The organism is Pelomonas candidula (assembly GCF_043555985.1).
Classification (GTDB): domain Bacteria; phylum Pseudomonadota; class Gammaproteobacteria; order Burkholderiales; family Burkholderiaceae_C; genus Pelomonas; species Pelomonas candidula.
Map to the genome: position 1 here is coordinate 113,339 of NZ_JBIGIC010000004.1, position 56,969 is coordinate 170,307.

General features: G+C 69.5%; 48 protein-coding genes, 1 tRNA gene and 1 pseudogene (2 of these 50 running past the window's edge). 22 read left to right on the top strand and 28 right to left on the bottom strand.

The annotated features are described in order from the left end of the window. From ACG04R_RS09315 to ACG04R_RS09335, 5 genes are all read left to right on the top strand, one after another. Positions 1–823, top strand: the 3' end of a protein-coding gene (locus ACG04R_RS09315) for a glycosyl hydrolase 115 family protein (RefSeq protein ID WP_394408606.1). The gene continues 1,805 nt to the left of window position 1, outside the view; the window shows 823 of its 2,628 coding nt (coding positions 1,806–2,628); its start codon lies off the left edge, out of view; it ends in the stop codon at positions 821–823. Between the two features lie 12 nt (positions 824–835). After that, positions 836–2,290, top strand: a complete 1,455-nt coding sequence (locus tag ACG04R_RS09320) for a DUF1593 domain-containing protein (RefSeq protein WP_394408608.1) — start codon at positions 836–838, stop codon at positions 2,288–2,290. A gap of 18 nt (positions 2,291–2,308) precedes the next feature. After that, positions 2,309–3,562 carry a family 8 glycosyl hydrolase gene (locus ACG04R_RS09325; RefSeq protein ID WP_394408611.1) on the top strand — a complete coding sequence of 418 codons (1,254 nt, stop codon included), beginning with the start codon at positions 2,309–2,311 and terminating at the stop codon, positions 3,560–3,562. Positions 3,563–3,634: 72 nt separating this feature from the next. Next, positions 3,635–3,919 carry a hypothetical protein gene (locus tag ACG04R_RS09330; protein ID WP_394408614.1) on the top strand — a complete coding sequence of 95 codons (285 nt, stop codon included), beginning with the start codon at positions 3,635–3,637 and terminating at the stop codon, positions 3,917–3,919. A gap of 130 nt (positions 3,920–4,049) precedes the next feature. Next, positions 4,050–5,696, top strand: a complete 1,647-nt coding sequence (locus ACG04R_RS09335) for a TonB C-terminal domain-containing protein (protein WP_394409599.1) — start codon at positions 4,050–4,052, stop codon at positions 5,694–5,696. Between the two features lie 325 nt (positions 5,697–6,021). Here the strand turns inward: ACG04R_RS09335 and ACG04R_RS09340 are convergent, their stop codons facing one another. From ACG04R_RS09340 to ACG04R_RS09395, 12 genes are all read right to left on the bottom strand, one after another. Beyond that, on the bottom strand, positions 6,022–6,612 hold the full coding sequence (locus ACG04R_RS09340; RefSeq protein ID WP_394408617.1) for a hypothetical protein: 591 nt from the start codon (positions 6,610–6,612) through the stop codon (positions 6,022–6,024). Positions 6,613–6,664: 52 nt separating this feature from the next. Next, complete coding sequence (locus ACG04R_RS09345) at positions 6,665–7,378, bottom strand: hypothetical protein (protein WP_394408620.1); 714 nt, start codon at positions 7,376–7,378, stop codon at positions 6,665–6,667. A 76-nt stretch (positions 7,379–7,454) separates the two neighbouring features. Beyond that, positions 7,455–8,024, bottom strand: coding sequence for a hypothetical protein (locus ACG04R_RS09350; protein WP_394408623.1), 570 nt, complete (start codon positions 8,022–8,024; stop codon positions 7,455–7,457). A 325-nt stretch (positions 8,025–8,349) separates the two neighbouring features. Then, positions 8,350–9,948, bottom strand: coding sequence for a glycoside hydrolase family 43 protein (locus tag ACG04R_RS09355; protein WP_394408626.1), 1,599 nt, complete (start codon positions 9,946–9,948; stop codon positions 8,350–8,352). After that, on the bottom strand, positions 9,945–11,807 hold the full coding sequence (locus ACG04R_RS09360) for a glycoside hydrolase family 30 beta sandwich domain-containing protein (RefSeq protein ID WP_394408629.1): 1,863 nt from the start codon (positions 11,805–11,807) through the stop codon (positions 9,945–9,947). The genes ACG04R_RS09355 and ACG04R_RS09360 overlap by 4 nt, the downstream gene beginning before the upstream one ends. 3 nt (positions 11,808–11,810) lie before the next feature. After that, positions 11,811–13,802 carry a transketolase gene (tkt, locus tag ACG04R_RS09365; RefSeq protein ID WP_394408632.1) on the bottom strand — a complete coding sequence of 664 codons (1,992 nt, stop codon included), beginning with the start codon at positions 13,800–13,802 and terminating at the stop codon, positions 11,811–11,813. Positions 13,803–13,807: 5 nt separating this feature from the next. Further along, a complete protein-coding gene (gene tal / locus ACG04R_RS09370; protein ID WP_394408635.1) occupies positions 13,808–14,755 on the bottom strand; it encodes a transaldolase in 948 nt (315 codons plus the stop codon). Between the two features lie 60 nt (positions 14,756–14,815). Continuing rightward, positions 14,816–16,282 carry a xylulokinase gene (gene xylB, locus ACG04R_RS09375; RefSeq protein ID WP_394408638.1) on the bottom strand — a complete coding sequence of 489 codons (1,467 nt, stop codon included), beginning with the start codon at positions 16,280–16,282 and terminating at the stop codon, positions 14,816–14,818. Positions 16,283–16,296: 14 nt separating this feature from the next. Beyond that, positions 16,297–17,613, bottom strand: a complete 1,317-nt coding sequence (gene xylA, locus ACG04R_RS09380; RefSeq protein WP_394408641.1) for a xylose isomerase — start codon at positions 17,611–17,613, stop codon at positions 16,297–16,299. A 41-nt stretch (positions 17,614–17,654) separates the two neighbouring features. Continuing rightward, the gene (locus tag ACG04R_RS09385; protein WP_394408644.1) at positions 17,655–19,172 is read right to left on the bottom strand and encodes an MFS transporter; all 1,518 of its coding nucleotides are present in this window, start codon (positions 19,170–19,172) and stop codon (positions 17,655–17,657) included. Positions 19,173–19,225: 53 nt separating this feature from the next. Then, entirely contained in the window at positions 19,226–20,881 is a 1,656-nt protein-coding gene (locus tag ACG04R_RS09390; RefSeq protein ID WP_394408647.1) for a glycoside hydrolase family 43 protein, read from the bottom strand. A 15-nt stretch (positions 20,882–20,896) separates the two neighbouring features. Then, positions 20,897–22,453, bottom strand: coding sequence for an MFS transporter (locus tag ACG04R_RS09395; protein ID WP_394408650.1), 1,557 nt, complete (start codon positions 22,451–22,453; stop codon positions 20,897–20,899). A 235-nt stretch (positions 22,454–22,688) separates the two neighbouring features. Between ACG04R_RS09395 and ACG04R_RS09400 the strand changes: the two genes are divergently transcribed. From ACG04R_RS09400 to ACG04R_RS09420, 5 genes are all read left to right on the top strand, one after another. Beyond that, positions 22,689–24,824 (top strand): alpha-glucuronidase family glycosyl hydrolase, encoded by a 2,136-nt coding sequence (locus ACG04R_RS09400; RefSeq protein ID WP_394408653.1) that lies wholly within the window; start codon positions 22,689–22,691, stop codon positions 24,822–24,824. Positions 24,825–24,921: 97 nt separating this feature from the next. Continuing rightward, positions 24,922–26,010, top strand: a complete 1,089-nt coding sequence (locus tag ACG04R_RS09405) for a LacI family DNA-binding transcriptional regulator (protein ID WP_394408656.1) — start codon at positions 24,922–24,924, stop codon at positions 26,008–26,010. A 47-nt stretch (positions 26,011–26,057) separates the two neighbouring features. Continuing rightward, positions 26,058–26,888 (top strand): NAD-dependent epimerase/dehydratase family protein, encoded by an 831-nt coding sequence (locus ACG04R_RS09410; protein ID WP_394408659.1) that lies wholly within the window; start codon positions 26,058–26,060, stop codon positions 26,886–26,888. Positions 26,889–26,967: 79 nt separating this feature from the next. Further along, positions 26,968–27,948, top strand: coding sequence for an SMP-30/gluconolactonase/LRE family protein (locus tag ACG04R_RS09415; RefSeq protein ID WP_394408662.1), 981 nt, complete (start codon positions 26,968–26,970; stop codon positions 27,946–27,948). After that, positions 27,945–29,000 (top strand): aldose epimerase family protein, encoded by a 1,056-nt coding sequence (locus tag ACG04R_RS09420; protein WP_394408665.1) that lies wholly within the window; start codon positions 27,945–27,947, stop codon positions 28,998–29,000. Before ACG04R_RS09415 ends, ACG04R_RS09420 begins: the two co-directional genes overlap by 4 nt. An 88-nt stretch (positions 29,001–29,088) precedes the next feature. Here the strand turns inward: ACG04R_RS09420 and ACG04R_RS09425 are convergent, their stop codons facing one another. The 3 genes and pseudogenes from ACG04R_RS09425 to ACG04R_RS09435 form a co-directional block, all read right to left on the bottom strand. After that, positions 29,089–30,090 carry an NADP-dependent oxidoreductase gene (locus ACG04R_RS09425; protein WP_394408668.1) on the bottom strand — a complete coding sequence of 334 codons (1,002 nt, stop codon included), beginning with the start codon at positions 30,088–30,090 and terminating at the stop codon, positions 29,089–29,091. Positions 30,091–30,219: 129 nt separating this feature from the next. Then, positions 30,220–30,888: pseudogene (locus ACG04R_RS09430) on the bottom strand (SDR family NAD(P)-dependent oxidoreductase); the annotation flags it as partial. 202 nt (positions 30,889–31,090) lie between these two features. Next, positions 31,091–31,879, bottom strand: a complete 789-nt coding sequence (locus tag ACG04R_RS09435; RefSeq protein ID WP_394408671.1) for an SDR family NAD(P)-dependent oxidoreductase — start codon at positions 31,877–31,879, stop codon at positions 31,091–31,093. A gap of 129 nt (positions 31,880–32,008) precedes the next feature. On the opposite strand from ACG04R_RS09435, the gene ACG04R_RS09440 reads away from it, so the two are divergent. After that, complete coding sequence (locus tag ACG04R_RS09440) at positions 32,009–32,617, top strand: TetR/AcrR family transcriptional regulator (protein WP_394409602.1); 609 nt, start codon at positions 32,009–32,011, stop codon at positions 32,615–32,617. A 12-nt stretch (positions 32,618–32,629) separates the two neighbouring features. Here the strand turns inward: ACG04R_RS09440 and ACG04R_RS09445 are convergent, their stop codons facing one another. Together ACG04R_RS09445 and ACG04R_RS09450 are read right to left on the bottom strand one after the other, a co-directional pair. Further along, complete coding sequence (locus tag ACG04R_RS09445; protein WP_394408674.1) at positions 32,630–33,307, bottom strand: GntR family transcriptional regulator; 678 nt, start codon at positions 33,305–33,307, stop codon at positions 32,630–32,632. A gap of 215 nt (positions 33,308–33,522) precedes the next feature. Next, positions 33,523–34,707, bottom strand: a complete 1,185-nt coding sequence (locus ACG04R_RS09450) for a fumarylacetoacetate hydrolase family protein (RefSeq protein ID WP_394408678.1) — start codon at positions 34,705–34,707, stop codon at positions 33,523–33,525. Between the two features lie 230 nt (positions 34,708–34,937). On the opposite strand from ACG04R_RS09450, the gene ACG04R_RS09455 reads away from it, so the two are divergent. Then, positions 34,938–38,048 (top strand): TonB-dependent receptor, encoded by a 3,111-nt coding sequence (locus ACG04R_RS09455; RefSeq protein ID WP_394408681.1) that lies wholly within the window; start codon positions 34,938–34,940, stop codon positions 38,046–38,048. A 229-nt stretch (positions 38,049–38,277) separates the two neighbouring features. Here ACG04R_RS09455 and ACG04R_RS09460 read toward each other — a convergent pair whose 3' ends face one another. Continuing rightward, positions 38,278–39,540, bottom strand: a complete 1,263-nt coding sequence (locus ACG04R_RS09460) for an SGNH/GDSL hydrolase family protein (protein WP_394408684.1) — start codon at positions 39,538–39,540, stop codon at positions 38,278–38,280. Positions 39,541–39,828: 288 nt separating this feature from the next. Next, positions 39,829–40,335 carry a hypothetical protein gene (locus ACG04R_RS09465; RefSeq protein WP_394408687.1) on the bottom strand — a complete coding sequence of 169 codons (507 nt, stop codon included), beginning with the start codon at positions 40,333–40,335 and terminating at the stop codon, positions 39,829–39,831. Positions 40,336–40,584: 249 nt separating this feature from the next. Here ACG04R_RS09465 and ACG04R_RS09470 point away from each other — a divergent pair, with 249 nt between their 5' ends. The 7 genes from ACG04R_RS09470 to ACG04R_RS09500 all read left to right on the top strand — a co-directional run bounded on the left by ACG04R_RS09470 (position 40,585) and on the right by ACG04R_RS09500 (position 46,502). Beyond that, positions 40,585–40,758: a CsbD family protein gene (locus ACG04R_RS09470; protein WP_394408689.1), complete on the top strand. Its 174-nt coding sequence runs from the start codon at positions 40,585–40,587 to the stop codon at positions 40,756–40,758. 154 nt (positions 40,759–40,912) lie between these two features. Further along, positions 40,913–41,575 (top strand): YiaD family glycine zipper/OmpA-like lipoprotein, encoded by a 663-nt coding sequence (locus ACG04R_RS09475; RefSeq protein ID WP_394408692.1) that lies wholly within the window; start codon positions 40,913–40,915, stop codon positions 41,573–41,575. A 69-nt stretch (positions 41,576–41,644) separates the two neighbouring features. Next, positions 41,645–41,971 (top strand): pilus assembly protein PilP, encoded by a 327-nt coding sequence (locus ACG04R_RS09480; RefSeq protein WP_394408695.1) that lies wholly within the window; start codon positions 41,645–41,647, stop codon positions 41,969–41,971. A 103-nt stretch (positions 41,972–42,074) separates the two neighbouring features. Beyond that, a complete protein-coding gene (rhaS, locus tag ACG04R_RS09485) occupies positions 42,075–43,061 on the top strand; it encodes a rhamnose ABC transporter substrate-binding protein (RefSeq protein WP_394408698.1) in 987 nt (328 codons plus the stop codon). Further along, complete coding sequence (locus tag ACG04R_RS09490) at positions 43,061–44,593, top strand: sugar ABC transporter ATP-binding protein (protein ID WP_394408702.1); 1,533 nt, start codon at positions 43,061–43,063, stop codon at positions 44,591–44,593. Before rhaS ends, ACG04R_RS09490 begins: the two co-directional genes overlap by 1 nt. After that, complete coding sequence (locus ACG04R_RS09495) at positions 44,590–45,549, top strand: ABC transporter permease (RefSeq protein WP_394408705.1); 960 nt, start codon at positions 44,590–44,592, stop codon at positions 45,547–45,549. Before ACG04R_RS09490 ends, ACG04R_RS09495 begins: the two co-directional genes overlap by 4 nt. Then, positions 45,546–46,502: an ABC transporter permease gene (locus ACG04R_RS09500; RefSeq protein WP_394408708.1), complete on the top strand. Its 957-nt coding sequence runs from the start codon at positions 45,546–45,548 to the stop codon at positions 46,500–46,502. Before ACG04R_RS09495 ends, ACG04R_RS09500 begins: the two co-directional genes overlap by 4 nt. Before the next feature lie 7 nt (positions 46,503–46,509). On the opposite strand, the gene ACG04R_RS09505 is transcribed toward ACG04R_RS09500, so the two are convergent. Together ACG04R_RS09505 and ACG04R_RS09510 are read right to left on the bottom strand one after the other, a co-directional pair. Then, positions 46,510–47,727, bottom strand: coding sequence for a DUF1444 domain-containing protein (locus ACG04R_RS09505; protein WP_394408712.1), 1,218 nt, complete (start codon positions 47,725–47,727; stop codon positions 46,510–46,512). 85 nt (positions 47,728–47,812) lie between these two features. Beyond that, positions 47,813–48,541 (bottom strand): siderophore-interacting protein, encoded by a 729-nt coding sequence (locus tag ACG04R_RS09510; RefSeq protein ID WP_394408715.1) that lies wholly within the window; start codon positions 48,539–48,541, stop codon positions 47,813–47,815. Positions 48,542–48,574: 33 nt separating this feature from the next. Between ACG04R_RS09510 and ACG04R_RS09515 the strand changes: the two genes are divergently transcribed. Further along, positions 48,575–49,045, top strand: a complete 471-nt coding sequence (locus ACG04R_RS09515; protein WP_394408718.1) for a MarR family winged helix-turn-helix transcriptional regulator — start codon at positions 48,575–48,577, stop codon at positions 49,043–49,045. 28 nt (positions 49,046–49,073) lie between these two features. Here the strand turns inward: ACG04R_RS09515 and ACG04R_RS09520 are convergent, their stop codons facing one another. From ACG04R_RS09520 to ACG04R_RS09540, 5 genes are all read right to left on the bottom strand, one after another. Next, positions 49,074–49,997, bottom strand: coding sequence for an amidohydrolase family protein (locus ACG04R_RS09520; RefSeq protein WP_394408721.1), 924 nt, complete (start codon positions 49,995–49,997; stop codon positions 49,074–49,076). A gap of 11 nt (positions 49,998–50,008) precedes the next feature. Further along, entirely contained in the window at positions 50,009–50,692 is a 684-nt protein-coding gene (gene ligK, locus ACG04R_RS09525) for a 4-carboxy-4-hydroxy-2-oxoadipate aldolase/oxaloacetate decarboxylase (protein ID WP_394408724.1), read from the bottom strand. A 166-nt stretch (positions 50,693–50,858) separates the two neighbouring features. Continuing rightward, positions 50,859–51,887 (bottom strand): amidohydrolase family protein, encoded by a 1,029-nt coding sequence (locus tag ACG04R_RS09530; RefSeq protein ID WP_394408727.1) that lies wholly within the window; start codon positions 51,885–51,887, stop codon positions 50,859–50,861. Positions 51,888–51,912: 25 nt separating this feature from the next. Further along, the gene (locus tag ACG04R_RS09535; RefSeq protein WP_394408730.1) at positions 51,913–53,298 is read right to left on the bottom strand and encodes an MFS transporter; all 1,386 of its coding nucleotides are present in this window, start codon (positions 53,296–53,298) and stop codon (positions 51,913–51,915) included. Between the two features lie 28 nt (positions 53,299–53,326). After that, the gene (locus ACG04R_RS09540; RefSeq protein ID WP_394408733.1) at positions 53,327–54,037 is read right to left on the bottom strand and encodes a substrate-binding domain-containing protein; all 711 of its coding nucleotides are present in this window, start codon (positions 54,035–54,037) and stop codon (positions 53,327–53,329) included. A gap of 95 nt (positions 54,038–54,132) precedes the next feature. Between ACG04R_RS09540 and ACG04R_RS09545 the strand changes: the two genes are divergently transcribed. Next, complete coding sequence (locus ACG04R_RS09545) at positions 54,133–55,026, top strand: LysR family transcriptional regulator (protein WP_394408736.1); 894 nt, start codon at positions 54,133–54,135, stop codon at positions 55,024–55,026. A gap of 43 nt (positions 55,027–55,069) precedes the next feature. Further along, positions 55,070–56,419 carry a cytochrome P450 gene (locus tag ACG04R_RS09550; RefSeq protein ID WP_394408739.1) on the top strand — a complete coding sequence of 450 codons (1,350 nt, stop codon included), beginning with the start codon at positions 55,070–55,072 and terminating at the stop codon, positions 56,417–56,419. 52 nt (positions 56,420–56,471) lie between these two features. On the opposite strand, the gene ACG04R_RS09555 is transcribed toward ACG04R_RS09550, so the two are convergent. Next, a tRNA-Thr gene (locus tag ACG04R_RS09555) sits at positions 56,472–56,547 on the bottom strand. A 33-nt stretch (positions 56,548–56,580) separates the two neighbouring features. After that, on the bottom strand, positions 56,581–56,969 hold the end of the coding sequence (locus ACG04R_RS09560) for a class 1 fructose-bisphosphatase (protein ID WP_394408742.1). 622 nt of this gene lie beyond the right edge of the window; 389 of the gene's 1,011 nt are visible here — the last part of the coding sequence; its start codon lies off the right edge, out of view; the stop codon is at positions 56,581–56,583.

Genomic DNA, 56,969 nt, shown 5'->3' on the forward strand with positions numbered 1-56,969 from the left:
CCGCCTGTACGAGGCGGTGGCGTGGAACCGCCAGCTGGCCCGCGCCAACGACCCGCGCGCCAACGTCTTCGCCGACCGCGCCGAGGCCGCGTTCGCGCGTGACCAGGCCATTGCCGACCAGTACCACGCCATCGCCAACGGCAAGTGGGCCGGCATGATGCTGCAGACCCACATCGGCTACACGAGCTGGCAGCAACCGGACAGGAACGTCATGCCCAAGGTGCAGCGCGTGCCGGGGGCGACGCCCGAGGCCGCCGCGGTGCTGCAGCAACTCGACCGCAGCACGCCGCCCGCGGGCGACGGTGTCGTGAAGCTCGAGGCGCCGCAGTTCAGCCGCGCGATCCCGGGCGCGGGGCTCACCTGGGCGTCGATTCCGCATCTGGGCCAAGGCCTGGGCGCCGTGACGGCGCTGCCCCAGGGCCGTCCCGCCACCACGCTGGCCGACGGCGTGCGGCTGGAGTACGACGTGGACCTGTCGCGCGGCGGCGAGACCAGCGTCGCGGTCGTCATGACGCCCGCGCTGGACACCCGCAACGGTGGCGGCATCCGCCTGGCCGTCGGCCTGGACGATCTGCCGCCCCAGGAGTTGCGCCTGAACCTGCAGCCCACCGCCGGCGCCGAGAATCGTCGCGAGGAGAAGGACTGGGCGCGTGCCGTCATCGACAACCGCTTCCTGCTGTACGCGCGCTTCCCGGGCATCCAGCCCGGCCGCCACGTCGTGAAGCTCTGGCGCCTCGACGACAACGCCGTGGTGCAGGCGCTCGTGGTGGCGCCGGTGACCACCGCCACCGTGGCGCCGCCGCGTGCCGCGCAGCCGAACTGAGGACGCCGGATCATGAACCTTGGCCGCGCGATGGCCTGGCTGGCTTTGATGTGCATGGCGAGTTGGGCGGCGCCCGCGTGGTCGGCCGAAGCGCCGGCCCGCGAGCGGGTGCGCCTGGTCGTGCTGACCGACATCGAGAACGAGCCGGACGACACCCAGTCCCTGGTGCGGCTGCTGCTGTACGCCAACGACATCGACCTGCGCGGCCTGGTCGCCACCACGTCGGTGCACATGAAGGACAGCATCCACCCGGCGTCCATCGAGCGCGTCATCGACCGCTATGCCCAGGTGCTGCCCCGGCTTCGCCAGCACGACAAGGCCTATCCCGACGCGGCGGCGCTGCGCGCCCTCGTGCGCGGCGGCCAGCCTGCCTACGGCATGGCGGCGGTGGGTGAGGGGCATGACACGCCCGGCTCCGACCTCATCCTGCAGCAGCTCGCCAGCCCCGACCCGCGGCCGCTATGGGTGGCCGTCTGGGGCGGTGCCAACACGCTGGCACAGGCGCTGTGGAGGCTTTCCGAGAAGGGCGATGCGGCGGCCCTCGCGCGCGCCGTCGCCACGCTGCGTGTCCACACCATTTCCGACCAGGACGACAGCGGCGCCTGGCTGCGCCGCCGCTTCCCCGGGCTGTTCTACATCGTCAGCCCGGGCGGCTACGGCAATGCGGTCTGGGGCGCGATCAACCAGGTGGTGCCCGGCATCGACAACCACCGCGTCGGCAACGCCTGGCTGGCTCAGAACATCCAGCAGGGCCACGGCCCGCTCGGCGCCGCCTACCCGGATGTCGCCTACGGCATGGAGGGCGACACGCCCAGCTTCCTCGGCCTCATTCCCAACGGCCTGAACGCACCCGAGCACCCCGACTGGGGCGGTTGGGGCGGGCGCTATGAAAACTACACGCCGCGCCTGGAAGACACCGACCCGCAGGGCTTCAATGGCGGCGTGCCCGTGGAGGCCGAGACCCGGCCGATCTGGACCAACGCGAAAGACCGCTACCGCCCGTTCGTCGCGGCCGATTTCGGCCGTGCCGTGAAGCCGTCCGAGCAGGTCTTCGAGGATGCCAAGGTGACGCTCTGGCGCTGGCGCGATGATTTCCAGAACGACTTCGCGGCGCGCATCGGCTGGACCACGCTGCCGGTGGCGCAGGCCAACCACCCGCCCGAGGTGCGTCTCGCGCAGCCCGACCGGCTTACCGTGCCGGGCGGCAGCTGGGTCACGCTGGACGCCAGCGCCAGCAGCGACCCCGACGGCGACAGCCTGAGCTTCCTGTGGTTCCACTACCCGGAAGCCGGCAGCGGCCGGACCCCTCTCGTGCTCGGCACCGAGAACCTGGCGCGCATCCGCTTCCAGGTGCCGGCGGTCAGCCAGACCGAGACGGCCCACATCATCCTGCGCGTCACCGACAAGGGCAGCCCGGCGCTGTCCCGCTACCGGCGCATCGTCCTCACCCTGACACCCGGCGGCTGAGCCGGGCAGCAACCTGCCATGAACCTTCGTCGCTGGACGGCCCTGCCGTCGATCCTCCTGCTGGCCTGCGGCTGTGCGCTGGCCGCGGACGCCCCTGCCACCCCGCCGCCGCCGGCCGCCGCGGCGTCGATGCCGGTGGCCTACCGCAACCTGTTGCGCGAGATCCGCCCCGACATCTCCGAGGCCGACATCGACGCCAGGCTCGCCGGCTACTGGCGCTCGCTGTTCGAGGGCGATGCCGATCACCGCATCGTCTTCCCCGCCGCCGCGACGCCGGATGGCCCGGCCAGCTACGTGCTGGACGTGGGCAACGCCGACGTGCGCAGCGAAGGCATGTCCTACGGGATGATGGTGGCCGTGCAGATGGGCCGCAAGGCCGAGTTCGACGCGATCTGGAACTGGGCAGCCACGCACATGCGCTACGCCACCGGGCCGCGCGCCGGCTACTTCCGCTGGCAGTGCCAGCCCGCCGGCTGCGCCAAGGACGCCGTGCCCGCGTCCGACGGCGAGGAGTATTTCGCCACGGCCCTGCTGATGGCTGCATCACGCTGGGGCAACGGCCAGGGCCTCTACGACTACAACGCGCAGGCCCAGGCGCTGCTGACGGCCATGCTGCACAAGCCGTCGGTCGACGGCCGGGACGGCGCGCGGCCCATCTTCTCGCCCCAGCATGGCCAGGTCGTTTTCGTACCGGTGGGCAACGCCGCCGACTTCAGCGACCCGTCCTACCACCTGCCGGCCTTCTATGAACTCTGGGCGCGCCGCGCCGCCGCGCCGCAGGACCGCCGCCGCTGGAGCGAGATCGCCGACATCAGCCGCGCCTACTTCAACAAAGCCGCCCACCCGAAGACCGGCCTGACGCCCGACTACGCCGAATTCGACGGCCGGCCCAAGGTGCTCGAGGGCCACGAGGACTTCCGCTACGACGCCTTCCGCACGGCGGTGAATTGGAGCGTCGACCAGGCCTGGTGGGGCAAGAACCCCGCCGCGGCCGGCCTCAGCAACAAGCTGCTGACCTTCTTCGCCGGCCAGAAGACCCAGCCCTACCCGCATCTCTACACGGTGGACGGCAAGCCGCTGAATGCCGAGCCCAGCAAGGGCCTGATGGCCAGCAACGCCGTCGCGGCGTTGCTGGTAGAGAAGCCGCTGGCGGAGCGCTTCGTCAACGATCTCTGGAAGCTGGACCCGCCCGGCGGCCAGTGGCGCTACTACGACGGACTGCTGCAGTTCATGGCGATGCTGCACGTGACGGGGCGCTTCAAGGCCTGGTGAATCCGCACCGGCTTGCGCCGCCGCCCCGAAGGCTACATTGCGCCGCTGCCTTCCTGAAGCCGGAGTCGGATCTTGAAATTCTCGTTCGCGCTGATCGTGTCGGGCCTGGCCGCGGTGCTGGCGCCACTGCTGAGCTACAGCCATTACCTGTACGTCTTCGAGTCGTCGATCAAGGCGATCTCGGCCACGCCGGGTTCCAACATCACGATGCCCGATCTGCCGATGCCGCTCTACGTCGCCTACTTCGTCGTGGGCATGGTGCTGATCCTGCTGGGGTTCGTCGTCGAGCGGGGGTCGATGGCAGGTCGCCCGGCAACGAACGGGCCTGCCGCCAGCACCGAACATCGCTCGACCTGACCGCGTTTCTCGGCGCGACTGCCCCCTTGAAGGCGTGGGCGGTCGCTGCCGTTTGAGGCTTCACCTCCAGGGACAATGGCCCGATGAGGGTTGAGGACGTCGGTGGGAAGCAGGGAGGCGCACGGTGCGCATGAGCGCCGCCGGCGGTGCGGTGCGCGCCAGACCCCGCTCGCGCCTGACCCGCGCGCTGCTGTTCTCGCTGCTCGCCCACACGCTGCTGCTGTGCCTGACATTTGGCTTCGGGGGCTTCGGCGTGCCATGGCCGCTGCGCGGCGCCGAGGCGCCCGACCTGCGCGTCGTGCTGGAGCCGCCGCCGGCCGATGCCACCGAGGCGCCGCCGCCCAGGCCGGTGCCTGCTTCCGCCGATCCGCAGCCCGCCGAAGCCGACCTGAAGACGCTGCCGCCCGCTGAGAAGCTGGACGAGCTGGCGCCGCCCGTCAGCGGCGCGGCCTTGCTGGCCGTCGACAGGCCGGCCGCGTGGGCCGTGCCCGCGGCGTCGTCCGTGCCGACGGCCGTCATTGCGGCGATGTCCGCGGCCTCTGCGCCCGACGTGGAGACGCTGCGCCGCAGCGCCGACAGCCTGCGTCCCACCGGTGACCGCGAGGCCCGCGAGCGGGCCGCCGAGCTGACGCAGATCGACACGAAGGCGGCAGCCGCCGTCGGTGCCTTCGGCGGCGCGTCCGGCCCCGCCGTGGAGCGGCTGAGCCGAGGCGGCGAGGCGCTGCGCGTGGCGACCGGCAAGGGCACCGTCGCCGAGCTGGCGCAGCTGGACAGCACGACGGCCGCGGCCGTCGGTGCCTTCGGCGGTGCGTCGAGCCCAGCCGTTGAGCGGCTGCGCCGCAGCAGCGACGTGGTGCGCGCGGCCACCGACAGGACGCCCGTCGCCGAACTGGCGCCGCTGGACGCCAAGCCGGCCGCCGTCGTCGGCGCGTTTGGCAGCAGGCCCAGCAACGCCGTGCAGCAGCTGCGCCGTGCCAGCGATGCGTTGCGCGTGACGACGGACGGCTCGCGGGCCACCGAGCTGGCCCAGCTCGACGCGGCCCGCCAGGACGCGCAGCAGCGCGCCCGGCAACTCGAAGCGGCGCGCGTGGACGCCGAGCGTCAGGAGGCGGCCCGGCAGGCCGCCGCCAGGCAGGAAGCTGCGCGGCAGGAGTCCGCGCGCCAGGAGGCAGCCCGCCAGGAAGCGGCACGGCAGGAAGCCGGTCGACTGGAAGCGTCTCGCAAGGAGGCCGCGCGGCTGGAGGCCGGCCGCATCGAGGCCGCCAGGCTCGCGGCCATCCAGGCGCAGGCCCGTGCCGAGGAGGAGCAGCGCGAGGCCCGCAAGCGCGCCATCGGCCGCCAGCTCGACGAAGAGGCTGCGCGGCGCGACGCCCAGCGCGATGCCTCCCGTGACGCCGACCGCCAGCGCCCGGACTGGACGCCTGCGCGCCGCGGCCGCCTGTTCGGACGCACGGACGCGAACCCCGAGCTGGCGGCTTACGGCGAAGTCTGGTCGCGCAAGATCGAGATGAACCCGGCCGCGTTCGACCTCGTGCGCGATGCCGTGAAGCCGCCGCACGCCGACGCCATCGTCACCGTGGCCGTGCGCAGCAACGGCTCGGTCGAGACCATCACCTTCGTGCGCTCCAGCGGCGTGCCAGCCGTGGACGACGCCATCCGCCGCGTCGTGCAGAGCCAGGAGAACTACCCGGCCTTCCCGCCGGCACTGCTGCGCGACTACGACGTCGTCGAGATCCGCCGGACCTGGCATTTCGACTCGGCGGTGCGGTTGTATTGACTGCCGTTGGGGTGGAGCGGTTGCGGTGCGAGCCGTGGCTGCAGAAAGCTAGCGGCCAGTCGCCATCGGCCCCTTAAATGGTGACCTCGTGGCAGCCTGCCTGAGACGGCGCAGCTGTCTGAGGATTCCGGGGCGAGTCATCCCGATAGCGACGCTGAAGCGGTTGAGACCCTCCTCCGTAGGTAGACCGTGCACGTGGCCGGCCGAGCGCCATGGTTGGAGGGGGAGGGGCGCATGTGCCAAAGAGCGTGGCCTACCAAGCAATGACGACGTCAGAGAAGGTCTCGCTGCTGCTTTGACGCGGCAGGATGGCCGAGGCTGCGCGTCAGAACACGTTGGTCTTTTCCTTCGCCTTGTCCGACGCTTCGCGGTCGGCTCGCCCCTTCACGTTGGTCTCCACGGTCTTGAGCAGGTCGGCGTTCAGGTAGGTCAGCGTCGTTGAGCCGGAGAAAGGCTTCTTGAAGACGACCTGCATGCCGGCGGGAAAGTTCCAGCTGTAGGTGCCGTCGGAGATGTACTGCTCCGTGAACTCGCCGTGGCCAAACGGGCTCTGGGTGACGACGGGCGTGCCGTACTTTGTCTGCAGCATCTTGCGCAGTTGCTCGTTCTGATAGTCGACGTCATATTGCGCAGCCATGACGCGATCACCGACGTAGGTGGCCGTCATCTCGGTCACGGCCGGAATGCCGAGCGAAGACACGTTGAACGTCTCGACGGTTCCCTTGCGGCCCTTGCTCTTCGCGCCGGCGGCTTTGGCCGCAGCCTGGAACTGGCTGACCGTGGCGTCGGCCATGTCGACACCGAAAAGCGTCAGTCGATCCGGTCGCACGGCTGCGGGCGCGGCGAAGGCCGCGGCGTGCAACGTGGCGGCGGCAATAACGCCACAGGCAATGTGACGGCGGGACAGCATAGTCATGGCAGAGGTGCGAGGTGGTGGGTGGGATGGGAACGGATGAGGGCCTTGGGGCCTACAGGCGGCTCTTCAGCGCGCGCAGTTGTTCAAGCGTCACTTCAGCGTCGCCCGGTTCCGCCTGTACGGTCGGCGCGGATGCAGGCAGTTCCCGTGTCTCGGCGCGGGCCTGGGCAGCGGGCTTGGGCATTCGTGTTGCATGGGTTTGGCGTGTCGGTGGTGCCGGCGGCTGGACGCTTGGCGCGTCGACGGGCGCAGTGGGTTGGGCATCCTGAGCTTCGGCAGCCTCGCGGGGGCCGGGTAGCCGGTTCAGCTCATCGCTGGCAGCGGCCATCAGCCGAGGCCACTGGATCGCCACGAAGAGGAGCAGGCAGGCGCCAGCCACCAGTGCGACGAATCCGCGAGAGCGTCCACTTGCCGGTTCGGCCGCTGCAGCCGTGCGCGTCGTCGCCGACTGGTTGGTGTGCGGCGGCATTTCCAGCAGACGGCGCAGCACAGCCTGCGACGTGCGCGTGTAGCGCTCCGGCGAACGAACCTCGGCCAGCGGGTTGTGCGCGAAGTCGTTGCGTACCGAGCCGAGATAGCGCAGGTCCGACAACAGATCGGCGGGAAGCCGATGCTCCACGCTCGTCACGCGCGAATGGATGCCCGTTCCCTGGGCGTCGAAGCGGTGCATCAGTACCCATTCAACCCAGCGGCTCACTTCCATCACGCCAGCGGTGTCGGCCTTGATGTTGCGGATTCGGTCGAGGATCTCGGCGGAGGTGGTCAAGGGCGGTCCTTCTTCTTGAAACGCAATCGTGCGTGATGGCGCGACAGGGCGTGTGCCTCATGTCGACTTGAACCCCTTACCAGGGATCGGAGCTGAACGAGCCGGAGGAACTGCCCGAGTCGTAGCTTGCCGAGCCGAAGTCCATCGAGCTGCCGAAGCTGTCGCTGCTGAACGAGTCGGTGGCGCTGGAAGTGCCGTAAAGGTTGCCGCCGACGTCGAACCCCACGCCGCTGTCGTCGATCATCGGCAGACCGGTGGCCGGATTGATCGAGGTGAACGACGGGGCGCTTGAGCCCTCGAGGGGATCGCCGAAGCTTGCGTGGGGGGACAGGCCGGTGTCGTCGGAAAAGGCCGAGAAGCTAGCCACGGCCGCGCCGACACCGACGCCGGCCGCCATGCCACCGAAGGCACCAATACCGGTGGCGTGGCCATCGTCCGTGGCGGTGCCATTGCTCCGATGCGCCGTGCCGGTGGCAGACCGCCTCGCAGCGGAGCGCCGGGCCTGCGCCGGCTTGCTGACGCAGCATTTCAGGCACATCAGGAACGCAAAGACAGCCGCCGCGGGCGGCATCCAGACCGAGTCGATGCTGATGATGCTGGCGACGAACAGGCCCACGAAAAGGAAGAGTGCGAAGGTCAGCACCACGACGGTCGCGTTCCAGATCCAGCGAATAACGCTCATGCAGTGCGCAGCCAGTGGCTTAGAGAGAAACGGTGTTGAAGATTCTTGTCTGCACGCAAGGTCCCGGCCGCGAGGAAGAGGCGTTAGGCGTGAACTACTACTGCTTCCGATGCAGCTGTTGACCACGACGTCTTCGGGCTCACAATGACCGATAAAACACGTTGAGCTGACGGTTGTTCGGTGAGAACTTTGAACAGCGACGCTCCTTGCATTCCAGGCGCGTCGCGTGCGGCTGAATCCGCCGGCCGCGGGCTCCGTTGACGGCGTCGTAGCCGTCATCCAGCGCGCGTCAAGGCTCGCGGGCGTACAGCGCGAAGCCCAGGTCGACCGGCTTGCCGGCCTTGTCCAGCAGTGGCCGGCCGTCCACCAGCGCTTCGCCGCCGGCGTAGACGTCGCGGCGGCTGACGCGGGCGTAGATCGCTGCGGCGCCCTTCGCGGCGCGCAGCTCCAGCGCGTAGCGCCGGCCTGCCTTCAGCAGCACCGGCGGGCCGCCGACGAGGTCGATGTGCAGCAGTCCCGGGCCCTGCGGTTCGTACGCGAGGGCCAGGCCGTCATCGCCGCCTAGTAGGCTCGCGCCGGGGCCTGAGCCGTTCGTGCCCAGGTCCAGCAGCGCCAGGCGCAGCGGCTGGCCCGGCTGCGTGCCCTGGCCGTCGCCGGCGTACAGGCTGATGCGGCCCAGCGTGAGGTCGGCCGTTGGCGTGAAGGTCTGTGTGATGCGGCTGATGCCGCCGGTGTGGTTGAAGCCGATGGGATCGGGCGCCTCGTCGAACGGGGACGTGACGGACGCGAGCGCCGGCCGGCCCGGCCAGGCCTGCGGATAGCCCTGCTCGAACTGCACGACGCGCAGGCGTTCGTCGCTGCGGCCGTGGTCGACGGGCGGTGGCGCGGGTGTCAGCGCGGGCGGTGGCTGGCTGATGCCGGCCTCGGTCTGCACGACGGGTTGCATGCTGCCGTCGGGCCGGTAGAGCAGGTGTTCGATGGTCACCGAGCGGCGGCCCAGGGCGCCGGTCTGGCCGTCGGGCAGCGTCAGCGCGGCGTTGTGGGCGATGAGGTAGGAGCCGCCCTTGAAGTCGTCCACGATGCCGGGGTGGATGGTGTAGCTGTTCTTCGCCGGGCCGGTCAGCAGGCCGCGGTAGGTCCACGGGCCGCGCATGCTGGGCGCCGTCGCGTAGGCCAGGTGCTCGTTGAAGCCCTGGTGCGCCAGCGCGGCGTAGGTCATGTAGTAGATCCCGTGGCGCTTGGAGATCCACGGGCCCTCCGTGTAGTTGGGCAGCGCGATCTTCTCGATGGCGCCGTCCAGCTCGATCATGTTGGGCTTGAGCCGCGCGAGGTAGAGCACCGGGTTGCCCCAGGCCAGCCACGCGGTGCCGTCGTCGTCGACGAAGACCGTGGGGTCGATGTCGTTCCAGCCGTAGGGCGCGGGCGTCGTGGCGTCGGTGATGAGCGCCGAGCCGCGGGCGTCCCTGAACGGGCCCAGCGGGTGGTCGCCGACCGCGACGCCGATGGCCTTGCCGGGGTGGCTGTCGTCGTGCTGGACGGTGACATAGAAGTAGTACTTGCCGTTGCGCTTGACGACCTGGGCGGCCCAGGCATCGGCCACGGCCCACTTGAAGTCGGTGGGCCTGAGCATGGGGCCGTGTGCGGTCCAGGTCTTCATGTCGCGCGACGAGTAGGCCAGCCACTCGTTCATGCGGAACATGTCCTTGCCCCTGGCTTCGTCATGGCCCACGTAGAGGTAGACGGTGTCGCCGTCCACCAGCGGCGCCGGGTCGGCGGTGAAGACGTCGCGCAGCAGCGGGTTGCTGCCCGGGGCCGGCCCGGCGGCAAGGGCGCTGCCCAGCAGCAGTGAGGCGGCCAGCGCGGTCAGTGGCGGGAGCAGGCGCGTCATGGGGTGTCCGTGTTGACGACCGTCGTGATGCTCTTCGCGGGCAGCGTCACGCTGAAGCTGCCGGCGCTGGCGGCAAGGTTCGTGAGCTTCGCGAAGCTCTCTGTGGCGGAGGTGCGATAGGGCGTCCAGGCGGCAGGGCTGCGGCCGGCCACGGCGACGGACAGCGTGCGGTCGACGCTGCCGTCGTTGATGAGCACGATGACCGCCTGACCGCCGGTGCCGCCGTAGGCCGACAGGCTGACGCCGTCCAGCGGCTGCGCGGTGGCGTCCACGCGCGTGAAGCCGGGCCGCACGAAGTAGGCGAAGTGCTTGAGCCCGAGGCCGAAATGGTTGGGCTTGTTGGCGTTGTCGACGAGCCCGGTGGGCTTGTTGTCGTCGGAGTTGACCAGCCACCAGTGCACGTAGGCGTTGTACTGGCCCAGCGTCATGCCGTCGTGGATCTCGCGGGCGATGGCGAGCGCGTCGTCGATGCTGGTGGTCCACGCCGTGCCGGTACTGGACTTGTTGACCGAGTCCAGGAAGTGCTCGGTCATCCAGACTGCCTTGCCCTGGCGGGCGGCTTCCGCGCTGAACTGCGGCACGCCGCCGTAGAGGTGGCCGCCGATGATGGCGATGTTCTGCGCCGCCTTGTCGTCGGCCAGCAGCGCCTCGGTCGTCGTCGGCGAGAAGTTCAGCGACTCGGGGGCGATCAGCCGCGTCGACGTGCCGGCCACCGCCGCTGCGCCGTAGGTGCCCAGCCAGGCCTTCAGCTCGTCGGCGTTCCACAGGCAGGACTCGTAGTTGGTGGGGTCCCAGTCCGGCTCGTTCTGCGGTGAGATGGCTGCCAGGTTCACGCCACGCGTCGCCGCGTAGCGGATGTAGGCGTTCAGGTATTGCGCGTAGGCGCCGTACTGGGCCGGGTCCAGCCGGCCGCTCCAGAGCGGGTCGGTGCGGTCGGCGTTGACGATCTTCAGGCTGGCCGGCGGTGACCAGCTGGACGAGAACACCCGCGCGCCGCGCGCCTGGGCCGCGGTGCCGTTGGCGAGTTCGGCTGTCCAGGCGCTGGTGTCGGCCGTCTGCGTGGTGGCGTTCCACGCGGCCGGCGCGATGCGCAGCCGCAGGATGCTGAGCCCCAGGCTGTCGGGCAGCTGCGTGCCGAAGAGCGTGTCGAGCCGGGTCTGGCTCATCGTCGTGTAGTACCAGGCCGCCGAGCCGCCGAAGCCGTCGATGACCTGCCGCGTGGCCGTGAAGTCGATGCTGGCGGGCGTAGCCGCGGGCTTCACGGTCAACAGTGTGCTGACCCAGGCCGGCTGGTAGTGCGCCGAGTCCTGCGGCATGAAGCGGGCCTGCAGCACGACGCTGCCGGCGCTCGCCGTGGCGGCGGCCAGCGTGCGGCCGTCGGCGGTCTGGAACGACGCGGCATCGGCCGTGCCCTGCACACCGTACAGCGCGCGCGGCGCCGTGCCGAGCAGCGCGGGCGTCAGCGTGGCGCCCTGGGCCACGGCGGCCGGCGTGTCCCACCGCACGGCGGGGGCCGCCTTGTCGATGCGCAGCGTGCGCGTGGCCGTCGTGGTGGCGTAGCGGCTGCCGTCCTGCGGCGTGAAGGTGACGGTCAGCGTCTGCGTGCCCACCTCGGGCTTGCTGCCTGCCGCCGGCGAGTAGGCAAAGCTGCCGGCCACGCCGGACTTCGCGTTCAGCTGCGCCGCGCTGAGCGCGGTGCCCCAGCCGATGGCGGCGGGGTCGGGCCAGCTGATGTCGGGTGTGGCGAGTGACGCGGTGGGCGGCGTGGTGGGCGTCGCGGTGGCCGAGCCTCCGCCACCACCACCGCCGCAGCCGGTGGCCAGCAGACCCAGGAGCACGGCGGCAGCGGCGGCGCGCATCGGTCAGCGCCCCAGGCAGCCCAACGCGGCATCGACGACGGCCTGCACCGTCACGCCGAAGTGCGCGTACAGCGCCGCCGCCGGGGCGGATTCGCCGAAGGTGTCGATGCCGACGACCGCACCGTCCAGCCCCACATACTGCCGCCATGGCGGCGTGACGCCAGCCTCCACCGCCACGCGCGGCACGCCGTCGGGCAGCACGGTGCGTCGCCAGTCGGCGTCCTGCTGCTCGAAGGTGAAGCACGACGGCATGGACACGACGCGGGCGTTCACGCCGGCCTCGGCCAGCTTCGCCAGCGCCTTGACGGCCAGGTCCAGCTCCGAGCCGGTGGCGATGAGCACGAGTTGCAGCGGCCGGTCGGCTGCCTCACGCACCAGCACGTAGCCGCCGCGGCGGATGGCATCAAGGGTGTCGGCGTCGCGCGGCTGGTGCTGCAGGTTCTGGCGCGACAGGATCAGCGCGGTGGGCGTGTGTCGGTGGCGCACGGCGTTCTGCCAGGCCACCAGCGTCTCGACCGCGTCGCCCGGGCGCCACAGGTCCAGGTTGGGCACCAGGCGCAGCGTCGCGACCTGCTCGACCGGCTGGTGCGTGGGGCCGTCCTCGCCGAGACCGATGGAGTCGTGCGTGAAGACGTAGATCGGATTCGTGCGCATCAGCGCGGCCATGCGGATGGCGTTGCGCGCGTACTCCGAGAACATCAGGAAGGTGCCGCCGAACGGGCGCCAGCCGCCGTGCAGCGCGATGCCGGTCTGGATGGCCACCATCGCGAACTCGCGCACGCCGTAGTGCAGGTAGTTGCCGCCGGCCGCGCCCGGCTCGACGGAGCGGCAGCCCTTCCACTGCGTCAGGTTGGACGGTGCCAGGTCGGCCGAGCCGCCCAGCAGCTCGGGCATGCCCGGCGCGAGAAGGTTGATGCTGTTCTGCGAGGCCTTGCGCGACGCGATGGTCTCGGCCTTGGCAACCGCCTCGGCGAGCTGCGCAACGCTGCGCGCGTCGAAGTCGGCCGGCAGTTCACCGCGCATGCGGCGCATGAACTCGGCGGCTCGCGGGTGGGCAGCGAGCACTGCCTCCCACTCGCGCTGTGCGGTGGCGCCGCGCTCACGGGCATCCAGTGGCGCGCGCGCTTCAGCCGGCACGACGAAGGGCGCGTACGGCCAGGCCAGCGCCTCGCGAACGGCCGCCACCTCGGCAGCGCCCAGTGGCGCGCCGTGCACGTCGTGGCCGCCGGCCTTGTTGGGCGAGCCCTTGCCGATGGTCGTCTTCGCGCAGATCAGCGTGGGCTTGCCGACGTCGTCGGTGGCAGCGTTCAGCGCGGCGTCTATTGAACCGAAGTCATGGCCGTCGACATCGCGGATGACGCGCCAGCCGTAGGCCTCGAAGCGCGCCGGCGTGTCGTCGCCGAACCAGCCCTTCACGTCGCCGTCGATGGAGATGCCGTTGTCGTCGTAGATGACGACCAGCTTGCCCAGACCCCAGGTGCCGGCCAGCGAGCAGGCCTCGTGCGAGATGCCTTCCATCAGGCAGCCGTCGCCGACGAAGACGAAGGTGCGGTGGTCGACGAGCGTGTGTTCGGTGGTGTTGAACTCGGCTGCGAGCAACTGCTCGGCCAGTGCCATGCCGATGGCGTTGGCCAGGCCCTGGCCCAGCGGGCCGGTGGTCGTCTCGACGCCGGGCGTCAGGCCCACCTCGGGGTGGCCGGGCGTCTTGCTGTGCATCTGGCGGAAGGCCTTCAGCTCCTCGATGGGCAGGTCGTAGCCGCTCAGGTGCAGCAGCCCGTACAGCAGCATGGAGCCGTGGCCGTTGGACAGCACGAATCGGTCGCGGCCGGGCCAGTGCGGGTCGGCCGGGTTGTGGCGCAGGTGGCGGCTCCACAGCACGGCAGCGATGTCGGCCATGCCCATGGGCATGCCGGGGTGGCCGGAGTTGGCCTGCTGCACGGCGTCGACCGCGAGCATGCGCAGCGCGTTGGCGGCGAGGGTGAGGTTCTGTGTCATGGGTCTCAACCTTGGGTGGAGCGGATCAACTGCTCCAGCGTTTCGGTGTCGGCGATGAACTGCTTGATGCCGTCGGTGAGCTTGTCGTGGGCCATCGCGTCGGCGGCGAGTGCCGCGTTGAATTCGGCCTCGGTCAGCGGCGCCGGCTTGGCTTCGACGCTCCCCGTGTGCAACAGCCGGCGCTCGACGGGCGTGTTCGCCGCATCCAACTCGGCCAGCAGCGCGGGGCTGATGGTCATCAGGTCGCAGCCGGCCAGCGCAATGATCTGGCCGCTGTTGCGGAAGCTCGCGGCCATCACCTCGGTGGTGATGCCGTGGCGCTTGTAGTGTGTGTAGATCTCGACGACAGAGCGCACGCCGGGGTCGTTGGGCCCGGCCATCGCGGCCTCGTCCCAGCTCTTGCCGGCGGTCTTCTTGAACCAGTCGTAGATGCGGCCCACGAACGGCGAGATCAGCTTCACGCCGGCGTCGGCGCAGGCCTTGGCCTGGGCCAGGCAGAACAGCAGCGTCAGGTTGGTGTGGATGCCTTGCTGCTCAAGCTCGCGGGCGGCCTGGATGCCTTCCCACGTGGACGCGAGCTTGATGAGCACGCGCGCCTTGGGCACGCCGGCAGCGGCGTACAGCTCGATGAGGCGCCTGGCGGTGGCGACCGACGCGGCCGTGTCGTACGACAGGCGCGGATCGATCTCGGTGGAGACGCGGCCTGGCACCACCTTCAGGATCTCGACGCCGAAGGCCACCAGCAGATGCTCGGTGACCGTGGTTGCCGGCGCGCCCGGGTGGGCGGCCACGGCCTGCTCCAGCAGCGCGCGGTAGCGGGGCTGCTGCACGGCCTTCAGCACGAGGGAGGGGTTGGTCGTCGCGTCCTGCGGGCGGAACTGTGCGAGCTGATCGAAGTCGCCGGTGTCGGCGACGACGGTGGTGTGTTGGCGGAGCTGGTCGAGGCTGTTCATGTCGGGCAAAGCGCGGCCCTGCCGCGGTCAAGCAGCACAGGCCGAGGGGTGAGAAAGGAGTTAGCTGAACTCGCTGCGCAGCGCCGTGTAGAGGCGCTGGAAGCGCTCGTAGCGGGGCTGCAGGGCGGCAGCGAGCGCGGGATCGGGTTCGGCGACGCGGGCGACGTCGGGCGTGCGGCAGACCTCGTCCACCGTGCCGCCGCAGGCCAGCCACGCCAGGCGCGCGGCGCCCAAAGCGCCGCCGGCCTCGGAGCCGACGCCGTTGACGAGGCGCACGTTCAAGAGCGACGCGAGCAGCCTGGCCCACCACTCGCTGCGCGCACCGCCGCCGACCAGCCACAGCTGCTCGGCATGGCCGCCTCCGGCCTGCAGCGCGCGCCAGCCGTCCAGCAGCGCAAAGCCGACGCCTTCGAGGACGGCATAGCCCATCTCGGCGGCGCCGTGTTCGTGCGTGAGGCCGAAGAACACGCCTTGCGCGTTGGCGTTGTTGTGCGGCGTGCGTTCGCCGCTGAGGTAGGGCAGGAAGATGGGCGCCTGCTGGCGCTGCGTGTCGCTCAGCGCGGCGGCCTTGGCGATGAGGTCGGCCTCGCCACCGGGCATGCCCAGCATCAACGTGACCCAGCGCAGCGCACTGGCGGCGCTGAGGATGACGCTCATCTGGTGCCAGGTGTCCGGCAGCGCGTGGCAGAAGGCATGCACCGCGCGGGCGGGGTTGGGGCTGAACGCCTCGTTGCACAGGAAGATGACGCCCGACGTACCCAGCGACAGGAAGCCGTCGCCGGGCTTCACGACGCCCATGCCGACGGCGCTGGCGGCGTTGTCGCCCCCACCACCTGCGATGGGAATGCCCGGCGTGAGGCCCCAGCGCTCGGCCAGATCGCGCTTGAGCGCTGCGCTCGGCTCGCTGCCTTCGACGAGGCGGGGCATGTGGCCCTCGTTCAGGCCGGTCAGTGCCAGCGCTTCGGGCGACCAGCGGCGGCGTGCGACGTCCAGCCACAGCGTGCCGGCGGCGTCGCTCATCTCGCTGACGAAGGAGCCGCTGAGCTGGAAGCGCAGCCAGTCCTTGGGCAGCAGCACCTTCGCCACCTTGGCGAACAGCGCCGGCTCGTGCTGGCGCATCCATGCCAGCTTCGGCGCCGTGAAGCCCGGCATCGCGAGGTTGCCGGTGATGGCCGGCAGCTCGGGGCAGGCGGCCATCATCTCGGCGCACTGCGCGGCGCTGCGGCCGTCGTTCCACAGGATGGCCGGCCGCAGCACGGCGTCGGCCGCGTCCAGCGTGACGGCGCCATGCATCTGGCCCGACAGGCCGATTCCGCGCACCTGCGCGAGCGCGGCGGCGTGGTCTTGCTTGAGTTTGGCCATGCCGGCATCGAGCGCGGCCCACCAGTCAGCGGGGTTCTGCTCACTCCACAGCGGTTGCGGCCGTTGAACAGTGAGCGCCACGCCGGTGGTGGCGACGATGCGGTGCTGCTCGTCGAGCAGCAGCAGCTTGATCTCGGAGGTGCCGAGGTCGATGCCGAGGAACATGGCCGGGAACCCGATCAGACGAAGTTGTTGACGATGTTTTCCAGGCGCTCCTGGCGGCCCGAGCGAGGCTGCGGCGAGATGCCTTGCGCGTGGACCAGCGAAGCCAGATCGTCCAGCGATGCGCCGCCGGTGATCTTCTTGCCCAGCTCGCCGTTCCAGCCGGCGTAGCGGTCGGCCACGGTCTTCTCCAGCTGGCCGCTCTCGAACAGCGCAGCAGCGCTCAGGAAGGCGCGGGCCATCGTGTCCATGCCGCCGATGTGGCCTTCCAGCTGGTCGATCGGGTCGATGGACTGGCGGCGCACCTTGGCGTCGAAGTTGGTGCCGCCGGTGGTGTAGCCGCCGTGGCGGATCATCTCCAGCATGGCCGGCACGAGTTGCACGTGGTTGTTGGGGAACTGGTCGGTGTCCCAGCCCAGCTGCTCGTCGCCGCGGTTGGCGTCCAGCGAGCCGAAGATGCCCAGCGCGCAAGCCGTGGCGACTTCATGCTCGAAGCTGTGGCCGGCCAGCGTGGCGTGGTTGACCTCGATGTTGACCTTGACCTCGTTCTCCAGGCCGTAGGTCTTCAGGAAACCGTAGACCGTGGCGCTGTCGTAGTCGTACTGGTGCTTGGTGGGCTCCTGCGGCTTGGGCTCGATCAGGATGGTGCCCTTGAAGCCGATCTTGTGCTTGTGCTCGACGACCGACGACAGGAAGCGGCCGTACTGGGCCAGCTCGCGCTTGAGGTCGGTGTTCAGCAGGGTCTCGTAGCCTTCGCGGCCGCCCCACAGCACGTAGTTGGCGCCGCCCAGGCGGTTGGTCCACTCCAACACATGCTTCACCTGCGCAGCGGCGTAGGCATAGACCTCGGGGTCGGGGTTGGTCGCGGCGCCGCTCATGAAGCGGCCGTTGGAGAACAGGTTGGCCGTGCCCCACAGCAACTGCACCTTGCCGTCCTGCATCTTCTTGGCGGCGGCTTCGAGCAGGCCGTCGAGGATGCGGTTGGACTCGGCGAGGTTGGCGCCTTCGGGGGCGACGTCGCGGTCATGGAAGCACCAGTACGGCAGGCCCAGCTTGCCGAAGAAGTCGAACGCGGCGTCGAGCTTCATGTAGGCGGCCTTGACCGGGTCGGCTTCGTTGAACCAGGGGCGCTGGAACACGGTGTTGCCCAGGCCGAAGACGTCCTCGCCCTTCCAGCAGAAGTTGTGCCAGTAGCAGACGGCCGGGCGCAGGTGTTCGGCCAGCGTCTTGCCGAGGACGACGCGGTTGGCGTCGTACCAGCGGTAGGCCAGCGGGTTGGTGGAGGAGGGGCCTTCGTACTTGACGGTGGGGAGGTCGGAATAGACGGTGCTCATGGCGAGATCCTTACTGCGGGAAAGGGGTGGGATGGATAAGGTTAGGCGGCGGCTGGCAAGGCGCCAGCCTGAAGACGGCGCTGGGCGAGCTCTTCGGACATCTGCAGCGTGGTCTGCTTGTTCAGCTTGTTGAAGAGCAGGCAGATCGTGCAGGCGGCGAACAGCGCGCCGACGACGAAGCTGGACGCCACGCGGTAGCCCTCGATCGCGTTGGGCGACGAGGGCAGGTGGGTGTCGTAGCCGAAGAAGCCGGCCAGAATCCACAGGAAACCGGCACCGCCGAGGGCGAGCCCCACCTTCAGCGAGAAGCCGATGGTGGCGAACACCATGCCGGTGAAGCGGCGGCCGGTCTGCCACTCCGAGTAGTCAGCCGCGTCGGCGTACATGGACCACATGACGGCGACCGTCGGCGCGTAGACGACAGCGCTCAGCACTTGCAGGCCCAGCATCGCCCAGACGGCGTCGGGGGGGAGCAGGTACAGCGCGCAGGCGGTCAGCGTGCACAGGCCGAAGCAGACGATGCCGATGGCGCGCCTGCCGTAGCGTGCCGACAGGCCCATCGACAGCATGATGACGATCATGGTCGTCGCCGTTCCGGCCATGTTGACGATGCTGTTGAACACGTCGGCAGCGTTGGAGCCGGCCACGTTGTCGCGCGTGCCGTGGACGATGTAGCCCAGCCAGTCGCCCAGGCTGCCGGTGCTTTGCAGCTCCGGCGTGGTCAGCCCGAGGGTGGCGAGGAAGTCGAACATCGCGCCCTTGTCGGCGTAGTGGTGGTAGTAGTTGAATTGCGCCCCACCGCGCAGCGACAGCATGCCGAACTGGAACAGCGTGTAGAGCACCAGCGTGATCCACGGCCCGTTCTTCATCAGGTCGGCGAAGTCCTGCTTCGGCGAGGAGCTCGTTTCCTGGATGGGCTTGACGCGCTCCTTCGTCGTAAAGAACGTGACGAGGAACAGCACCAGGCAGGCGACGGCCCAGATGGACATCGTGACCTGCCAGCCATGCGCGCGGTCATGGCCTTGCGCGAACTTGGCCACCAGCGGCAGCGTGAAGCCGCTGACGATGAACTGCGCGGCATTGACCGACACGAAGCGGAACGAGTTGAGCTTGGTGCGCTCGTTCAGGTCCGCCGTCATGACCCCGCTCATGGCCGAGTAGGGCATGTTGTTCATCGAGTACAGCGTCATCAGCAGCGTGTTGGTGATGCCGGCGTACGCGATGACCATGCCGGTGCTCCATCCCCACGCCGGGTCGGGCGCCGTGTAGGCCAGCACCATGACGACCGCCCAGGGCACCGACGTCCACAGCACCCAGGGGCGGAACTTGCCCCAGCGCGTGTTGGTGCGGTCGGCCAGCACGCCCATGACGGGGTCGAAGACGGCGTCCCACAGCTTGGGCCACAGCAAGATGGCCGCGGCCGTGCTGGCCGACAGGCCGAACACGTCCGTGTAGAAGTTCACCTGGAACAGGATCATCGACATGAAGACCAGATTGGCCGCGGCATCGCCGCAGCTGTATCCGGCCTTCTCGATGAAGGACAAGGGCTGGCTTTTCATTTGTCTCCTCTTGTGCTTTTTGAGGTCGTCGCCCGTCGAGGGTCTGTCTGGAATCAGGCCTTGGCTTCGTACGAGAGGTAGTCGAAGTCGGCGGTCTTGCGCGTGCCGGCCAGGTCCTGACAGGCGATGCCGATGAAGTTGCCGGTGAATCCGAAGCTGTTGGCGAAGCCGTTGAGGAAGCGCGTCGCGAACTCGTCGCTCAGCATCGCGGCGTCCAGCGCCGGGCCGATGGCCTGCCAGGCAGCGCCGCCCTGGCGGAACTGGAACTGGTAGGTGTCATGGCTGAACTCGACGGCCAGATCCACCGGGCCGGCGGCCAGCGGAACGGGCGTGGCGGGGCCGCTGATCTGGCCGTCGCGGTTGACGGTCAGGTAGACGACGCGCTGCTCGCTGTCGAAGTCCCGCGTCACGTGCAGGTAGGCGTGGTTGCGCGTGTTGTAGTACGCGACCAGGCCGGCCATCTGGTGGAAGTTCTCGGGCTCGAACTCCACGCGCGTCTCGACACGGCAGTTGAAGTGCTGCTGGCGGCGCGCGACCAGGCTCTGGTCGAACAGGCTCATCAGCGACTCGCGGCCCGTCAGGCGCAGGTGGCCGGGGCGGGCGGTCAGCGACGCCCAGCTCTCGTCGAAGGGCTTGCGCAGCGAGTTCAGGTGGCCGTTGAACGTGGTCGAGTCGAAGTCGTCGCGGGCGGCTTCTGCCGGGAACGGATGCGGTGGCAGGTCGGGCAGCTCGACGTTCGTGCTGGGCTGCTGACCATTGCCACCGACGACCTCGGGCCAGTCGTCATCGCGCCAGTGGATGCGCTGCAGCGCGGTCTCGCGGCCCAGCGGGCAGTGCAGGCCGGCGTAGCCTTCCTCGGGCTTGTTGTTGGCGGCGTTGGGGCCGCTCCACTCCAGCGGGCGGCCGCACAGGTGGGCCATGAACCATTCGCCGGTGGCCGTTTCGACGAGGCTGGCGTGGCCGCTGCGCTGCAGGCCGTCGGTCTTCTTCTGCCAGGCAGTCAGCAGCGGGTTGCCGGGCAGCGTCTCGTAGGGGCCGTCCAGCTGGCGCGAACGGGCCAGCGTCACGGCGTGCTCGTAGAAGGTGCCGCCCTCGGCCGTCAGCAGGTAGTACCAGCCGTTGCGCACGTACAGGTGCGGGCCTTCGACGACGCCCAGCTCGGTGCCGCGGTAGATGTTCTTGATCGGGCCGACGAGCTTCCTGGCCTCGTGGTCGTACTCCTGCAGCAGGATGCCGTTGAAGTGGTGCTTGCCGGGCCAGTGCGTCCACTGCTGGTTGATGAGCCAGTGGCGACCGTCTTCGTCGTGGAACAGGCTGGGGTCGAAGCCCGAGCTGTTCAGGTAGATGGGCTCGCTCCACGGGCCGTCGATGCTGGGCGCCGTGATGAGGTAGTTGTGCGTGTCCTTGAACGCGCCGATCGTGGAGCGCACGTCGGTGTAGATGAGCCAGAACTGGCCGCCCGCATAGCTCAGGCACGGGGCCCAGACGCCGGCGGAGTCGGGGTGGCCGTTCAGGTCCAGCTGGCTGGTGCGCGTGACGGCGTAGCTGTGGTGGCGCCAGTTGACGAGGTCGCGCGAGTGGTGGATGCGCACGCCCGGCCACCATTCGAAGGTGGACGTGGCGATGTAGTAGTCATCGCCGTCTTTGCCCGGAACGCGGCAGATGGACGGGTCGGCGTGGAAGCCCGGCAGGATGGGATTGGCAATCATCGTCAGGAGGTGCGTTCAGGCGCCCGGTTGCGGGCGCGACTCAGGGGAAGTGGGAAGCAGGGAGGCCGGGCCGGTGTGCGACCGGCCGGCGTACAGGAGCAGCGCGCCGATGACCACGAGGCCGCCGGCGGCGGTGAGCGCCTGGGCGGCACCCGAGAACTTGGCAGCGGCGACACAGGCGTCCCAGTGCGAGGTGATGAGCCACGTCAGCGCCACGCCCAGCAGCGTGACGAGGCCGCCGGCCGTCAGCAGCGGGCGGTGGGCGCGGGCGAGGTCCAGCCCGGCGTCGATGTCCACGCGCTCGAAGCGGCCGCGGAACCACAGCCAGAAGATGGCGAGGCTGGTCAGGTGCATGACGCCGGCGTAGACGAAGGCCCACTGCTGCGTACCGGTCCACTGCACGGTCAGCGCCGTCAGCAGCGCGATGAACATGCCGCCGATGCCGCCGGCCGTGGAACCCAGGCCGATGACGGCGCCGGAGACCTTGGTGGGGAACAGGTCGGTTGCCGACGTCAGCAGGTTGGCCGACCAGGCCTGGTGGCAGGCGGTGGCCAGCGCGATCAGGGCCACACAGGCGGCGAAGCTGTCGACCCCGTAGGCCGCGATGCTGCCCGGCATGCAGGCCGCGAAGATGCCCATCGTTGCCATGCGCGCCTTGCCGACCGGCCAGCCGCGCTTGGCGAGGTGGCCCGACAGCCAGCCGCCGAAGATGGAACCGACGCTGGAGCCGAGGTAGATGACGGCCACGAGGCCGGCACTGGCCAGCGGGTTCTGGCCGCGCTCGCGCTCCAGGTAGGACGGCAGCCAGAACAGGAAGAACCACCAGACCGGGTCGGTCAACATCTTGCCGAGCAGGAAGGGCCAGATCTCGCGGTAGCGCAGCAGTGCCGTCCACGGCAGGGCCACGGTCTGCGTCGGCGCGGGCTGGCCGGCGCGGATGTAGCCCAGCTCGGCGGCCGACACGCCGGCGTGCTGCTCGGGCGGCTGGAAGCCGCGCTGCCAGAACACCAGCCACACGAGGCCGGTGAAGCCGATGGCGACGAAGGCGGACTGCCAACCGAAGGTCAGCGCCAGCCACACGGTGACCGGCGACGCGATGATGCCCAGGGCCGTGCCGGCGTTGAACAGCCCCGTGGCCAGCGCGCGTTCCTGCTGCGGGAACCACATCGCCACGGTCTTGATCGCGGCCGGGAAGTGCGCCGCCTCGGCCATGCCCAGCAGGAAGCGCACGACGACCAGGCCCAGCACCGTCGCGACCAGCCCGTGCGCGGCCGACGCCAGCGACCACAGTACCAGCGCCACACCCAGGCTGCGCTTGACGCCGAAGCGGTCGATGGCGGTGCCGATCAGCGGCGGGAAGGCCGCGTAGGCGGCTGTGAAGGCAAAGGTGATCCAGCCGTAGTCGGCATCGGTCAGCGCGAGGCCGCCGGCCTCGACGGGCTGCTGCAGGCTGGTCTTCAGCACCGACAGCGCGTTGCGGTCGAGGTAGTTGACCGTCGTCGCCGCGAACAGCAGCGCGCAGATCCACCAGCGCTGGCGGCCCACGGCCGTACCCGCTCCACCCGTCGTCACGCGGTCCGCCCGACGGGTTTGGTAGCGCTAGCGATATCGCACCGGGTATACCCCTGTCGCAGAGGCGACATTGGGGTCATTCCGGATGCTGCTGGTTTCAAGGCGTTGTCTCCGACGGGAAAGCGATGGCTGGATGCGATTGTGGCGGCTTGCGGGAACGAAATGTAGCGCTACCATTTGCATTCGCGCAAGCCGGGATTTCGTGAAACAGGCAGCACAAGTGCCAGGAGACAGGATGACGACCGTATTTCGATGGCTGGGACTGCTGCTGGGGCTGGCCCTGGCGCCCACGTGGGCGGCAGCCGAGGACGGCTACGACCTCTGGCTGCGCTACCGGCCGCTGGCCGGCGCGGCGCAGGCGCAAGTGCAGGCCCGGGCGCGCAGCCTCGTGCTGGCAGCGCCCACCTCGCCGACGACACAGGCCGCCGTCACCGAGCTGCGGCGCGGCATCCAAGGGCTCGCCGGGCGTGAGCCGGAGCTCACGTCACGCGTTTCGCCGGGTGCGCTGCTGCTCGTCACGCGCGCCCAGGCGCCGGCCGGCCTGGCCCTGTCTTGGGAGGAGCTGGGCCGCGAGGGCTACGCGCTGCGCCGTGCGACGCTGCAGGGCGCCGACGTGACCGTCATCGCTGCCAACGGCGACGTGGGCCTGCTCTATGGCAGCTTCGCCTGGCTGCGCGCGGCGCAGACGGGGGAGGATCTCTCGAAGCTGGATCAGCGCTCCGCACCCAAGGTGGCGCTGCGCATGTTGAACCACTGGGACAACCTGGACCGCCACGTCGAGCGCGGCTATGCCGGCGCGTCGCTGTGGGACTGGTGGAAGCTGCCGGACATCCTCGACCCACGCTACACGGACTACGCCCGCGCCAACGCCTCGCTGGGCATCAACGGCACGGTGCTGAACAACGTCAACGCCAAGGCTGATTCGCTGACCGCGCCTTACCTGGCGAAGGCGGCAGCGCTGGCCGGCGTGTTCCGGCCTTACGGCATCAAGGTCTATTTGTCGGCGCGGTTCTCGGCGCCGGTGGAACTTGGCGGGCTGAAGACGGCCGATCCGCTGGACCCGGCCGTGCGAGCCTGGTGGAAGGCCAAGGCCGACGAGGTCTACCGCGCGATCCCCGACTTCGGCGGCTTCCTCGTCAAGGCCAACTCCGAGGGCCAGCCCGGCCCGCAGGACTACGGCCGCAACCATGCCGACGGCGCCAACATGCTGGCCGAGGCGTTGGCCCCGCACGGCGGCGTCGTGCTGTGGCGGGCCTTCGTCTACGCGGCCGACGCGAGCGACCGTGCCAAGCAGGCTTACGCCGAGTTCCAGCCGCTGGACGGCAGGTTCGCGCCCAACGTCATCGTGCAGGTGAAGAACGGGCCCATCGACTTCCAGCCGCGCGAGCCCTTCCATCCGCTGTTCGGCGCGATGCCGAAGACGCCGCTGGCGCTGGAGCTGCAGATCACGAAGGAGTACCTGGGCTTCTCGACGCACCTCGTCCACCTCGGACCGCTGTTCGAGGAGGTGCTGCAGGCCGACACGGGCCACGGCGGCACGGTCGCGCGCGTCGTCGACGGCAGCCTGGAGGGGCACAAGCTGTCTGCCATCGCCGGCGTCGCCAACATCGGTACCGACCGCAACTGGAGCGGCTCGCAGTTCGACCAGGCCAACTGGTACGCCTTCGGTCGCCTGGCCTGGGACCCGGACACGAAGGCCGGGCGAATCGCCCGCGACTGGGTGGCCCAGACCTTCACGACCCGCCCCGCCGCGCGTGACGCGATCGTCGACATGATGCTGGCCTCGCGCGAGGCCGTCGTCGACTACATGACGCCGCTGGGTCTGCACCACCTGATGGACACCGGCCACCACTATGGCCCCGGCCCCTGGGTCAACAACCTGGAGCGCGCCGACTGGAACCCGACCTACTTCCACAAGGCGGGGCGTGACGGCATCGGCTTCGACCGCTCGCCAACGGGCAGCAACGCGGTCGCTCAGTACGCGCCGTCGGTGGCGCGGCTGTGGAGCGACCCGCGCACCACGCCGCCCGAGCTGCTGCTGTGGTTCCACCACCTGCCGTGGGACTACGCGATGCCGTCGGGCCGGACGCTGTGGGCCGAGCTGGTGGCGCGCTATGACCGCGGCGTCGCGACGGTGGACGACATGCGCCGGCGCTGGGCCGCGCTGGAGCCGGACATCGACCCGCAGCGGCACGCCGAGGTCGCAGCCTATCTGGCTGTGCAAGCCCGGGAGGCGCGTTGGTGGCGCGATGCTTGCATTGCCTATTTCCAGTCGGTCTCGGGCCTGCCGTTGCCGGCCGGCACGCGGCCGCCCGAGCAGAGCCTGGCGGCGTACCAGGCCTTGCGCTTCGGTTTCGCACCGGGGCGTTGAGGCAGGGGGCCGCTGTCGTGACCATGGTGGACAATCACGCTTCGGGCCGTGCAGCGCTCGCCGGCCGTCGAAGAACAACGAAAAGTCGAGGTGCAGATTGAAGCCAAACGCGCGCCAGGGGCGTAGCACCAAGGTCGCCACCATCGCCGATGTGGCCCAGATGGCCGGCGTGTCGCCGATGACGGTGTCACGCGTCGTCAACGGCGAGTTGAACGTGCGGCCCGGCACGCGCGAGAAGGTGCAGGCGGCCATCACGGCGCTGAACTACGTGCCCAACCAGGCGGCCCGCCGCCTGGCCGGCTCGGAGCCCATCCGCATCGGCATGCTCTACATCGACCCGAGCGCGGGCTACCTCAACGAGTTCCTCATCGGCCTGCTGAACAAGGCCAGCCTGCGCCACGTGCAGCTCGTCGTGCAGCGCTGCGATGCGGCCCGCGATGGCGAGGAGGCGCCGGTGGCCGAGATGATCGCCAACGGCATCGACGGCCTCATCCTGCCGCCGCCGTTCTGCGACTCGCAACCGCTGCTCAAGCTGGTGGCCGATACCGACACGCCGGCCGTCGTCGTCTCCGCTGGCCAGCCGCCCGCCGACGTCTGCGCGGTGGGCATCGACGACTACCAGGCCGCCTACGAGATGACCCGCCACCTGCTGAACCTGGGCCACCACCGCCTGGGCTTCATCATCGGCGACCCCTACCAGAGCAGCAGCGCACGCCGCCTGGCGGGCTTCCACGGCGCGATGCGCGACGCGGGCCTCAACATCGAGGAAGAAGAGGTCGTCGCCCAGGGCATGTTCACCTACCGCTCGGGCCTGGATGCGGCCGAGGGCCTGCTGACGCAGGAGCGCCGCCCGACGGCCATCTTCGCCAGCAACGACGACATGGCCGCGGCCACTGTCGCCATTGCCCACCGCCTGGGGCTGGACGTGCCCAGTGACCTGACCGTCGTCGGCTTCGACGACGCACCGCTGGCCACGACAATCTGGCCTGAACTCACGACCGTGCGCCAGCCCATCATGGAGATGGCCGGCGCCGCGGTGGACCTGCTGGTGCGCCACATCCGTGCGCGCCGCAGTGGCGAGCCTCTGCCCTGCGAGCACGAGCTCAAGGATTTCGAACTGGTCCGACGCCAGTCCGACGCCGCACCCCGTTTGCGTCCGCCTCTGCGCAAGGGCGCAGCCAGCTGACGCGCGGCGACCTCTCTTTTTCGAGGCCCGACGCGGGCCGCCTCCCCATGCAAGAACTGACTGGACTGCGCTTCAAGCGCCTTTTGTTGACCGGCGCTGCCGGTGCCCTGGGGCGCATGCTGCGCCCGCGCATGAAGCGCTACTGCGAGACGCTGCGCGTCTCCGACCTCTCGGCGATGGACCCGGCCGGCGAGGGCGAGGAAGTCGTCGTCGCGCCCCTTGAGGATGAGGCCGCGATGTACGACCTGCTGGACGGCGTCGACGCCGTGCTTCACTTCGGCGGCGTGTCCGTCGAGAAGCCGTTCAGCACCGTGCTGCCGGCCAACATCGTCGGCGCCTACAACCTCTACGAGGCCGCACGCCGCCGGGGCACAAAGCGCATCGTCTTCGCCAGCTCCAACCATGTGACGGGCTTCTACGGCCAGGGCGAGACCATCCCCGCCCACGTCGTGCCGCGCCCGGACAGCTACTACGGCCTGTCCAAGGCGTTCGGCGAGAACCTCGCGCAGTTCTACTTCGAGCGCCACGGCCTGGAGACCGTCAGCATCCGCATCGGCTCCTGCGTGCCCGAGCCGCAGGACCGCCGCCACCTGTCGAGCTGGATCAGCCACGACGACATGGAGCGCCTGCTCGTTGCCGCGCTGACCGCGCCGGTCGTCGGCCACAGCATCGTCTATGGCGTCAGCGAGAACCGCTCGACGTGGTGGGACAACTCGCAGGGCCGGCACGTGGGCTACCGCCCGCAGGACAGCTCCGAACCCTGGCGCGCCGCCGTCGAGGCGAAGCAGCCGCACATCGACCCGACGCAGCCCGAAGCCCGCTACCAGGGCGGGGCCTTCGTCACGCTGGGCCCGTTCCCGTTCGCTGGGCAGGAGTGAGCATGAGCGCAGCGACGGGCCGCCCCAAGCAAGCTCACTCCCGCTCGGCAGGACAGGCCGCAGGCCGAAGGGAGCACCCATGAACCACGAGAAAGGCCCGCGCATCCCCTTCCAGCCGAACGCCCGCCTGCCCGACGCGGCCTTCGAGATCCTCGCGCCCGAAGGCCGCGAGCTGCGGCTGTTCTCGGCCTGCGTCGAACAGCTTGCCACTGGCCTGCAGTGGGCCGAGGGGCCGGTGTGGTTCGGTGACGGGCGCTACCTGCTGTGGTCCGACATTCCCAACGACCGCATCCTGCGCTGGGACGACTGCAGCAGCCAGGTCAGCGTGTTCCGCCAGCCCAGCGGCAACGCCAACGGCCACGCCCGTGACGCGCAAGGCCGGCTCATCAGCTGCGAGCACCTGGGCCGGCGCATCACGCGCACGGAGTGGGACGGCCGCATCACCGTGCTGGCCGACCGCTTTGATGGCAAGCCGCTGAACTCGCCCAACGACATCACCTGCGCGCCCGATGGCGGCATCTGGTTCACCGACCCCGACTTCGGCATCCACGGCGACTGGGAAGGCGCACCTGCAACGCCCGAGCAGCCGCATGGCGTCTACCGCATCGACCCGCAGACGGGCGAGCTGCAGCGTGTGCTCGATGACCTTGCCGGCCCCAACGGCCTGGCCTTCACGCCGGACGGCAAGCGGCTGCTCGTCGTCGAGAGCCGCGCGCAGCCGCACCGGCTGATCTGGAGCTACGCCGTCGACGGCGCGGTTCTCAGCGACAAGCAGCTGCTGATCGACGCTGCGGGCTATGGCGCCCTCGACGGCATCGCGCTCGACACGCAGGGCCGCATCTGGTGCGGCTTCGGCGGCGGCGGCCAGCCGGACGCCGACCCGGCGCAGCTGGACGGCGTGCGCGTGTACAGCCGCGAAGGCAAGCCGCTGGCCCACATCCACCTGCCCGAGCGCTGCGCCAACCTGTGCTTCGGCGGCGCCAAGGGCAACCGGCTCTTCATGGCCAGCAGCCACTCGCTGTATGCCCTCTACGTCAATGCCCGAGGATTCGTCCGTTGAGTACTGAACCCCGCATCACCGCGCGCGACTACGGCCGGCTGCCCGACGGCCGCGCCGTACACGAATACCGCCTCGACAACGGCCATGGCCTCGTGCTGACGGCGCTGGACTGGGGCGGCATCGTCACCGGCCTGTGGCTGCCCGGCCTGGCCGACAGCGTTGTCCTCGGTCTGCGCGACCTAGACGCCTACCTGGCTGGCGCCGGCTCGCACCTGGGCGTCATCGCCGGGCGCTACGCCAACCGCATTGCCGGCGGGTCATTCGAGCTGGATGGTGTGCGCCACCAGCTCGTCACCAACGATGGCCCCAACTGCCTGCACGGCGGCCCGGCCGGCTTCGGTGCGTCGTTGTGGCAGGGCTCGCCGCAGCCGCCCGGCGCGGACGGCAGCGTCAGCCTGTTGCTGGAGCACTTCAGCCCCAACGGCGACATGGGTTTCCCCGGCAACCTGCACGTGGCCGTGCGCTACACGCTTGGCGCGGACGGGAGCTGGCGTATCGACTACGAGGCCACGACCGACACGCCCACGGTCATCAACCTGACCTCGCACGCCTACTTCAACCTGGCCGGCGCCGAGTCCGGCTCGGCGCTGGCGCATCGCCTCACGCTGCACGCCAGCCGCTACACGGTGCCCGGCGCGAACAGCATCCCGCTGCGCCACGCCACGGTCGACGGCACGCCGTTCGACTTCCGCCGCGAACGCGTCATTGGCCGGGACGTGGGCTATGACCACAACTGGCTGCTGGACGCCGCGCCGGACGGCGCGTTGCATCCGGCCGCGCGGCTGACCGACCCGGCCTCGGGCCGCTGGATGGAGATCTCGACGACCGAGCCGGCGATCCAGTTCTATGCCGGCACGTGGATGGACGGCTCGCTCACGAGCCCGCACGGCCAGCGCTACACGCGCGGTGCGGGCGTCTGCCTGGAGACCCAGCACAACCCGGATTCGCCCAACCGACCCGTTGGCCCCGACTGGCCCAGCACGGTGCTTCGGCCGGGCGAGGTGTTCCGCTCGGCGACGGTGCACCGGTTCGGTAACGGACAGGCAGGTTGATGACCGGCGGCAGCTTTGCTGCGATGGCCGCCCCGTGCCCAGACGCGCCGACGGTTGAACCGTCGCGTCGTCACCGAGCTTTTCAAGCTCACCTGATCCGGACGACGACCTTGCCCTTCGCGCGCCCGAGCGCCAGGTAGTCCAGGGCCTGCTTGGCTTCGTCGAACGGGAACACCTTGTCGATGACTGGCCGGATGCGCTCGGCCTTGAGCAACTCGCCGATCTCGGCGAGCTGCTGGCCGTCGGGCCGCACGAACAGGAAGGCGTAGTCCACGCCCTTCTTGCCCGACAGCTTCAGCAGCTTGCGGCTCATCAGGCCGAACACGAACTTCAGCAAGAAGTTGAGCTTCTTCGCCTCGGCGAAGGCAGCGTCCAGCGGGCCGATGAGCGAGACGATGCGGCTGCCCGGCTTCAGGATGTCCAGCGACTTCTCGAGGGTGTCGCCCTTGACCGTGCCCAGCACACCGTCGTAGCCGCGCAGAACCGTCTCGAAGGCCTGCTTCTTGTAGTCGACGATCTCGTCGGCACCCAGGTTGCGCACGAGTTCGATGTTGCCGGTGCTCACCGTCGTGCCCACCTTGGCGCCGAGCTGATGTGCCAGCTGGATGGCGAAGGTGCCGATGCCGCCCGAGCCCGCCGGGATGAACACCTTCTGGCCGCGGCGCAGGTTCATGCGTTCCTTCAGTGCCTGCCAGGAGGTGAGGCCCACCATGGGGATGGAGGCCGCCTGCACGAAGTCCAGGTTGGCCGGCTTCAGCGCTGCGGCGCTCTCCGGCACGGCGGCAAACTCGGCGAGCGAGCCCTTGCCCAGGTCGAAGATGCTCGCGAAGACTTCGTCGCCCGGCTTGAAGCGGGTGACGCGGCTGCCGACGTCGACCACCACGCCGGCCAGGTCGCTGCCCAGCACCGCCGGCAACTTGAAATGCATGACGGGCTTGAAGGTGCCTACCGGGATCATGTTGTCGATGGGGTTCAGGCCCGCCGCGTGAACCTGCACCAGCAATTCGTCAGGTTGCAGCGTGGGGCGGTCGATGTTGGCGAGCCCGATGTCGGGCGATTTGCCGTAGCGCTTGAAGGTGAGGGCTTTCATAGGTTCTTCCTGGTTGCCGGAGGGCTCAGGGCGGCAAGTTGAGTTCGGCGGTGTCGGCTCGTCTGTGCTCGCGGCTGGCGTGGCCGCCCGCGCGGGGCCTTCCACGTGCCGGCAGACGTCGCCCGGTGGCTAGGCCATGCCGAACTGCTTGTGCAGCACCTTGTCGAACAGTGAGCGGGGAAGAAAGCGTCGCGCGAATGCGCCTTGCCGAGCCGACTTGCCGGAGGGGTAGCGGAGCAGGGGGCGCTCCGTGAGCGCGGCCAGCACGACGGTCTGCGCGACGCTTTCCGGGGTGTCTGCCACGGCCATGACGCGGTCGTAGGCGGCCAGGTAGCCAGCGCGGAGCGCGTCGTAGGCGCTCAGCGGCTTGTCAGCGGTGGCGGTGCTCGACTCGAACGAAGTCTTGGTGGCGCCGGGCTCGATCACGGCCACGCGAATGCCGAAGGCGCGCACCTCGTGGTCCAGGGATTCCGAGTAGCCCTCCAGCGCATGCTTGGTGGCCGAGTAATAGGCGCTGAACGGCGAGGGAATGAAGCCCAGGCCGGACCCGATGTTGAGGATGCGGCCGCTTCGTTGCTGGCGCATCAGCGGCAGGACTGCGTTCGTCACGCGAACCACGCCATGGAAGTTGGTCTCGAAGAGTGCCTTGACCTGCTCGATGGAGCTTTCTTCAGCCGCGCCGGTGATGCCGATCCCGGCGTTGTTGACCAGCAGGTCGATCCGGCCTTCGCGGCTGATGAGTTCGGAGGCTGCAGCCTGCACGGAGGCGTCGTCGGTGACGTCGAGCGCCAGCAAGGGATAGGCGCCCTGGGCGCCGTTGCCGCCGCGCCGGCTGGTGCCATGACGGTGAAACCGGCGGCGATCAGCTGCATGGCCGCAGCAGCGCCGATGCCCGACGAGGCGCCGGTCACGAGTGCCACGCGCTTCTGGTGGTTCGATGGGTTCATGTGATGCCTGGAACGGTGAGATGCCGGAAGGGGTGGTGTGAGGCCGTGGCTGCTTATGGCGCGCTCAGGTAGCGCTTGGCCACATGGGCCTGCTGGATGTCTGAGAGCAACCGCAGTCGTGCAGCTTCCAGGGCGCTCCAGCGCGCGACGTCATGCAGCGGCGGCATGGTCACGGGCTCGCGCCGGTCGAAGCCGATCAGGGCGGCGTCGACCAGTTCACCGACGTCCATCAGGTCACTCAGCGTGCTGGCGTCGATGCCCGCGCGCTCCCAGATTTCCGTGCGCGTGCCGGCCGGCAGCACCGCCTGCACGTACACGCCCTTGGGGGCCAGCTCGACGCTCAGCCCCTGGGACAAAAACTGCACAAAGGCCTTGGTGGCCCCGTAGATGGACATGCCGAACTCGGGTGCCAGGCCGACCACCGAGCCGATGTTGACGATGGCGCCGCTGCCGGCCTTGGCGAATCGCGGCGCCACGGCCGCTGCGAGCCGCGTCAGCGACGTGGTGTTGAGCGCAATCAGGCGCTCGATGCTGTCGGCGGTCTGCTGCAGGATGCCGCCCGACTGGGCTGCACCCGCGTTGTTGATCAGGACACCGATGCGCATGTCCTCGCGCAGCCGGCTTTCGACGACCGCCAGATCGGACGGGTTCGTCAGGTCGGCCGGCAGCACCTCGACAGCCACCTTGTGTTCATCACGCAGGCGTTGGGCGAGGCTTTCCAGGCGCGCCTTGTCGCGGGCAACGATGACGAGGTCGTGGCCGCGTTGCGCAAAGCGCTCCGCGTAGGTGGCGCCGATGCCGGTGGAAGCGCCGGTGATGAGGACTGAGTGACCCGTGGACATGACATGACCTTCTGGTGAAGCGGTCAGTCATTATGATTATGATCATCATCCATTGTCAATAATTTGATGATGATCGTCATCAATATAGAATTGATGACGGCACAACAATCAAGTCCCTCTCCAGCAAGCATGAAAGTCTCCAAGGCGCAGGCGCAGGCGAATCGGGCGCACGTGGTCGAGACGGCCTCGCATCTCTTCCGTGAGCGCGGTTTCGACGGCGTCGGCGTGGCCGACCTGATGGCGGCTGCCGGCTTCACACACGGGGGCTTCTACAAGCAGTTCGGTTCCAAGACCGACCTGATCGCCGAGGCGACGGCGTGCGGGATCGGGCAGACGATTGCCTTGGCGGGTGGTGCGGACCCCGCAGAGTTCGTCAACCAGTACGTCTCGAGGGCGCATCGGGACAACCGCGCCGATGGGTGCACGATGGCCGCGCTGGGCGGTGATGCGGCGCGGCAGCCGGATTCCGTCCGGACCGCTTTCGTCGACGGCATCGAGAGCCTGGTGGTCGGCTTGAGTCAGCAGGACGGCTTCTCGGGAGCCGGTCCTGAGCAGGCGCGGGCCAAGATCCTCGATGTGCTGACGCACGCGGTCGGGGCCATCGTCATGTCCAGGGCCTGCCCGGATGACTCGCCGCTGGCGGACGAGATCCTTGCCGTCTGTCGCGCTGCCATCCTGAGTGCCATGCCCCCACCGAAGCCATCCACAGCGGCTCGACGTCAGCGCCGGGCACCTTAGCTGCGGCCGCCGTCAGAGGATCAGGTAATCCGGATACCGCTTCTGGATGTCCTCCACCGAGGCCAGCGTCCCCGACAGATGTTCCCGCACCGCCCGTTGCGCCGCGTCGACATCGCCGGACTCGATGGCTGCCAGGATGGCGTGGTGGCCGTCCATGATGGACTCGGTCTTGCCGATGAAGGGTGAGTGCAGCAACCGCAGTCGGTCCACGTGGCCCGACATGCGCACGACGACCGACCACAGCCGCGGCAGGTTGGCCGCCTCGTACATCAGGCGATGGAATTCCTTGTCCGCGGCGATGAAGCCGGTGAAGTCCTTCCTCTCGGCCAACTCGGTCTGCCGGGCCAGCTGCGTGCGCAGGCCGGCGATCACCGCATCGTCGTGGGCGATGGCCAGCTGCCGTGCGATCTCGATCTCGACGGCGCGGCGCAGGTAATGCGCCTCGCGGGCAGCCGGCACGTCGATGCGGCTGACCTGCGTCGTGTACTGCGCGCGGATGACGACCAGACCTTCCTCGCTGAGCCGCATGAGGGCATCGCGGACGGGGGTCTGGCTGACGCCGAAGCGCTGGGCCAGCTCGGCGCGGTCGAGGGCGATGCCGGGGGCCAGCTCCATCGAGATGATGGCGGCCCGAAGGGCTTCGAGGACCTGTGGCGCGGCGTGGCGGGTGGGATCTCGCGTGAAATTCATCTTGTGGTGTGGAGCGAATTTTCTCACTGGCGCCCTAATGCACTAGAGCGTTAATGCCTACGGCAACTTCACCGTCCGGCGCTCGCGATGGGGGCGTGCGTCGTGTCGGCCGGGGCCCTAGAGCTGTCTGGGCTGCTCAAAAAAACGGCGGCTCCGCGAGAGGCGGGCCGCCGCAAGAGACAGGACACCCACCAGCCCGGGCGTCCGACCAGAGATCAGGGTTCAAGGCGTTGCCGCCGCAAGTGCCTGAGCAGCGCGCCGACGCCGTAGGTCCACGGCGGGATGGTGTCGCTGCGCTGCACGGTGTTGACGAGAGCCCCGAGCGCGGGGCTGGCGATGGTGACGACGTCACCCAGGTGGTGTGTGAAGCCGGCACCCGGCGCGCCGCGATCCTGGATGGGCGAGAACATGGTGCCCAGGAACAGCAGGAAGCCATCGGGGTACTGGTGGTGCGGGCCGCAGGCGTGTCGCACCAGTTCCAGCGGGTCGCGGCTGATCTCCTGCATGCGGCTCACGCCTTCCAGCACGAAGCCGTCGTCCGCGCCTTCGATGCGCAGGCTCACGGCGGCGGCGCGCACGGTGTCGAGCGTGAACTGCCCGTCGAACAACCGGATGAACGGGCCGATGGCGCAGGAGCCGTTGTTGTCCTTGGCCTTGCCGAGCAGCAAGGCGCTGCGGCCTTCGATGTCGCGCAGGTTGACGTCGTTGCCCAGCGTGGCGCCGACGACCTCGGCGCGGCTGTTCACGGCCAGCACGATCTCGGGCTCGGGGTTGTTCCACTGCGAGTCGGGGTGCAGGCCGACGGCGTCGCCGAAGCCGACGGCCGACATCGGCTGCGCCTTCGTGAAGACCTCGGCGTCCGGCCCCAGCCCCACTTCCAGATAGGGCGACCAGGCGCCACGCGCGACGAACTCGGCCTTGAGCCGCCGCGCCACGTCCGAGCCGGGCTTGATGCTGGACAGGTCGGTGCCCAGCGTGGCGGTCAGCGACTGGCGCAGATCGTGGGCTCGCGCGGCGCTGCCGCCGGCCTGGGCTTCGATGACACGCTCCAGCAGGCTGACGGCGAAGGTCACACCGCAGGCCTTGATGGCCTGCAGGTCGCAGGGTGCCAGCAGCCGGGGCAGGGCAGGGTCGGGAGAGGTGGCGAGAGCGTTGTCCAGCACCACCTGTACAGAGCCCAGCGTCGGGCCGGGCGCGTTGCGGGCGACGTTCAGCAGGTCGGGGCGGTCCAGCAGTTCGGACAGCGTGGCGGCGTGGGCGGACAGGTCGACGAGGTCGTCGCCGCGCACGGTCACCAGCGCGGGGCCGGCCGCGTCCGGGCGCCACGCACGACCCACCAGCACCGCGCTGGCGGCATCGACCGGCAGGCCTGCCGGCGTGAAAGCGTTGTTGTCCTGCATCGTCGGAAGCTGCGAAGGGTTCGCTTGATTGTGAGCGCTACCGGTTCTGTTGCCAAGTGGTGCTTCCCACTTGTGGGGCACCATCCATTCTCTACTAATACATTAGTACACACCCTTGTTGACCGCCATGTGTGGTCGACGTAAATTGAAAATGTGCGCGCTAACATTTTGATGGCGGCTGAGATATCTGACCCGCATGAATGGGTCGTAAAACCACTGAGGAGACATCGATGAGCACGACTTATTCGCGGCCGAACCGCCGCGTCCGACCCGGCCAGCTGGCCCTGGGTACCACGCTGCTGGCGGGCCTGATCGGCCAGGCCTACGCACAGACCGCACCGGCGACGGAGCAGAAGCTGGACACCGTCGTCGTGACCGGCATCCGCAGCTCGCTGGCGGCATCGGCGCTGGAGAAGCGCGAGAACATCGGGCTGTCGGACTCGATCCACGCCGAGGACATCGGCAAGTTCCCCGACAACAACCTGGCCGAGTCCATCTCCCGCATTCCTGGCGTTCAGGTGAACCGCGACGTGACGGGCGAAGGCCTGAACATCCAGGTGCGTGGCCTGGGCGCCAACTTCACGCGCATCCTGATGAACGGCAATCCCGTGGCATCGGCCTCCACCAGCTTCGCCAGTGCTGGCAGCGCCAACCGCGAAGTCGACCTGGACTTCATGCCGGGTGACCTGTTCTCGCGCATCACCGTGTCCAAGAGCCCCCTGGCGAGCATGCTGGAAGGCGGTGTCGCGGGCGTCGTGAACATGCGCAATGCCCGCCCGTTCGACAAGCCCGGCACGCGCGGCACCGTCAAGCTGCAACTGGCCAAGAACGACCCCGCCCCCGATCCCAGCACGCGCGGCACGGCGATCGTGAGCACGACCTTCGGCGACACGTTTGGCGTGCTGGCCGGTGTTTCCTTCGCACGCAACAAGATCACCACGCGCGGCTTCGAGGACGGCACGGACTGGGTCACGCCCCGTCTGACCAACCCGTTGCAGACCGGCGCGGGAACCTCGACCACCAACGGTGCCTGGGGCGTTCCGACGACCGTGCCTGCCGCGGCTGCCGGTACTTATGGGTCGACGACGTTGACGGCCGGCCAGGCGGTCAACATGGCTCTGCTGCAGCAACTGAACCCCAAGGCCACCATCCAGCAGATCGACAACGGCTACATGCCGCGCCTGCCGCGCCCGGTGAACTTCTCGGGTGAGCGCGACCGCACCAACGGTCTGCTGAGCTTCGAGTTCCGGCCCACCGCGGACTTCAACTCCTATCTGGACTTGCTGATCGGCGGCAAGAAAGCCAAGCAGGAGCGTGCCGACTTCGACATCAACATCCGAAACAGCGCCGTCATCCCGTCGGCCATGACCTACGACCGCAGCGACTGCTCGGTCTACTGCTTCGTGACGGGCGGCACCCTCCTCAACGGCACCGGCTTCCTTGAATACCGCCGGATGGACGAGAGAAGCAGCTTCACGTCGGTGAACCCGGGCTTCGAGTGGCGCATCTCCGACAAGTGGACGCTGGACGCCCAGGCCAATCAGGCCAGCAGCCGGTTCAGCCGTCTCGCACCCACGCTGCTGGTCCCGACCGACGCGGCCAAGCCGTTCACGGTGAACATCGGCTCCAACGGCACGTTCCCGGTCTACACGCCCAATGGCTTCGACCCCAACAGCCCGGCCAACTACACCTGGGACCACCACAGCAACCCGACCGGCGCGCAGATCAGCATCAACCGCGAAGACCGCTCGATCCAGACGCGGGGCGCGCGCTGGAATCTGGCCTGGGGTGACGACAAGCTGACCGTCAAGGGTGGCATGGCGTACGACACCTATCACCGCTTGATCACGCCGTTCACCGACGATGGCCGACTGCAGAACGTCGTCTGCGGCGGCAACCTGAACGTCCGCCTGTACTCGCCCAACAACGTCAACCCGAACACCTGCTCGTCGGCTGCCGTGACCGCCAACCCGGCGACCCAATATCCTGGTTATGGCCAGGGCGCGACGGCCGGCGGGCCCGCGCTGGCCTATCAGGGCTCGGCCGTGCCGGACATCAGCAAGTACCTGATACCCGGCCCCAACGGCTTCGTGCTGATCGACTGGAGCCGCTTCGCCGGCGCCGTCGGCTACGACAACATCGTCGGCAACATGGTCCAGGTCGCGGGCAGCAATGCCCTGAGCGGCGCCGCTCCCCAGGACTTCGCCGAAAACGTCTTCGGCAGCTACATCGAGGTGGCCGGCGAGACGCGCGTCTTCGACCGCCTGCTGCGCTATGACCTGGGCGTGCGTCGCGCGCACACCATGCAGACCGTCGGCGCCTACACCGGCAACGTCGCCGATCCGCGCAACGCAAGCCTGAGCAACGGCGGCTTGTACCCCTACCTGGTCTCGGAGACGCAGGGCAATACCTCCTACAACAACACCCTGCCCAGCGGCACGTTGGCCTACAACCTGACCTCGGACATGATCATCCGTGCGGCGGCATCCAAGGCCATCACACGCGCCGACCCCAAGGCGCTGCAGCCGCTGAAGGTGACGTCCAACGACGTGGCCCTGTCGAATGCCACCGCCACCAACCCGGGGCTCAAGCCCTTCGAGTCCAAGAACATGGACCTGGGCTGGGAGTGGTACACCGACAAGAAGGGCAGCTACCTCGCAGCGGCCTATTTCGACAAGAAGATCAAGAACTTCCCGCGCACGGTCGTGCGCCAGATGACGCTGACGCAGATCCGCCAACAGTTCGGCTCCGACTCGCTGCAGTACACGGCGGGTAGCGCGATCGACCAGGCCGTGACTGCCGCCGGCGGCCCCGACAACTTCAACATTCCGGTGTCGCAGCCCGTCAACACCGCCGACGTGCTGAAGCTGAACGGCTGGGAGCTGAGCTGGGCGCAGTCGCTGGACCGCTTCCTGCCGATCGACGGCTTTGGCTTCTACGCCAACTACACCCGCACCAAGCAGGACGCGGGCACCAGCGGCCAGGTGCCGATCGGCGCCGCGCCGTACACGGCCAACCTGACCGTCTACTTCGAGAACAGCCGCGGCTCCATCCGCCTGAGCAACAGCTACCAGGCCCGCACGCCGTTCGAGTCGAAGAACACGGACTCCATCCCGGCAGGCACCATGCTCAAGTACAACAAGGCCTACTTCCAGGCGGACCTCTCGACCCGCCTCGAAATCGGCGACTGGGTGAACTGGAAGAAGGGCGTGTCGCTGAACTTCGACATTACCAACCTGAACAAGGCCACGCAGAAGTCCTACATCCAGGATGAGCTGGCCGTGCGCAGCTACTGGGACCCGGGTCGCACCTACCAGCTGACCGCTCAGATGAAGTTCTAACCCTGGACAGTACGCAGCGCCTGGCGCTGCGCGTCGGGTGATGGCTCGTGGAGGATGTCCGGTTGGTCAAGGCTGACGAGGCATTCCTCGGGTCACCCGAGACAAAAAAGGAGCGCTGATGCGCTCCTTTTTTTCGTGCGCCTGCCTGTCGAGTGACATCGAGCTGCACCGCCGTTCGAGCACCGTCGGTGCGGCTCCAACCGCACCGCAGCGTCGGGACGACGCGAGATCAGGGCTTCTGCCCGCAGTGCAGGTCCAGCCACTCCACCGGGAATGCATCCGCCATCGTCTGGTAGCCCGCGGTCGACGGATGCAGGCCGTCGTTGTCGAACTCGTGCTTCAGGTGCGAGGGGCGGGCCGGGTCGCGCATCAGCGCGTCAAAGTCGACGACACCGTCGAAGCGGCCCGGCTCGCGAATCCACGTGTTCAGCGCCTGGCGGTCGGCCTCGTTCTCCGGCTGCGGCTGGTAGTAGCCGCTGCCGCCGTAGGGCATGACGGTCGCGACGAACAGGCACACGCCGCGTTCGCGGGCCTGGCCGGCCAGCGTCGTCAGGCCCCGCTGCAGATCCGCCAGCAGCGCCGCGCGCGATTGCGGCGTCGTCGCGCGCTGGCGGTGGCTGGTGCCGAGGTCGTTGACGCCTTCCAGCAGCACCACGTGCGTGACGCCACTGCGCGCCAGTGCGTCGCGGTCGAAGCGCGTCAGCAGCCGCGGGCCCAGGCCGTCCTGCAGGATGCGGTTGCCGCCGATGCCGGTGTTGACGACGGCTGCCGCCTTGCCCTGCGCCGCAAGGCGGCGGGCGAGGGCGTCGGTCCAGCGCTTGTAGCTGCCCGCGGGCACGCCGTAGCCGTCGGTGATGGAGTCGCCGGCGGCCACCAGCACCGGCTGCGGCGCCGCGCCGCCCACGTCCACGGCCGACAGATGCCACCAGCCATCCCTGGCCGACGCGTCGGCCCAGTCCGTAGCGTCCGCGCGGTTGCCGGGCAGGGCCCAGCTGCTGATGCGCGAACCGGGGTGGGCCGTCGCCTGCGTGGGGGCCGACACGACGTGCATCTGCACGGCCACATCGGCCACGCGTGGTAGTGCCAGCGTGACCGGATCGCTCCAGACCTCGGCGCCGGGCGCGACGCTCAGGCCACGCTGGCCCTGGAAGCTCAGCGGCTTCAGGCTGCCAGCCTGCAGCAGCGGCCTGCCGCCCTCCGTACCGGGCTGCACCAGGGCCACGCTGGCCGCGTCGAGCACCAGCGGCTCGCGCCCGAACAGGTTGCTGACGCGGACCCTCAGCGTGCTGCCTGCCACCGTCGTGCGCACGACCTGGCGCAGGCTGACGTCGCGCAGCGGTGCGGTGCCGGCGGCCGGGGCCTGCTCCAGCTGGGCGCTGCCCCAGGCCGCCAGCCAGCCGGTGTCGGCGGGCTGCCGCGGCACCTGGCCGCAGCCGGCCAGGATGAGGGCGGTGATCAGGCCGAGCGGCCAGCGGGGCAGGGTCTTCTTCATGGAGCTTCCAGCGGAGAGAGGCGAAAATGATATCGCTACCAATCTCCGCGTGACTCCGGGAAGACGCTTGCCCAGCGGCGATGAATTACTGTATAAATAAACAGTTTTCAACGCAAAGCCATCACCATGTACAGCCAGTACCGCCAGAACTACACGCCCAGCCAGCCGCTGCCCCGCTGGATTCAACGGCTCATCGCCTGGTTGTGAGATGACTTGGGGCTGCGCCCTGTATCTTCGCGGCAAGCCGTGAAACCGGCCGGCCCGTTGGGCGGGCCCGTTAGAGCGCGTTCAGCCGCGCTGCAAGTCAGTGCCCCGGATGCAGGTCGACGGCTTTGCTGTGGTCGCCACTGCAGCAGCGGCGGCCGGTGAGGCGCTCTGCGGCGCGGTGGCGAATTCCTGTTTCAGCCGTCGCAGCAGGTCCTCGCGGTCGGGTTGCGGCGCGCCGCAGGAAATCCGCGAGGCGATGGCACGGTCCAGAGCACCTTCCAGGCCGTTGCTCTGCACCGAGTACGACGTGTGGTGCGGCTGACCCTGATGGTCGGTCCAGGTGGCGACGACGCGCAGCACCGGCCCGCAGGTGCGCATGGCCCACTCGAAACGAATACCGGCCGTGCGCGTGCGGCTGCGGCGCATCAGCCGGCCCACGCTGCTGCCGCCGGGGTTGCGGTGGTGCGCGGCATCCGAAGCGGTGGCGTGGCCGTCGCTGGGCGGCGGGGCGGCGTCCACCGGCAGCGGCTCGAAACGGGGCTGGTGCGTGGCGCGCTTGAGCCCGGCGGGAGGACCTTCAAAAGCCATCTCATGACTCCTTGACTGCGAGGGTTCAGGGATCGGTGAACCGAGCATCGGCCGGTCACGCCTCGGCGCGAGGCGGACGAGGCCGGGCGCTGGTGTAGGACGGTGACCCGCGCCACGCGGCGATCTCGTAGGACAGGCCCCACCGCACGACGGCGCGCCCGCCGGCTCCGGCAGCCCGGGCCGCGCCCTAGGCTGGCGTCAGCCGGTCGGGCACCCCGCCGCGACGGCGATGCAACCAAGGAGTGCCGCATGAACAGCGATCAACTGAAGGGCAGCGTGAAGGACATTGCCGGCAAGACGCAGCGCAAGCTGGGTGAGGCCCTGGGCAGCACCGAGCAGCAGGTCAAGGGCGCACTGACCCAGGCCGAGGGCAAGGTCCAGAAGGCAGTGGGCGACGTGAAGCAAGCCCTCAAGCGGCGCTGAGTCCCGGTGCAGGCATGCCGTCGCCTGTCAGGCCGCAATCACCGGCAGGCCTCGACGCTGGCGGGGGCGTAGCCGTCACGGCTGGCCTGAGGCTGCCTGAAAAGCCGGCTTGCCGACGTACAAATCAACGAACGACCCACGCAGGAGATCCTCGATGAATTCCCTTCTTTCCCCCCATCGCGCCGGCACGCTGGCGCTGGCCGCCTCGCTGGCCTTGGTGGCCGGCTGTTCGTCGATGAGCGAGCGCCAGCAGGGCACGGCCCAGGGCGCCGGCGTCGGCGCGGTGGCGGGGGCCATCATTGGCTCGGCCACGGGCGGCAGCGCCGGCAAGAGCGCCGTCATTGGCGGTGCCCTCGGCGCGGTGGCCGGCAACCTCTGGTCCAAGCACATGGAAGACAAGCGCAAGGCGCTCGCCCAGGCCAGCCAGGGCACGGGCGTGGAGGTCACGCAGACGGCCGACAACCGGCTCAAGCTCAACGTGCCCAGCGACGTGTCCTTCGACACCGGCCGGGCCGACATCCGGCCGCAGATGCGCCCGGTGCTCGATGAGGTCGGCCGCAACCTCGATGCCAACGTTCGCGTGACGGTGGTGGGTCATACCGACAGCACCGGCAGCGACGCCATCAACGACCCGCTGTCGCGTGAGCGCGCGGCGGCGGTGCGCGACTACCTGTCCGCCCGCGGCGTGGCGCCGTCGCGCATCAGCGTCTCGGGCCGCGGCTCGCACGAGCCGGTTGCCAGCAACGACACCGAGCAGGGCCGCGCGGCCAACCGGCGCGTGGAGATCTTCCTGTCGGAACCGGGCGCGTCGGGTTGACGTTGCCGGCAGAGCCGGGCGTCATGTCGCGGCAACTACAGTTGTCGCGCTACATCCGAGGTTCGCTCCATGATTGCTCGACGTTTGCTTCTCGTCCATCTGTTGGGGCTGTGGGCAGCTTCGGCGTCCGCGACCAGGGAGCGTCAGGCGCTCGAGGCGTTCGATCTCGATAGTTTGAGATGGGTCGGGCAGCAAACGCTGGACTGCGTGCGTTACGGCGTCGTGCGCGATCCTGGTGGCTATCTGCACCGGGTGTTCAAAGGCGACTTCGTGGGGCGGAACTTTGGCCGTGTCATGGATATTTCCGATGACGGGCTTCGATTGAGGGAAGTGGTCCAAGATGTTCGCGGGGAGTGGGTCGAGCGTGAGGCCTGGCTGCGCAGCGGCATGAAGTGAGGCTGCCGCCTGTTGCCGGCTTTCGAGAAACGCGCACGGTCTTGATTGCTTTGCCAGGGCGGGACGGAGGATGCTCGCGGCCGATTTGTCATCGGAGAACTCCATGCATCGGTTCCGCGTCCTCTGCATCGCCGCGCTCGCGGCGCTGGCCCAGCCGGCCCTGGCCGCCGACAAGATCGCGCTCGTCGTCAAGAGCCTGGGCAACGGCTTCTTCGACGCGGCCCGCCAGGGCGCGCAGGAGGCCGCCAAGGAGCTGGGCGGGCTGGAGGTCATCTACGCCGGCCCGGCCAGGCCGACGGCCGAGGGCCAGGTGGAGATCGTCAATGCGCTCATCGCGCAGAACGTGAAGGCCATCGCGATCTCGGCCAACGATCCCGACGCGCTGGTGCCCGTGCTGAAGAAGGCGATGCAGCGTGGCATCAAGGTCATGTCGTTCGACTCCATGGTGCGCAAGGACGGCCGCCAGCTGCACCTGGCGCCGTCGTCCACGCCGTTGATCGGCCGCAAGCTGGCGGCGTTGGCGCTGGAGGCCCAGCCGGGTGGCGGCGAGGTGGCCGTGCTGTCCGCCACCGCGCAGGCGACCAACCAGAACGCGTGGATCGCCGAGATGAAAACCGCGCTGGCCACGCCGACCTACGCGAGCGTGAAGCTGGTGGGTGTTGTCTACGGCGACGACCAGACGGACAAGAGCTACCGCGAGGCGCAGGGTCTGCTGAAGAGCCACCCGAACCTGAAGGTCATCGTCGCGCCGACGACGGTGGGCGTGGCCGCTGCGGCGCGCGCGGTGCAGGACGAGCATGCGGTCGGCAAGGTGTTCGTCACCGGCCTGGGCCTGCCGTCGGAGATGGTGGGCCATGTGAAGAGCGGCGCGGTGAAGAGCTTCGCGATCTGGAACCCGGTGGACCTGGGCTATTCGGTCATCCAGGTCGCCAACGCGCTGGTGAAGGGCTCCGTGAAGGGCACGCCGGGCGAGACCGTGCCGCTGGGCCGCGTCGGCAGGATGACGCTGGACGCGAACTCCGAGGGCGCGATGGCCGAGCCGTTCACCTACAACGCCGGCAACGTCGAGAAGTTTTCGAAGCTGTTCTGATGCTGCAGCTGCGTGGCATCGCCAAACGTTTCGGCCCGACGCAGGCGCTGCGCGGCGTCGACCTCGATCTGCGTCCCGGCGAGGTGTTGGCGCTCATTGGCGAGAACGGTGCCGGCAAGAGCACGCTCGTGAAGACGCTGACCGGCGTGCACGCGCCCGATGCGGGCGAGATCCTGCTCGACGGCCGGCCCGTCCGCTTCGCGCGCCCGCAGGACGCGCAGGGGGCGGGCATCGCGGCCGTGCACCAGGAGACCGTGGTGTTCGACGAGCTGTCCGCCGCCGAGAACATCTTCATCGGCCGGCCGCCGACGCGGCGCGTCGCCGGGCTGAGAGCCGTGGACTGGGGGCGCATGGAGCGCGAGGCACAGGGCTGGCTGGACGCCGTCGGCGCCACCTTTGCGGCCCGCACGCCGGCCAGGGCGCTGAGCATCGCGCAGCGCCACCAGATCGAGATCGCGCGGGCGCTGGCCATGCAGGCGCGCGTGGTGATCTTCGACGAGCCCACGGCCGCGCTGTCCCGCGCCGAGATCGACGACATCTACCGCCTCGTGCTCCGGCTCAAGTCGCAGGGCGTGTCGGTGCTGTTCATCAGCCACAAGTTCGACGAGCTGTTCGCCGTGTGTGACCGCTACGTCGTGCTGCGCGACGGTGAGTCGGTCGGTGCCGGTGACATGGCCTCGGCCGACGAGGACGAACTGGTGCGGCTGATGGTGGGGCGCGCCGTCGAGCAGATCTATCCGCCACGGCACCGCACGCCGGGTGAGGTGGCGCTGCGCGTGACGGGCCTGAGCCATCCGACGGAGTTCGCCGAGCTTTCCTTCGAGGTGCGGCGCGGCGAGGTGCTGGCGTTCTACGGCCTCGTCGGCGCCGGGCGCACCGAGGCCATGCTGGCGCTGATGGGCTTGAAGCCCGAGGCGACGGCGAAGGTCGAGATCGGTGGCCATGCGGTCGAGCTGCGTGACCCGGCCCGGGCCATCGCCGCGGGCCTGGCCTACGTGCCCGAGGACCGGCGCGGCCAGGGCGCGCTGCTGGGGTTTTCCGTGCGCGAGAACTTGACGCTGCCCGCGCTGGCCGGCCCGCGCCACGGCTGGCACGGCAAGCTCTCGCGCGGGCCGTGGCTGTCGGCCCGGCGGGAGCGCGGTTTCGCCAAGGGCCTCATCGACCGGCTGCGCATCAAGGCCGCGTCGGACGATGTCGCCGTCGGCAGCCTGTCCGGCGGCAACCAGCAGAAGGTCGTCATCGCCAAGTGGCTGGGCCTGCACCCGCGCGTGGTCATCCTGGACGAGCCCACCAAGGGCATCGATATCGGCGCCAAGCAAGCGGTGTACGGCCTCATCGAGGACATGGTGCGCCAGGGGCTGGCGGTCATCCTCGTGTCGTCGGAGCTGCCCGAGGCGATGCACCTGGCCGACCGCGTGCTCGTCATGCGCCGCGGCCGCATCGTCGCGGCGTTCGAGCATGGCGCGCCGGCCGAGGCCATCGTCGCGGCCGCGTCGGGCGTGGCGGCGCCGGCCGAGGAGGTGGCGGCATGAGGCGCGATCACGTGCTGCTGGCCGTCATCGCGGTCATCGTGCTGGCGGTGGGCTGGCGTGCGCCGGTCTTCCTGACGCTGCGCAACGCGCTGGACGTGGCCAACGAGTCCGCGCTGCTGGCCATCCTCGTGGCCGGGCAGGTGGCTGTGCTGCTGACGCGCGGTGTGGACCTGTCGGTGGCGTCCAACCTGGCGCTGACCGGCATGGCGTGTGCGCTGGTGGGCAAGGCGTTTCCGGGGGCGCCGATCGCGCTGCTGTTGCTGCTGGGGTTGGGCCTGGGCGCACTGCTGGGCAGCGTGAACGGCGTGCTGGTTGCGCGCTGCGGCCTGCCGCCCATCGTCGTCACGCTGGGCACGATGTCGCTGTACCGCGGCGCGGTGTTCGTCGCGTCCGGCGGTGCCTGGGTGTCCGAGCAGGACGTGCACTCAGGCATCAAGGCATTGCCGCGCGCCGAGCTGGCGGGCGTGCCGATGCTGATCGTCATCGCCGCGCTGGCCGTCGGTGCCGTGGCGGCGTGGCTGCGCTGGGGGCCGGGCGGGCGCGAGGTCATCGCGTTGGGCAACAACCCCGAAGCGGCGGTCTACGCCGGCATCCCGCAGCGCAGGCGGCTGCTGCAGGTCTACGCGCTGTCCGGCGCGCTGGCCGGCCTGGTGGGCGTGCTGTGGGTGGGTCGCTACGCCATCGCTTTCACCGAGCTGGCAGCGGGCTACGAGCTGACGGTCATCGCCGCCTGCGTGATCGGCGGCGTCAGCATCGCTGGCGGCATCGGCAACGTGGGCGGCGCGATGGTGGGCGTGCTGTTCCTGGGCGTCGTCAACGCGGCGCTGCCGGTCATCCAGGTCTCGCCGTTCTGGCAGCAGGCCATCGCCGGCGCGGTGATCCTGCTGTCGGTGGCCGTCAACGCGGGGGCGCGCGCGAAGGCGCGGCTGCCCATCCTGGAGCGCATGTCGTCATGAAGGCCTTCGGTTCCTGGGAGACCGTGCTGGCGGCTCTCATCCTGCTGCTGTACGCGGGTTTCGGCGCCGGCATCGACGGCTTCCTGTCGCCCTTTGCGCTGGCGGACAGCACGGTCAACATCTCGGAGCGCGCCATCATCGCGCTGGCCATGGCGATGCTGATCATCGCGGGCGAGATCGACCTCTCCATCGCCGCGACGATGGCGTTGTCGTCGCTGGCCATGGGCACGGCCATGCAGGCCGGCGCGCCACTGCCGGCGATGCTCGCGGCCGGGCTGGCGACCGGCGCGGCCTGCGGGTGGCTGAACGGCTGGCTGGTCACGCGGCGCGGCCTGCCATCCATCGTCGTGACCATCGGCACGCTGTCGCTGTACCGCGGCATCGCGCTGCTGGTGCTGGGTGACCAGGCCATCACCGGCTACCCGGAAGCCCTCGTCACGCTGGGCAATGGCACGCTGGGCGACGTGTTGGGGCTTCCCGGGCTCATCGTGCCGCTGGAGTTCTGCGTGGCGGTCCTGTTCGCCGTCGGCGTGGCCGTGTGGATGCACTGCACGGTGCATGGCCGGCGCGTCTACGCGGTGGGCGCCAACCCGCTGGCGGCGCGCTTCAGCGGCGTGGCGGCAGACCGCTACCGGCTGGGGCTGTTCGTGTTCGCCGGCCTCGCGGCGGCGGTGGCGGCGGCGATGCTGACGGGACGCATCGGCAGCACGCGTCCCAATCTGGCTGCGGGCTGGGAGCTGGACGCGGTGACTATCGCGCTGCTGGGCGGCGTGGCCATCCAGGGCGGCCGGGGCAGCCTGGTGGGCGTCACGCTGGCGGCCGTGCTGCTGGGCGCATTCACGTTCGCGCTGGCGATGCTGAACGTGCCGGGCATCGTCATGTCGATGATCGTCGGCGGGCTGCTCATCGCGGCGATGGTGCTGCCGCGCGCCCTCGGCCGGCGCGCGGCCTGAGCAGGCTTCAATCCAGGGCAGCCTTGGCGGCCAGCGCGTGCAGCACGTCGCGCTCGGGGAAGCGGCGCACGCGCCAGCGTGCGGGGACATGGTCGGTGCGCTCCATCAGCGCGCCGAACTGCTCCTGCACCGTGCTCCAGCGCAGCCGCGTGTGCCAGGTCTTCTCGCCGTCGCGGTACAGCAGCACGACGCTCTCGGACTGCGGCAGCAGCGTGTCGACGTTCTCCGACCACACCGAGTAGCTCGTCAGCGGGCCGCCTTCCTTCTGCATCAGCGTGCAGCTGGCGACGAAGATGTCGAGCTTGTCAGCCTCGAACTGGCCTTCCAGCACCTGGCGCTGGCCTTCGTAGTCGTCGGCGGCGCTGCGCACCAACATCTGCGCCTGCTGCGCGGCGGCGTCGCCCGAGGCCTCGAAGCGCGTCCACGTCGTGCCCTGCAACCGCAGCAGCTCGAACGAGACCCAGCGACCCTGCTCGTCCAGCGCGTTGTGGGCGATCTGCACCAGCGCCTGGATGCCGGCCGCGTTGGCCGCCGACGTGACCAGCAGCGCATGGCGGAACGGCGCCATCGCGACCGGGTCGGCGATGCCCAGCCGGTAGATGAGGTCGGGGATCAGCAGGCGCGAGCTTTCGTAAGCGTCACCCCACTGACCCGCCCAGACGCCCGGCGCCATCTCCGCCCAGCCGCCGTGCTCGGGCAGCCCGCGCAGGTTGTCGATGGCGTCCTGCAGCGCCTGCTCAAGGCTCACGCCCCACTGGGCGAGGTTGCGGTCCTGCACGTACACCATGGAGTCGGGCAGGTCCACGACCAGCGCGACCACGAGGTCAGCGGCCAGCGGTCGCTGCGCGGCCTGGGAACCGGGTGGTGCGTCCTTGGCGGATGCCGTGCCGAGCCGCACGAGGCCCATGCCGCCGACTGAGCGCACGACCGGCATCAGCCGTGGGCGGGCGGTGGCGTAGTCCTCGGGGATGGCGTTGTCGACCATCAGGCTGGCGAGGAACTTCTGCAGCAGGGCCTGGCGCTGCGCACGCGGTGCGTTCTCGTACTCGCGGCGCAGGTTGCCCAGCGAAATGACATGGGTGCCGCCACCGCGCTTGAGCCGTATCTCCTGGCGCTCGGGCGACGCCTGGATGTCGGTGCAGCCGTTGGCCTGCAGCCAGCGTGTGGTGTCGCGGATGAGGCCGTCGAGGGTAGGGCGGCCGAGGAGGCGGTCGAGGAATGACATACGTCGATTCTGGTGGCCGCACGTTGCGCCTGCCGAACCAGGTCACGGCGGCCTGTCGCCTCGACGCGGGACGACTCCCTAGGCTTCAGGCCTCCAGCGTCTCGTGGAAGGCCGTGGCGCCGGCCTTCCAGTAGGCCGCCACCTTCAGCTGCTCCTTGGCCAGGCCCTTGCCCACCAGCACGGCGCGCAGCGCCGCCATCGCGGACGCCTCGCCGGCCGCCCAGGCGAAGCCTTCGCCGGCGGGCAGGGCCAGCGCCGCGACGGCGGCCTGCAGTGCCTCGGGCGTGTCGACCCATTGGACTTGCGTGTGCGCCGGCCCGGCGGGGAGTTCGCGGTCCTCCACGGCGGCCTGCAGCACGACCAGCACCTGCGCATCGGCCGGCAGTTCCTCCAGGCGGCGCCGCACGGCCGGCAGCGCGGAGTCGTCGCCGACGAGCAGATGCCAGTCGTAGTCCATCGGGATGACCATGGAGCCGCGCGGGCCGCCCACCAGCAGGCGCTGGCCCGGGCTAACCTGGCGTGCCCAGTCGGACGCGGCACCGCTGCCGTGCAGCGCGAATTCCAGCGTCAGTTCCTGGCGCGCGGTATCGAAGCTGCGCGGCGTGTAGTCGCGCTTGGCGTCGTCGCCGAAGAACAGCTTGACGTGGTCGTCGAAGGAATCGGAACGGAAGGTGGCGAGCGAGTCGCCGTGCAGCGTGACGGCGACGAAGCCGGGGCTCAGGCGTTCGACGCGCGTGACTTCGAGGTCACGGCGCTGCAGTTCGTGGCGGATGCGCTGGATGCGGCGCACGGGCAGGGTGTCTTGGTCGGACATGGCGGTGCTTGATGGTTGATAATGTCATCCATCATGCGCAAACAAGTTGATGTTGTCAACCAAAGTTCCGACCTGGCCGAGGAGGTCGTGGAAAGCGTCCACGCGGTCATGCACCGGTTCCGCTCGCTGCAGTTCCAGGCGCTGAAGGAGGCGGCGCACGACCTCAGCCACATGGAGGCCAAGGCGCTGGGCTTCTTCGCGGCCCGGCCGGGCGCGACGCAGAGCGAGCTGGTGCAGCACTCGGGGCGTGACAAAGGCCAGGTGGCGCGGCTCATCGCCGGGCTGCGCGAGCGCGGCCTGCTGGAAGCAGGCGCGGACGCGAGCGACAAGCGCAGCGTGCGGCTGCAGGTCAGTGCCGCGGGCAAGGCGCTGCAGCAGCAGGTGCGCAAGCAGGCCCGGCGCGTGTCCGCGCAGGCCGTCAGCGGGCTCGACGACGCCGAGTGCAGGCAGCTGCTGGCGCTGCTGGCCAAGCTGCGTGACAACCTGGCCGAGGGCGAGGCCTAGCCGGCTTGCCCCCGGGCGATGGGCTCGCTCACAGCTCCGGCCAGTACAGGCGCATCGGGTTGTCGACCAGCAGCTTGCGCTGCAGCTCGGGCGTCGGCGCGATGTGCGGGATGAAGTCCACCAGCAGGCCGTCGTCGGGCATGTGGTCCTTCAGGTTGGGGTGGGGCCAGTCGGTGCCCCACAGCACGCGATCGGGGAACTCCTCGACGACGCGGCGGGCGAACGGCACGACGTCGCGATAACTTGGCATTCCAGCCGCCTGCTCGCCGTCCAGCGCGCGCGGGCCGGTGACGGACAGCCGCTCCGGGCAGCTCACCTTGCTCCACACGTTCGCGTGCTCGCGCATGAACTTCAGGAACAGCTCGAACTCCGGGCCATCGATGGGCTTGCTCACGTCGGGGCGGCCCATGTGGTCGACGACGACGGTGGTGGGCAGCGCGGTGAAGAAGTCCCACAGCTCGGGGAGGTCGACGGCCTCGAAGTAGATGACGACATGCCAGCCCAGCCTGGCGATGCGGCCGGCAATCTCCATCAGCTCGTCCTTGGGCGTGAAGTCCACCAGCCGCTTGACGAAGTTGAAGCGCACGCCGCGCACGCCGGCCTCGTGTAGTGCCTGCAGTTCGCCATCGCTGATGCTGCGCCGGACCGTTGCGACGCCTCGCGCCCTGCCGCCCGAGGCCTTGCAGGCGTCGACCATCGCACGGTTGTCGGCGCCGTGACAGGTGGCCTGCACGATGACGTTGCGAGAGAAACCGAGGTGGTCGCGCAGCGCGAACAGCTGCTGCTTGCTCGCGTCGCAAGGCGTGTACTTGCGCTCGGGCGCGTAGGGAAACTCGGCGCCGGGGCCGAACACATGGCAATGCGCGTCGACGGCGCCGGCCGGCAGCTTGAACTTGGGCGTGCTGGGGCTGGCGTACCAGTCCAGCCAGCCGGGGGTCTTGGTGAATTCCACGTCGGGCATCCTCAGTCGATGTAGCGCAGCCCGGCCTTCTCCAGCGGCTCGCGCATCTTGTACATGTCCAGGCCGAGCACGCCGGAGGCGAGCTTGGCGCGCTTCTCGCCCTCGAAGCTCTCGCGCTTGCGGGCGGCTTCCAGCGTCTCGACGGCGCGGGCCGCCGGCACGCAGACGACGCCGTCGTCATCCGCGACGATGACGTCGCCCGGCGTGACCAGCATGCCGGCGCAGACGACCGGGATGTTGACCGAGCCGATGGTCGCCTTGATCGTGCCCTTGCTGCTGATGCACTTGCTCCAGACGGGGAAGCCCATCTCCTGCAGCGTCTTCACGTCGCGTACGCCGGCGTCGATGACCAGCGCGCGCGCGCCGCGGGCCTGGAAGGACGTGGCGAGCAGGTCGCCGAAGTAGCCATCCGTGCACTCGGCCGTGATGGCGGCGACGACGATGTCGCCGGGTTGGATCTGTTCCGCCGCGACATGCATCATCCAGTTGTCACCGGGGTGCAGCAGCACCGTGACGGCGGTGCCGGACACCTGCGCGCCCGGGTAGATGGGCCGCATGTAGGGCTTGAGCAGGCCCACGCGGCCCATGGCCTCGTGCACGGTGGCCGAGCCCAGCGCGGCCAGGCCGTCCGCAGCGGTGCGGTCGGCACGCTGGATGTTGCGGTAGACGACTCCGAGTTCGTACATATCAGTTTTCCAATCCATTCAGTGGGTTCGCGGGCCGAGCGCCGGGCCGCTCCCAAGCCGGCCCGTTCTGACGATGTGCTTGCGGCTCGATGCCGCGAGCATCGTCGCCCCCTCGGGGGACCGACCGGACTGGCCCGCGTTCAGCGGGGCCAGGCTGGGCGAGGGGTCAAAGACCCTTGGCCTTGAGTTGCGCGTCCAGGCGCGGGAACACGCGGCGGGCGTTGCCTTCGTAGACCAGCTGGCGTTCCTCGTCCGTGAGATTGGCCGTGGCCTCGACGTAGCGCTTGGTGTCGTCGTAGTAGTGGCCGGTCTGCGGGTCGATGCCGCGCACGGCACCGATCATTTCGCTGGCGAACAGGATGTTCTTGACCGGGATCACGTCGGTCAGCAGGTTGATGCCCGGCTGGTGGTAGACGCAGGTGTCGAAGAAGATGTTGTTCAGCAGGTGCTCGTCCAGCAGCGGCTTCTTCAGCTCCTGGGCCAGGCCGCGGAAGCGGCCCCAGTGGTAGGGCACGGCGCCGCCGCCGTGCGGGATGAGGAACTTCAGCGTCGGGAAGTCCTTGAACAGGTCACCGGTCAGGCACTGCATGAAGGCCGTCGTGTCGGCGTTCAGGTAGTGCGCGCCCGTCGTGTGGAAGCAGGCGTTGCAGCTGGTCGAGACGTGGATCATCGCGGGGATGTCGTACTCGACCATCTTTTCGTAGATGGGGTACCAGTGGCGATCGGTCAGCGGCGGGCTGGTCCAGTGTCCGCCGGACGGGTCGGGGTTCAGGTTGATGCCCACGTTGCCGTACTGTTCCACGCACTTGACCAGTTCGGGGATGCAGGTCGCCGGGTCCACGCCAGGCGACTGCGGCAGCATCGCGGCGGGTACGAAGTGGTCGGGGAACAGTTGCGCGACTCGGTAGCAGAGTTCGTTGCAGATGGCGGCCCAGGTGGCGGAGGTGCTGAAGTCGCCGATGTGATGGGCCATGAAGCTGGCGCGCGGGCTGAAGATGGTCAGGTCCGAGCCGCGCTGCTTCATCAGCTTGAGCTGGTTGCTCTCGATGGACTCGCGCAGCTCGTCGTCGCTGATGCGCAGCTCGCTGGCCTTGGGCGCCTTGGTGGGGTCCTTGAGGCCGGCGATCTGCAGGTCGCGCCAGGCGCCGAGGGCGGCCGGCGCGGTCGTGTAGTGGCCGTGGACGTCGATGATCATGGGGGGAGTACTCCTGGTGGTCGGTTCAGTGCGCGAGGGCGCCGCCTGCGCTGGCTTCGCCGTCATCGGCGAAGCGGTCGGCGTCGCGCTTGATCCACAGCGCCACCGCAGCGATGAGCGCGGGTACGGCCAGCACGGCGAACACGGTGCCGATGCCGGCGTGCATGGCGCTCAGTTGTGCCACCAGCAGCGAGCCGAGGATGCCGCCGAAGCGGCCGATGCCCAGCATCCAGGCCACGCCGGTGGCACGCGCGTTGGTGGGGTAGAAGCCCGCGGCCAGCGCGGGCAGCGACGACTGCGCGGTGTTCATCAGCACGCCGGCCAGGAACACGCCGACGACCAGCGCGCCGACGTTGCCCACCAGCTGGCCGATGGCCCACACGGCGACCGCCGTCAACGCGAAGCCCAGGGCCACGATGCGGTTCGGTTCCACGCGGTCCATCAGCCAGCCGAAGAACACGGCGCCCACGCCGCCCAGCGGGAACAGGGCCGAGATCAGCGTCGCGGTGCGCGGCTCGATGCCGGCTTCCTTGAACAGCAGCGGCATCCAGTTGATCAGCGCGTAGAAGATCACCAGGCCCATGAAGTAGGCCGCCCACAGCATCAGCGTGCCCAGCCGGTAGGGCCGCGCCAGCACCTGCGCGAGGCCGCCGCGCTCGTTGGTGACGACGCGGGTCTCGGTCATCGTGAAGCGGGCGATGCCTTGCACCTGTTCGCCGGCGATGCGCGCCAGCGTGGCGCGGATGCGCTCGACGGGCTGGCGGCGCGTGACCATGAAGCGCACCGATTCCGGCAGCCACAGCAGCAATGCCAAGGTCAGCACGAGCGGCACGACGCCGCCCAGCACCAGCACGCTCTGCCAGCCCCACTGCGGGATCATCCACGCGGCCAGGAAGCCGCCGAAGGCCGCGCCCAGCGGAAAGCCGCAGAACATCAGGTTGGTCAGCGTCGCGCGCCGCGAGCCGGGGCAGTACTCGCTCATCAGCGTGACGGCGCTGGGCATGGCCGCACCCAGGCCCAGGCCGGTGACGAAGCGCAGCGCGCTGAGCTGCACGATGTCGGTCGCGAAGGCGGAGGCGAGCGTCGCGACGCCGAAGATCAGCACGGTGGCCGTCAGCACGCGCTTGCGGCCCAGCCGGTCGGCGACGGGGCCCGACAGCAGCGCGCCGGCCGCGAGGCCGAACAGCGCGGCGCTCAGCACGGGTGCCAGCATGGGCTTGGTGACGCCCCATTCCTTGATCAGCGACGGGGCGATGTAGCCGATGGCGGCGGTGTCGAAGCCGTCCAGCAGCACGACGAAGAAGCACAGCGCGAACACCACCCATTGCCAGGCGGAGAAGGGGTGGTCGTCGATGAGGCGCTGCACATCCACGGTGCGGTTTCCGGGCGTTGGGGTCCGTTCAGTCTGCACAGTTGTCTCCGTTGGTTTTGGTGTCTGTTCAGTGCGCCGGCGACACGGCGCGCATGCCGTGCTGGCGCTTCAGCCCGTCGTTGACCGGGCTGGCCATGAAATCCAGCAGCGCCAGTCCCGCCGCAGGCTGGGCCGCACCGGCCACGACCGCGCCGCTGAAGCGGCTGACGATGTCCACCTCGGGCGGCATGCCGCCCAGCAGCGTGATGCCGTCCAGGTCCAGCAGCTCGCTGAGCTGCTGGAAGCCGATCTCGACCTCGCCGTCGGCCACCAGGCGGCCCACCGGCACGCCGGGGCGGGCCTGTACGAGGCGGTCCTTCAGCGCGGCCATGACGCCCCAGCGCTCGAACAGCTGCAGCAGCGCCGTGCCGCTGGGGCCGGTCGAGTAGCCGATGGCGCGGGCCTGCAGCACGGCGGCGCGCAGCGCGGCCTCGCTGCCGACGTCGGGCAGGGCGGCGCCGGTGCGCACGGCGATGGCGACGCTGGAGTCGGCGATGGGCCGCACGCTGCCGGGCAGCAGCCGGCCGGCGGCGTCCAGCCGGGCGATGGCGTCGTCGGCCAGCACGACGACGTCGAAGGTCTCGCCGCCCTGGACGCGCTTCGCGGCATCCACGCCGCCGACCGACTCGATGTGCGTGGCCGGTCCGCCCGCCCGCAGGTGGGCCTGGGCCAGCGCCGTCAGCAGGTGGCGTGTGGCCATCGACGAGATCAGCGTGAGGGCGGTGGGGGCAGGGTTCATGGCCGGCGATTCTTCGCAGCCCAGCCCTGCCAGGCTAGGTCTGGCTGCGGCTAGCAGCTATAGCGATCCGGCATGGGCTCTGCCAAGATGCGGGCATGACGCTGAACCAGATCGAGTATTTCATCCAGGTCGCCGAGCACGGCAGCTTCAGCAAGGCGGCGCTGGTGCTGGGCGTGGCTCAGCCCGCGTTGAGCCGCCAGGTGCGGGCGCTGGAGACCGAGCTGCACGAAACGCTGTTCCTGCGCAATGGCCGAGGCGTGGCGCTGACCGAGGCCGGCCGCCGGCTGCTGGAGCATGGGCAAGGCATCCTGCACCTGGTGGCGCAGGCGCGCGAGGACCTGGGGGCCAGCCGCAATGAGCCTGTGGGGCAGATCGTCGTGGCCATGCCGCCGACGCAGGCGCGCATGCACACGCTGCCGCTGATCGAGGGCTTTGCCGCCAGCTGCCCGCGGGCGCGGCTGGTCATCATGGAAGGCTTTTCGACCCACCTCACCGAATGGCTGGTGTCGGGCCGGGCCGACCTGGCGCTGGTCTACAACCCCGAGCCGTTGCCGGCGCTGGAGATCCTGCCGCTGCGCGAGGAGTCGCTGCTGCTGCTGAGCCCGCCGGACTCCGCGCCTGCCGGGCCGCTGACGCTGGCCGAGCTGTCGCGGCTGCCGCTGATCATGCCGCAGCGCGGCCATGTGTTCCGCAAGCGGATGGAGGAGGCTGCGGCGATGGCCGGCGTGCAGCTGCGCGTCGTCTGGGAGGTGTCCAGCGTGCCGACCATCCTCGACCTCGTCGCCGCCGGCCTTGGCCATGCGGCACTGGGCGAAGACGTGCTGCGCGCGTTCGAACACCCCGAGCGCCTGACCGTCACGCGCTTCCAGGCCACCGACGTGAAGACCACGCTGTGCCTTGTCACGCCGGCCCTGAAGCGCTCGACGCCGCTGATGCAGCGTACCGCGGCGCTGCTGATGAAGCTGGTGCGCGATCCGTCGCGGCACTGAGCCGGTCGGCAGGGCAAGCAGTTCCTGCCCTTGTGCCGCACCGTTGGCGACAGCGGGATGGCCAATACACTGCGCCGCCCGCTGCGGCGCAGGCGATGGCCGGGCCGATGAGAGACCGACGATTCGATACGACACCACGACAGGCGCCGGCATCCCGGCGCGACCCCTTGAGGCGCTGCCCGCTACCGGCGCCTTCCACGGCGATCCCTACGAGCGATACCGCGAGCTGCGCCTGGCCGGCCCCATCCACTGGGCGCCAGACTGGTTCGGCGGTGCCTGGCTGCTGACAACCTTCGACGGCGTGCAGGCCGCGCTGAAGGATGGGCGGTTGTCCGCGCAGCGGACCGGCGGCTGGGTCATGCGGCAGGCCTTGCGCGGCAGCCCCGAGCGCCGACGCCTGACGGACATGCAGCGGCTGTTCGCGCGCGCGATGTTGTTCGTCGACAAGCCCGCCCACCCGCGCCTGCGCGCCGCCATGCAGCAGGCCTTCCGGCCCGCCCGCGTCGAGGCGCTGCGCGGCCAGGTCGGTGGTCTTGTGGAAGAACTGATCGACACCATCGAACAGCGCGCGCCCGGCGGCGAGCCCTTCGACTTCATCGAGCAGTTCGCGACGCCGCTGCCCAGCCGCGTCATCGCGCGCTTCCTCGGGCTGCGGCAGACGGACGAGGCGCGCTTCCTGCGCTGGTCGCAAAGCCTCGCGGCTTTCCTGGGCTCGGTGTCACCGACCGCCGGTGAGACGCTGGCCGCGCATGCCAGCCTGGTCGCGATGGGAGACGAGATCGAGCGCTGCATCCGGGATGGCGACGTCGAGCCCGACGGCCTGATCGCCGACCTCGCCGCCGCCGAGGCACAGGGCCGCATCGAAGGACGCACCGAGCTGCTGGCGCAGTGCGCCATGCTGCTGTTTGCCGGGCATGAGACGACGCGCCACCTGCTCGGCACGGCCGTCCATTGGCTGCTGCGCGAGCCGGATCGGTGGCGCACGCTCGAAGCCCCGGCGAGGCTACGCTCGGCGGTGCGTGAGCTGCTGCGTTGGGACAGCCCGGTGCAGTACACCGGCCGGCGCGCGAACTGCGACTTCGAGCTGTTCGGCGCGGCCATCCGGCGCGGTGACCTCGTGCTGCCGCTGATCGGCGCGGCCAACCGCGACCCGGCGCGCTACGACGGCGCGGAGCGGCTGGACCTGGACCGGCCGCTGGGCCTGCCGCTGTCCTTCGGTACCGGCCCGCATGTCTGCATCGGCGCGGGGCTGACGCTGATGGAGGCCGAGTGCGCGCTCGGCGCGCTGGTGCGCCGCTGGCCGGGGCTGTGTCTGGCCGACGCCGATCCGCCCTGGATCGCCGCGCCGCTGTACCGCGGGCTGTCGACGCTGGCGCTGAGCCGCGGCGCGTAGCCCGCCGGAAAAGACAAAGGGCCCGATCTGTCGATCGGGCCCCTCGAGGTTCTGGTGCCGGCAAGAGGAGTCGAACCCCCGACCTTCGCATTACGAATGCGCTGCTCTACCAACTGAGCTATGCCGGCAATGACGTTGAAGTCAGCCCAAGAGTATAGCGCTTAATTTGCTTCGCGGTGATAGGCCGTGATGCGCTCGACTTCGTTCTTGGAGCCCAGCGCCACGGCGACGCGTTCGTGGAGCTTGCCGGGCTTCAGGTCCATGATGCGGTCGACACCGTTGGTCGCGGCGCCGCCGGCCTGCTCGACGAGGAAGGCCATCGGGTTGGCTTCGTACAGCAGGCGCAGCTTGCCAGGCTTGTCGGGTTCGCGCTGGTCCCAGGGGTACATGAACACGCCGCCGCGGGTCAGGATGCGGTGCACGTCGGCCACCATGCTGGCGATCCAGCGCATGTTGAAGTCCTTGCCGCGAGGGCCGGTGGAGCCGGCCAGGCATTCGTCGATGTAGCGCTTCACCGGCGGCGCCCAGTGGCGCATGTTGGACATGTTGA

Bases quoted from the DNA above. Each gene is read 5' to 3' on its own strand.
- ACG04R_RS09320 (WP_394408608.1), top strand. From the start codon at position 836: ATGAACCTTGGCCGCGCGATGGCCTGGCTGGCTTTGATGTGCATGGCG.
- ACG04R_RS09325 (WP_394408611.1), top strand. From the start codon at position 2,309: ATGAACCTTCGTCGCTGGACGGCCCTGCCGTCGATCCTCCTGCTGGCC.
- ACG04R_RS09335 (WP_394409599.1), top strand. From the start codon at position 4,050: ATGAGCGCCGCCGGCGGTGCGGTGCGCGCCAGACCCCGCTCGCGCCTG.
- ACG04R_RS09340 (WP_394408617.1), bottom strand. From the start codon at position 6,612: ATGACTATGCTGTCCCGCCGTCACATTGCCTGTGGCGTTATTGCCGCC.
- ACG04R_RS09355 (WP_394408626.1), bottom strand. From the start codon at position 9,948: ATGACGCGCCTGCTCCCGCCACTGACCGCGCTGGCCGCCTCACTGCTG.
- ACG04R_RS09360 (WP_394408629.1), bottom strand. From the start codon at position 11,807: ATGCGCGCCGCCGCTGCCGCCGTGCTCCTGGGTCTGCTGGCCACCGGC.
- tkt (WP_394408632.1), bottom strand. From the start codon at position 13,802: ATGACACAGAACCTCACCCTCGCCGCCAACGCGCTGCGCATGCTCGCG.
- tal (WP_394408635.1), bottom strand. From the start codon at position 14,755: ATGAACAGCCTCGACCAGCTCCGCCAACACACCACCGTCGTCGCCGAC.
- xylB (WP_394408638.1), bottom strand. From the start codon at position 16,282: ATGTTCCTCGGCATCGACCTCGGCACCTCCGAGATCAAGCTGCTGCTG.
- xylA (WP_394408641.1), bottom strand. From the start codon at position 17,613: ATGAGCACCGTCTATTCCGACCTCCCCACCGTCAAGTACGAAGGCCCC.
- ACG04R_RS09385 (WP_394408644.1), bottom strand. From the start codon at position 19,172: ATGAAAAGCCAGCCCTTGTCCTTCATCGAGAAGGCCGGATACAGCTGC.
- ACG04R_RS09390 (WP_394408647.1), bottom strand. From the start codon at position 20,881: ATGATTGCCAATCCCATCCTGCCGGGCTTCCACGCCGACCCGTCCATC.
- ACG04R_RS09400 (WP_394408653.1), top strand. From the start codon at position 22,689: ATGACGACCGTATTTCGATGGCTGGGACTGCTGCTGGGGCTGGCCCTG.
- ACG04R_RS09410 (WP_394408659.1), top strand. From the start codon at position 26,058: ATGCAAGAACTGACTGGACTGCGCTTCAAGCGCCTTTTGTTGACCGGC.
- ACG04R_RS09415 (WP_394408662.1), top strand. From the start codon at position 26,968: ATGAACCACGAGAAAGGCCCGCGCATCCCCTTCCAGCCGAACGCCCGC.
- ACG04R_RS09425 (WP_394408668.1), bottom strand. From the start codon at position 30,090: ATGAAAGCCCTCACCTTCAAGCGCTACGGCAAATCGCCCGACATCGGG.
- ACG04R_RS09435 (WP_394408671.1), bottom strand. From the start codon at position 31,879: ATGTCCACGGGTCACTCAGTCCTCATCACCGGCGCTTCCACCGGCATC.
- ACG04R_RS09440 (WP_394409602.1), top strand. From the start codon at position 32,009: ATGAAAGTCTCCAAGGCGCAGGCGCAGGCGAATCGGGCGCACGTGGTC.
- ACG04R_RS09445 (WP_394408674.1), bottom strand. From the start codon at position 33,307: ATGAATTTCACGCGAGATCCCACCCGCCACGCCGCGCCACAGGTCCTC.
- ACG04R_RS09450 (WP_394408678.1), bottom strand. From the start codon at position 34,707: ATGCAGGACAACAACGCTTTCACGCCGGCAGGCCTGCCGGTCGATGCC.
- ACG04R_RS09455 (WP_394408681.1), top strand. From the start codon at position 34,938: ATGAGCACGACTTATTCGCGGCCGAACCGCCGCGTCCGACCCGGCCAG.
- ACG04R_RS09460 (WP_394408684.1), bottom strand. From the start codon at position 39,540: ATGAAGAAGACCCTGCCCCGCTGGCCGCTCGGCCTGATCACCGCCCTC.
- ACG04R_RS09465 (WP_394408687.1), bottom strand. From the start codon at position 40,335: ATGGCTTTTGAAGGTCCTCCCGCCGGGCTCAAGCGCGCCACGCACCAG.
- ACG04R_RS09470 (WP_394408689.1), top strand. From the start codon at position 40,585: ATGAACAGCGATCAACTGAAGGGCAGCGTGAAGGACATTGCCGGCAAG.
- ACG04R_RS09475 (WP_394408692.1), top strand. From the start codon at position 40,913: ATGAATTCCCTTCTTTCCCCCCATCGCGCCGGCACGCTGGCGCTGGCC.
- ACG04R_RS09480 (WP_394408695.1), top strand. From the start codon at position 41,645: ATGATTGCTCGACGTTTGCTTCTCGTCCATCTGTTGGGGCTGTGGGCA.
- rhaS (WP_394408698.1), top strand. From the start codon at position 42,075: ATGCATCGGTTCCGCGTCCTCTGCATCGCCGCGCTCGCGGCGCTGGCC.
- ACG04R_RS09490 (WP_394408702.1), top strand. From the start codon at position 43,061: ATGCTGCAGCTGCGTGGCATCGCCAAACGTTTCGGCCCGACGCAGGCG.
- ACG04R_RS09495 (WP_394408705.1), top strand. From the start codon at position 44,590: ATGAGGCGCGATCACGTGCTGCTGGCCGTCATCGCGGTCATCGTGCTG.
- ACG04R_RS09500 (WP_394408708.1), top strand. From the start codon at position 45,546: ATGAAGGCCTTCGGTTCCTGGGAGACCGTGCTGGCGGCTCTCATCCTG.
- ACG04R_RS09505 (WP_394408712.1), bottom strand. From the start codon at position 47,727: ATGTCATTCCTCGACCGCCTCCTCGGCCGCCCTACCCTCGACGGCCTC.
- ACG04R_RS09510 (WP_394408715.1), bottom strand. From the start codon at position 48,541: ATGTCCGACCAAGACACCCTGCCCGTGCGCCGCATCCAGCGCATCCGC.
- ACG04R_RS09515 (WP_394408718.1), top strand. From the start codon at position 48,575: ATGCGCAAACAAGTTGATGTTGTCAACCAAAGTTCCGACCTGGCCGAG.
- ligK (WP_394408724.1), bottom strand. From the start codon at position 50,692: ATGTACGAACTCGGAGTCGTCTACCGCAACATCCAGCGTGCCGACCGC.
- ACG04R_RS09530 (WP_394408727.1), bottom strand. From the start codon at position 51,887: ATGATCATCGACGTCCACGGCCACTACACGACCGCGCCGGCCGCCCTC.
- ACG04R_RS09540 (WP_394408733.1), bottom strand. From the start codon at position 54,037: ATGAACCCTGCCCCCACCGCCCTCACGCTGATCTCGTCGATGGCCACA.
- ACG04R_RS09545 (WP_394408736.1), top strand. From the start codon at position 54,133: ATGACGCTGAACCAGATCGAGTATTTCATCCAGGTCGCCGAGCACGGC.